The organism is Peribacillus sp. FSL E2-0218, assembly GCF_037992945.1.
Classification (GTDB): domain Bacteria; phylum Bacillota; class Bacilli; order Bacillales; family DSM-1321; genus Peribacillus; species Peribacillus simplex_B.
This window is the reverse complement of sequence record NZ_CP150304.1, coordinates 3,778,825-3,836,495: the sequence shown is the minus strand read 5'-3', so window position 1 is coordinate 3,836,495 and position 57,671 is coordinate 3,778,825. Positions and strand designations below refer to the sequence as shown.

Genomic DNA, 57,671 nt, shown 5'->3' with positions numbered 1-57,671 from the left:
GATTCTGTTCATGGTGCTTCTTGTCATCTTATTGTTCAGTTTCATTTATCGAAAAAAAGAGAAGGATAACAAATCCAAAGGCCAGCAATGAACGCTAACCTAGCCAGTATGGCATGATAGATGAACTCCTTTTCAAATCTTGGTTTGAATGAGGGGTTTGTCTTTTTGCTTTTTTACCACCCTGTTCATCCATTTCATAGTATGATGATGAAATGGGCTTATCTTTCATATAGGATGGTTACATAGAAATCCTCAGCAAGGAGGTCTGCCATTTTGGATATCAAATTAAATCAAAAAATCATAAAAGACATGTGTGGGACAGTTTCCTTCAAAAGAGGGGAAGCCTTTCAGCGGACGAATAAAGTGACTTTTGAAAGCTACCGCCCCGATGGCTGTGAAGCAATTGTCGCTGGAAAGGAAATCTTTCATGTTTCCGTTGCAGCGGATGCCGCCGGCGGAATAAAATCGACATGCACCTGCCCTACACTCGCTTCCTTCGCAAAGGATTGCCAGCATATTGCAGCCGTACTGCTGTCGGTTTACGATCATCAGCGCCAAGGAACGGTCCCTGAAGGGGCAGACACAGCCCAGGTAGATGCGTCAAGGCTGTCCGAGGGGTTACTGACGCTGTTCAATAGCCAGACTGTACGAAAAAGCGGGCATCAGCTCCACTTCGAAAACCGGCAGATGCTTGAAGCCGAGTTTACGCTGAAGCCAATATTGATGGGCAAGAGGCAATATATGCTCGGAATGGAACTAGAAATCGGTAAGGTTCATGTAGCGGATGTCCGGGATTTCCTGAAGCGAGTAAAAGAAGGGGAACCTGCCTTGCTCTCCCCGTCATTTCTGTATGACCCTGAGCTTCATTGTTTTCAGCGTGAAACGGACGCAGTCCTGCAGCAGCTCATTACCGTGCTATCGGATGAAAAAGTCTATGCAGACGCCCTAGCGGATGAATCGGAATACAAGATGGACGATCACTTATTGCTTCTGCCTCCATCTTCCTTTACCAGGCTCCTCCCTTTCCTTGCCAGTGTACCGTGGGTGAAGCTCGCTCATGGCGGCAAAACGTTTCAAGGTCTGCTGATTTCAGGCGAGTCGCTTCCTTTGCGTTTTCATTTTAAACAAAGCGAGGGTGAAGGATATCGACTGGATATTAACGGCCTGAATGAGATGATCGTCATGGATGCATATAATACGGTTCTATTTGATGGAAGTCTCGTCCAGCTCGAATCCGAAGATTGCCAACGCCTATCGGACTTGAAGCAAATGCTTGAAGATTCAGGGATGGATCGAATTCCCATCCATCATGATCAACTGGAATTATTCCTCGACAAAGTCGTGCCGGGCTTGAAAAAGCTCGGGGAAGTCCAGATTGCAAGGTCCATCAGTGAACGGTTTATGGCAGCACCGCTTGTGGCAAAGCTATATCTGGATCGAGTGAAAAACAGGCTGCTTGCCGGTTTGGAATTCCATTATGAAAATATCGTGATCAACCCCTTGGATGAATCCAAAGTACCTGCGATGCTCATAAGAGATGCAAAAAAGGAGGCGGAGATACTTACGCTTATGGAGGATGGCCGATTCGCCAAGACGGACGGTGGTTACTTCCTGCATAATGAAGAGTTGGAGTACGAGTTTTTATACCATATCGTCCCGAAACTCCAAAAGTTGGTCCAAATCTATGCCACGACAGCGATAAGAAACCGAATATCGCGGGGGAATTCGGCACCGCGCATCAGGGTGAAAATCAAGAAGGAACGAACGGATTGGCTGGAATTCAAATTTGAAATGGATGCGATCCCCGAAAAGCAAATACGGGAGGTGTTGGCAGCGCTTGAAGAAAAGCGGAAGTATTACCGCTTAAGGAATGGGTCGCTGCTTTCCCTAGAGACGAGGGAGTTCGAGGAAATCCAACGTTTTCTAAAGGCACTTCCCGTACAGGATCAAGATCTGGAAGGCAGTCTGAACATGCCAATCGTAACAGGGCTTCGGCTTCTGGATTCCGTGGACGACAGCGGCACATTCACGATCGAGGAATCATTCCGTAAGTTCCTGGAAAACATCAAGAATCCGGATGAATTGGAGTTCCCAGTGCCAATGAGCCTGGAGCCGATATTGCGTGATTATCAAAAACACGGCTACAAATGGATGAAAATACTTGCCGGATACGGATTCGGAGGGATTCTTGCAGATGATATGGGACTCGGGAAAACCCTGCAAAGCATAGCGTTCATCGTATCGGAGCTGCCCGACATTCGTAAGGAAAAGCGCCCGGCCCTCATTGTCTGCCCCTCATCCTTAACCTATAATTGGCTGGCTGAATTCGCAAAATTCGCTCCGGATATCCAAGCTGTCATCGTCGATGGGCACAAGCTGGAGCGGACAAAGCTATTGAGGGAAGCGATGGACATGGATGTCGTGATCACCTCGTATCCGCTGCTGCGGAGGGATATTTTATGGTTTGAAAAACAGGACTTCCATACGGTGTTCTTTGATGAAGCACAGGCGTTCAAGAACCCAGGGACACAAACGGCCCGGGCGGCCAAGAAGATAAAGGCCGGACATCGTTTTGCGCTGACGGGCACGCCGATCGAGAATTCGCTTGAAGAGCTCTGGTCACTATTTCATGTTGTCTTTCCCGAGCTGTTCATGGGGTTAAAGGAATATAGCAACCTCTCCAGGAAGAAGATCTCCCGGAGGATCCAGCCTTTTCTGCTGCGGAGGATGAAAGAGGATGTACTGGGGGAGCTTCCGGAAAAAATCGAGTCGCAGAAATCGATGGAGCTGCTTCCAGATCAAAAGAAATTATACGGTGCCTATCTGGCGAAGCTTAAAGCTGACACGCTCAAGCATCTCGACAAGGATACCTTCCGCAAAAACCGGATCAGGATTCTCGCTGGCTTGACCAGGCTTCGGCAGATTTGCTGTCACCCCGCCTTGTTCGTGGACGGGTATACAGGCAGCTCGGCAAAGTATGAACAGCTTATGCAAATCATCGAGGAATCGAAGCTTTCAGGAAGACGGGTGCTGATTTTCTCGCAATTTACGAAGATGCTTCAAATGATCGGCAGGGATTTAGCGAGGCAGGGACAAGACTACTTCTATTTGGATGGGCAAACACCATCGAAGGAACGTGTGGATGTCTGCAATCGATTTAACTCAGGAGAACGGGATATATTCCTCATTTCTTTGAAAGCTGGAGGGACTGGGCTCAATTTGACCGGTGCCGACACGGTCATTCTTTATGACCTTTGGTGGAATCCGGCCGTTGAGGAGCAGGCTGCCGACAGGGCCCACCGAATGGGGCAGAAAAACGTGGTCCAAGTCATCAAACTTGTTGCCCGGGGCACCATCGAAGAGAAAATGAATGAGCTTCAAGAGAAGAAGAGACATCTGATCGAGGAAATCATCGACCCTGGAGAGAAGTCATCATCCGCACTTACGGAAGAGGACATTCGGGAAATTTTGATGATATAGGAAGGGGGGGAAGCTGTTTCAGCCACCGTCATAGCCCTTCCTGTTAGGCCGCCTGCAAATGGGCGGCCTTTTTTTCTAAACTAGGAAACGAGTTTCAAGCCGACAGCTGCACATAGCACCATCGCTATGAACACGATTCTCCGCCAATCTTTCGATTCACCATATAGGAGCATCCCGATTATCGCTCCGCCTGATGCGCCGATTCCTGTCCAAATCGCATAGGCCGTCCCCATCGGCAATGTTTGCATGGCATAAGCAAGAAATAGGAAACTTGCGCCGAATCCGGCGAATAACAGCGTCAAGGATTGCCAATTCCGGTCTTTATGCAATTTATTGATCATCGCAACACCAAACATTTCACATAGACCCGCCAAGATTAAAGAAATCCAAGCCATCATGATTCCTCCCCTTTTGCAGCTTTATCATCGGTCACTACCTTTAAACCGATTACCCCTCCTAATAATAGGAGGATCAATAGCGTTTTGCTTAACTTGAATGATTCTCCAAAGAAGATGATTTCAGATAAAACGGTACCGGCGGTCCCCATCCCTACAAAAACGGCATATACCGTTCCGACGGGAAGCTTCCGTCCAGCCATGATCATCAAATAAAAACTGATGATGATGGAAATGACGGTTCCGGTCCAAGTCCAAAAACCATCCGCATGTTTTAAGCCAACCACCCAAAAAACCTCAAAAAAAGCTGCAATGAATACTTTAATCCAGTTGATATTCATGACACCAACACCTCCAATATCATTATTCTTTACCAAAAAACAAAAAAGCCTAAGAGATGACTGTTAAACAGTATCTCCCAGGCTTTTATCCTTCCGTGACACAGCAAGCTGTGAGTTTTCTCTCGGACCAGGCCAGCCATTAGACGTGCTGCGGAACCCTAGAAAACATTTGACGTATGCAATTACCTTACATTATACATACTTTTGAAACATACTCAAGAGAAAAATCATGACAAAATCAAGTAGCGCTTCATGATGCAAAGCACCAATCAGGCATTGACTGTCCGTTTTCGGGCTGGCCCTTCATTTTTATGTGATACATAGCTATGCAGGATCATTCCGATGATCACGATGAAGATGCCGAACCACGATAAAAGGGAAGGAATCGCTAAAGCAAGGAATAGTAATTCGCCAGCCAGGGCAAATAGCACTTCCATCGATTGAGTGGCTTCCACGGAAGCTAATTTCTGCATATTTCCGCGTGCCATATCGGTCGCCTTGAAAAAAAGGACGGTCGCAATAACGCCGGAAAACAAGGCTACCAAAAGGGATTGAAAGCTCTGCATCTTCGTCGGGGCGCCTACTGTCATGAATCCGTAAATGGAAAGCAGGAACCAAAACGGCAGACTTGCCAACGTCATGCCTAATACCCTTTGATAGGCATCCAGCCTCCCTTCTGACACTTCCATCATTTTACGATTCCCCAAAGGATAGGCGAATCCAGCGATGATGATTGGAATCACGCCTAACCAGAGGTTAGCCATGGAAATATGCTTCGTATGCTCCAGTTGCATCAGGATGATACCGAGCAGGATGATCATCGACATGAAGAGCCCCTTTACGGAAATCTTCCCTCTTTTCCTTTCAAGCCCATCTTTTGTTTCGATATTTTCAAAAAAGAGCGGGGCCAGTAAAGCTCCCGAAATGATCGTGATTTGCCAAGTTCCGGCAATCAGCCAACCCGGTGAGTAGGCGGAGGCAAAGCATAAGGGGGCATAAAATAACCCGAAGCCCACAAAACTCCAAAGCAGCCAAGTTCCCGGCCGTTCTCTCATCACACGCAATAGGGGAAGCAGGTTTTTCCTGCTTAAAACGATACACAATAGAAAGGGCACCATGAAAATATATCGCAGCGAAGCACTCCAAATCCAACTCCCGCCAGACAATTCCATCGCCTGATTCAAAACGAACGTAAAGGCAAAGAAGAAAGCTGAACAAATCCCTAATATAATCGGACGCAATGGACTCACCTCAATCTGTTTTATGAGCCAATAATTAGCCAAGCCCCTGAAAGAATGGCAATCGTTTCGGCTTTCGTTATGATGGTACGAACATATTCGCAGTGGGAAGGACTTAAAGAAATTTTCTGAATAGATAATCAACCAATATAAATTGTCCTTCAAAAGTGAGGGAAAATCAACAGGATTCTGCTAGATTTGTAAAATCATCCTTCATCGTTCGACATGAACGTTTTGTCGGCACGGAAAGGAAGCGCTATCATGTTTGCGTTTGATTTGCCAGTATATTCTATAAGGAAGGAGGATAAACGCTGACACGACGGGGTTCAGATCCGTTTAAGCTGAAAAAATCATATAAAGGTAGATAATATCCGAAGATGCGAGAATTGACGGATATGGTAGGGAGTGGTATCTTTATAGAAGTGCAAATAATGTCGAATGCTGACGAAATACATAGATGCAACATTCGCAAGAAAATGAGTGGGGTAAATAATCATGAAATCTACAGGTATTGTACGTAAAGTTGACGAATTAGGACGGGTAGTCATTCCGATTGAACTGCGCCGTACATTAGGAATTAAAGAGAAAGACGCTTTGGAGATCTATGTCGAACAAGATCGTATAATCCTTCAAAAATATAAGCCAAACATGACTTGTCAGGTAACAGGTGAAACATCCGATGACAATATGAAACTAGCTGACGGAAAATTGATCCTAAGCGCTGAAGGTGCTGAACTTCTAATCAAGGAAATTCAAGCTAGCCTCGAAACTGCTAAATAAAGCTAAAAGGCATCCAAGAGCAGGGAAATAACATTTCCCTGCTCTTTTTTTATTGGACGATGGAGAAATGATAAAAATAATTCGTTTCGCGAGCAAATCCTATTTTTTCGTAAAGGCTTTGTGCCTCCACATTATCCTTGCCTGTCTCGAGTGTAATCCCTTTTGCGCCTGATTCCCGTGCGAAAGCGATCGCCGCCTTCAATAACTCCTCGCCATATCCCTTTTTGCGCGCTGAATCCTTCACGAATAAGTCGTTCAAGATCCATGAATGCCTCATGCTTACTGATGAAAAGGAAGGATACAGTTGTACAAACCCTACAGCATCCTCCTCTTCACTGGCCATGAACACAACAGAATCTCCATTCGCCAGCCTTTCACCCAAAAAATTCCTTGCCGAAACAAAATCAGACACCTGCTCATAAAACACTCTGTAAGAATCAAAAAGACCCGTCAGAGATTCGAGCTGGTCCAATGTAGCTCTCTGGATATTCATATAGGATACCTCCAAATGATTAGAATACTCATAATTTACCATTTCTTCGTGCGTAATGAAACGTATTCATGACTTCTTTACGCGTGTTGCTCGTTTTTTTGAAGGTTTTCCATTGTGTTTTGCCATTAACTCGAAATGTGGTGCACGGGGCTTGTATTCAGTAGTTACATATTGTGCGAATGAAGCATTGCGCCATCATCTTAAAGGTTTAGCTTCTAAGCCGCCTGTGTTCTTGATATGGACTTTGACGTTGATCGCATGGATTGAATGGGGATCCAGGTAATCCTTCGGTTCTTTAATATCATTTTCCTGCCAGTATTTGGTTTCTTTGATATAGAGGATTTTGCCTAGGCTTAGTGGATCTGCATTCTTTTTGAGTCCTGCTTCAAAGGTCGATTGAATTTCTTTTTTAATTTGGCTTTCAAATTTCCGTTTTATTTTATTCATATCCATTTGGGTATCGAGTCCGAGTATTTTGCCTGGCACGACAACCTCGATATCGTATTTAAACTTTCCGTTCTTGAAAACTGGTTTTACTTTATGATAGGGATGGGAGAAGGACGCATAGATATCTTCCTTGTTGAAGCTAATATTTACGGGTGCCTTGTTGGTTCTTTTAGTTAGCCAGCGGACGCCGCTCAATTCTTGTTCAGAAAACCAGGGCTGTGACACTTTGAAGAAAATGACAAAGGCTCCATCCATATAAAGGCTTTTGCGTTTAGTCCCTTTTTCTTTCCACACCTTATTGTTCCAGCTAATGGAAGGCAAAATGGTCGTCGATGCTTTTTCACGTTGATTGGAATAATATTTTTGAACGGTAATGGGTTTAATGAATGAGCGATTACGATAGATATCTTCCGGAAGATATAAAGTCGTGTACAAAGGTGACAAATTAAAATAGCCATTGATGGAAAAAAGCTCATCCATGGAACTTTTCGTGGCGAAAATATTGGCTGAGTATCTAAGCAGTTGGTTCCTATAAATATAATCGACTATTTCGGTGCTTTGCTGTTTCAGTACATTTTCACTGAGTACAAAGGTGGAAACATGCCCCATATAAAGGGCTTGCTGTGTATTGTGCATCAGTTGGTTCATGGCCGTCGAAATGGAACGGCCTTTTTCCTTTCCTACATATACAGGAGGGTTTTGCGTCGGTTTCGCTTCCGTTTTAGCTACGGCAGCGAAGTCCACAAGCTGCGCATAAACGATATATTCCCCATCTTTGAAATCGATGCCGATCGCTGTTGTATAGTGGAAATCCTGGATCGTTTTTTCGTCCCAGCAACCGGAAAGTAACAGGAATAACGGAATGGTCAACAAAATTTTAGTGATGCGGAACATGTCCTTATTGCTCCTTCCTTGTCTTATCTTTGGCACCTAGGGATCGCTTGGCCATTGAATTCCATGGCCTCTTTATGAAGGAATCCAGGACCTTCGTCAATCTTGGGGGATTTAGTCCGCCAAGATAGGAAACACCGAATGAATCGAGCCTCGATAATAAAGTGACGATGGACAGGAAGCCGATGATGCAGCCGTAGATTCCATAAATGCAGCTGAGTGCCAGGACGAACATGCGTAAGATGGTGACGGCTCCAGTTAATGATTGATTGACAAGGGTATAAGACGCGACAGATGTAACAGCTGTTACCACTAGCATCGTTTGGGAGGTCAGCCCTGCCCGGATTGCGGCATCACCGACGATGAGCCCGCCGACCACTGCGACGGTTTGGCCGACGGCTTTAGGCAATCTCACTCCGGATTCACGGAATAACTCGAATAAAATGAGCATGAGAATGAACTCCATCGTCGCAGACAACGGAAGCCCGAGTCTTGAAAGGGTTATGGTCGCAAGTAAAGGAAACGGCACCTGTTCGATATTGAAAGCGGATATCGATATCCAGAATCCAGGCAATAAAATGGTAATGCCCAGTCCCAGAAAACGAAGAAGTCGTTCAAGACTTACATATAAATAAGGAAGATTCGAATCTTCAGCTGTCTTAATTTGCAATAATAAAGTAGAAGGAGCGACAATGACCGTGGGCATCCCGTCAACGATCAGGATGAACCTTCCTTGATTGATGGCCTCGACTACAAAATCGGGACGGCTCGTATAATGAGTGAGTGGGAATATGCTGAATTTACTGTTTGAGATCATTTCCTCCAATTGCTGGCTGCTGACCAATATATCAATATCGATCGAGTTCATCCTGGCTCTAATATTGGCGATAAGATCTTTATTGACGATGTCATCCATGTACATCAGCGCTACTTTCGTTTGACTTCGCCTGCCTACGATAAAATCCTCGTAGGCGAGTGATTTTGTTTTTAAACGCTTTCTGACCAAGGCTGTATTTATGCTTAAATCTTCGACAAACCCATCTCTTGGCCCCCGTACTGAAACCTCGAAGGAGGATTCCTCAGGCTGCCTGTTCGGGACATTGGACAAATTCATCGAATACACCTTCTGGGTGGAAGGGATGAACAACAAAGCATAACCGGAGAAAATCGACTGTTGTACACTAGTGAATTCATCATCGATGGTTACCTTCGTCAAATCCACCAACGGGTTCAGCTTGTTAATGGTTGCCTCGGCATCGATTTTCTCATCCAACGCCATCATTTTGTTCAGTTTTTCCAATATCCCCTCATTCAATAAACTGATATCGACCATGCTCGTGCAATAAAAGATAAGGGCAGGAATGGGATTTTCGGTTTCCCCGATATAAATCGTGTCAAAGAGGATGTCTGAACTCTTGCAGAACAACTTGCGAAATGTTTCCTCCTTCAATTCAGGCAGTTCCGGTTCATTTTTGGATCGTTTCATTCTCATGCTTTTTCCCCTCCTTCGAATGGATGAATGTGCCGATAAACAAAAAGGCGGTCAAAAGTAAAAGGAAATAAAAGGTGCCAGGGTAATAATAGTTTTGACTGATATGCAGGAACTTGAAATTACTGAAGGGCACGATGGAGATGATCACCATGAGAAAGCCGATGGCGAAAAGGATTCCGAGCTTCATATTGTTCGATTTTCCTTTAAAGGTCTCCGTTATAAGGAACAACGCCAAAGAAACACGGATATAAGCACCGGCAAGCCATTGATAAATGGAAAAGAAATCGGTATGTTCGATATATTTCCCAATTGTCAGCAAGCGCCACTGTTCATAGGCGGGGTATCTCATCGCTTCGGCTAAGATCGGTCCGAATTCCGCAATAGCTGCAGTCAGCGGGCCAAGAAGCAGGAACAACATGCCAAGGCATAAAAGGGCCAATCCCTTGCGGCTAAGTGTATCGGTAAGTTTTTCCTGGAAAAAAGCAAGTAAAATCAGTTCAGCAAAGCCGTACGATGAGTAAAGAAAGGCTCTAGTGCCGTGAAAATACCCATTTTCAAAAAGGGGAAGAAGGTGGCTATAATCTTTTTTCGGAATATTTCCCGTCGCAACGAACAGGCCAAGAATTACGACAATCGGCAATAATACTGAAGAACTGATGGCAATGGAACGCAAGCCAGAGTGGGCCATGAATATGCATAGCAGGGCAAACGGAAGGATGATGGCCAAACTAGGGGTTTCAAAAAGGAAGCTTGTCGTGATCCAATCCATCGTTTCCTTCGTGGTGGCCAATACCAGGCTTATCAGATAAATCATGATGAAAAATAAAACGATATTTTTAATCGGTTTGCCGAATTTATTTTCAAGCCAAGCCGCCAGAGTTTCATTATTCATATTTTTAATTATCCTTGATAAGAGATAGACCCAAATCGGGATCAACCCGATAGTAAGAGCGGCAAAAAACCAAGCATCCCTTCCGCCGGCAGAAAGAAGGAAGGGGATCAAGATGACATGATTAAGCAGGCCAATAGATAAAAAGAAAATACTAAGAACTTGTATCGAACTAATTTTCTTCAAAATGCTCTGATCCCCATTTCCATTGTTGAGTAAAGTGTTTAAATAACCGCGATCATATATTTGTTTATGGTTGCTAAAAGTGGAAATAGTATACCTTTAATGATTTGGATTAATATTCCTGCTGAGAAATCTTTGAAGGAGCAAGCCTAAATGCATCGATTACAGAGGATTTATCATGAGCGATAAAGAATGTAATAAGATAGGTTGATGAACATAAAGGGAGCGATGTAGATGGAGTTGAAGTACCCGGTTGGGACATTTCGATTTGAGGGGGAAATCGCAAGTATGGCCGATGGCTGGATCAGAGAGATTGGGGCTTTGCCTGGACTGCTTAAGGAGGCTGTAGGCAACATGGATGATGAACAGCTTGATACGGCTTATCGTCCGGGCGGGTGGACGGTGCGTCAAGTCGTGCACCATGTTGCAGATAGTCATATGAATGCGTATGTCCGTTTTAAGCTTGCTCTTACAGAAGAAAATCCAGTCATCAAACCTTATGAACAGGGACGCTGGGCAGAGTTGCCTGACTATGAAATGCCGGTTGATATATCGCTGACTCTATTAGAGGCGGTTCATGGCCGCTTGCACAAGCTGTTATCGGGCCTTTCCGCCGAAGATCTGAACCGGACATTCCTTCATCCTGAATCAGGAGAGGTGAAGGTCGGGGAGAACATCGGCATGTATGCGTGGCATGGCCGCCATCATCTTGCTCATATCACTTCTTTATCAAAACGCCAGGGGTGGTGAATGGGTAATATCCCTGCTGGAGGTTGTGAAACTAAAATTACAGGGTGAGGTAGGCGGGCGCGTACAGTTGCATGGATGTTTAAAGCAAAACGGCAACATGAACGATCGGGACTGGTTATAAACGAAGTGGCATAGGACGTTCACTCATGGAAAAGACTGTATTTATCCTGTATACATGGGAGGGGATTCTTCCAATAATGTGTATATTCCCTTGATAATGTATCGGAATATGATAAAAATTGATTGGGGTGATCTAGATGCAAGCTGTCATCGAAAAAGAAGGGAACGGGATTATCGCTAGATTCGATCGCCGGTTCAAACATTCAGTGGAAAAGGTATGGGATGCTTTAACGGAAAATGATAAGCTGGAGAAATGGATGAGCAATCTGGAAATAAAGGACCTTCGAAAAGACGGAAACATTCAATTCCATTTCAATGATGGGTCAGGGAAATCCTTTGATATGAAGATAAGGGATTTTCGGGAACGTGCCGTTTTAGAGTTTGAATGGGGCGATGGCTGGGTTCGTTTCGAGTCATCTCCTGAAAAGGATGGATGCGCACTGATTTTGACGGAATCCATCAGTACGCTCAGTGATCATACATCAAAGGATTTGGCAGGCTGGCATGTGTGTCTCGACATGCTAGGGGAAGTATTGGATGGGCGTGCGATTGACTTTCCGATGGATGCATGGGAAAAGTGGCATGAGGAATATATCATCGCCGTCAAACGGATCGACGGATAGAAGTCATGGAAATACATAAAGATGGGTACGAAACACAGGCAGCTGGCCTGTGTTTTTTTTGTATATGGAACGAGGCGGAAAAGTCGCGGGTTTAATCCGTTTCTTCGTACATGGAGCAAGGCTGACTCACAGATTGGAATGATGATGGTCATGAAAATCATGTAATTTATGGAAAATTGATTGACTCGAAAAAACCTTGGAAAAAAGGGTGATTGGGCGAGAAATGCATGTTTTCTGTTAATTTACACGGTCTAAATGGTATTTTTAATGCGACTCGCACCTTTGGACCCATCGGATTCAACAAAATTGGTAATTGACAATCTTAAAATAGGTATATAGTATGTTTATGTGGAAAAATAAAGTAAGTCATGGAGAATAAGGTATGAACCATTTTGTGCATAGATGGCATCTGTGTTTTCACGTGAAAGAATTAGGAGGAAAATGTTAATGGGAAGTTCACGGGGTGGCAAGAAGGAAAAAGTAAAGAGAAGGATATCAATCCGGGTAAAGTGGTTACTATTCATTTGTTTATCCGTTTTTCTTGCGATAGTCGTAGCCGTTTCGATTATGGGGGTAAAGGTAACGTCCATTTTTAAAGAAGATAGTATATCCCTCAACAAAAGTTCGGCACAAAATGCTGCGACACAAATCAATCTGAGCATGGCTACCTATGAAAATTCGCTAGAGCAATTATCTCAATTAATCTCCAATCAAGTTAGAAGCGGTGATTCGATCAAGGATATCCGCAAGACTGTAGAAGCATTCCAGACAAATAATGAGGATTTGATTTCGGTTTATTATATGGATGGGAAGGATGGTTCCCTGAACGCTTCACCCGTAATGGAGTTCAATCAGGATGCGCGGGAGACCAAAACTTATACGCAGCTGACGGAAAGGCCGGAAACGAAATGGATGGATGTGTATAAGGATACGACTTCAGGAACGATCATGACTTCCGTTGTCACACCGGTTTTAGTGGACGGAAAAATGGTCGGGGCCCTTGGTTATGATATTGACCTCTCGACCATCGGGAAAATGAGGTCCAATATCGAAAAAGATTCCACTAGCAGTCTGATCATCTTGGACTCGCAAGGGTTTATCGTAAGCTCCTTCATGAAGGACATGGACGGTAAGAATATGAATCCTGAAAAAAGCGGGATGGAAGAGGGCGTTGAGGATTTCGTTTCGGACACCGACCGCTTCGATTCGGAATTCAAGTGGGTGGCGGACATGTATAATGGAGAAACGACAGCCAATCAACCTTTGACCCTGGGAGATGAGGAGTTTACTGGTGAAGTGAGTGAAGTACCAGGAGTAAACTGGAAAGTATTGGGGTTTACTCCGGATAAGATCCTCCAATCCAAGTTGGATGATATGAAAAACATCGTCTTGATATCGATAGTATTAGGATTGTTATTCGGGACTTTATGTGCCCTTTATTTAGCAGGAAAGTTAACGAAGATCATGGCCGACTTCAAGAAGGTAATCGAAAAGACGGCGAATGGTGATTTAGTAACCGAATTTGCCTTTACCTCGAATGATGAGATCGGGGATTTGAGCAAAAGCTATAACTCGATGCTCGCGAAATTAAGGGGATTGGTTGCCAAGGTGAACGGCAATGCCGAATCGGTGACGAATGCCAATGCAGGACTAAGCCAAATAGCTGCAGAGAATAGCTCGGCGATTACGGATGTTTCACGCGCGATAGACGAGATTGCATCGGGTGCATCCAATCAATCTGAGCAAGTCGAGCATGGAGCGGGCACCATCCAGGTATTAAGTGATGAAATCGATGGATTGTCCAAACAATCCAGGGAGACCCAATCCGTATTGGAGCTCGCATCAGAAAAAATCGAATCAGGGAAACAACAGGTTGGCAGCCTGGAAACTTCTTATCAAAAATTGGAGCTGGCGTTTACGGCAGTCACCGACATGAGCTTAAGGCTTGTGGAGAAATCGAAAACCATTTCCGATGTTACGAATGCCATTTCGAAAATATCGGAGCAAACCAATTTGTTATCCTTGAATGCATCGATAGAGGCGGCACGCGCCGGTGAATCTGGCAAAGGATTTGCGGTCGTGGCCAATGAAGTGCGAAGCTTGGCGGATGATTCGAAAGAGGCTACCAAAAACATTCAGGATATCATCCAGAGCATTCTTTCTGACACGGAGGAACTTTTGAAAACGACCAATGAAACGAACCAAATCAGCAAGGATCAAAAGAATGCCGTGATTACAGTAAGTGAGGCCATGAAAGAGCTGGAGGACTCGGTCGGGAGGATTTCCAATTCCATTCAAGAAGAAACAAGATCGATCGAAAGCATCAATCAGCAAAAAGAAACGGTCGTTCAAGTGATTGAAGAAATCACCGCTGTTTCCCAGCAAACAACGGCTTCATCAGAAGAAATTGCCTCATCTATGGAGGAACAAGCTGCTTCATCCATTGAACTTGCCCAATATACGGAGCAGCTCACACAATTAATAAATGATTTGGAAACCACGCTTGGGGAGTTCCAGATAAACAAGTAGAGTCACGGATAAGGCAAAAGGGGAGACCGCTCAATCGGGTTTCCCCCTTTTGGCATGCGCATACGGTGGACTCTCTTGTGATGATCGCAGGGGTCATCTCTCTTTGGCGGACATTTCCACTGGAAGTACAAAGGTACAATTTTACGAGTCTGGTCAAGCAACCGGTGCCTTTTCAGGTAAGGGGAATATACATATAGGAATCGGACAAGTAGGGTCCAAAGGCTCAAGGCCCAAAGGGGAGAACAGCATGCATTTCGAAATTGGAATGGCTATTTTTGTGTTTGTCATGACAATGATCGTTATATTATGGAGGCCGGGAGGAATAAATGAAGCTTGGCCAGCTTCGATTGGTGCAGCGATCATTTTGCTATCCGGCACAGTGTCCCATGGAGATATTTTGGATATCATCAGCAAAATTGGGGGGGCATCGATCACGATCATGGCAACGATCGTGATGGCGGTCATCCTTGAGAGTTTCGGTTTTTTTCACTGGGCGGCGGCAAGGCTCGCCATCCTTGCCAGAGGATCTGGATATCGTCTATATTGGTACATTCAATTATTGTGCTTTTTAATGACTTTGTTATTCAATAATGATGGCAGCATCCTGATCACGACGCCCATCTTGATCTTGCTTCTGAAAAATCTCAGGCTGAAGCCGCACGAAGCGGTTCCCTATCTATTGAGTGGAGCATTGGTTGCAACCGCTTCCAGTGCCCCGATAGGTGTAAGTAACATTGTGAATTTAATCGCTTTGCAAATTGTGCATATGACGCTTTATATGCATACAGCCATGATGTTTGTACCTGCAACCCTGGGGCTGCTTTTCATGTCATGCTTGATGTTCTTGGTGGTCAAGAAAAAATTGCCCAAGAAATTACCTGAGCTTTCATATGACATTGAAGAAAGTTTCTTTACGAAAAATTTCCATCCCTTAAAGGGGGGCATGACGGTGGAAACAAAACGGCAGCGTACGATATTCATGCTAAAAGTATTGCTCTATGTGTTTGTTGTGCGCTGTTTACTCTTCGTCGCCTCTTATTTTTCCATTCCCATTGAATGGGTTGCCGTGCTCGGCTCGTTATCTTTGCTGATCTGGAGATGGTATCATCTACGCACACATCCAGCCGATATCTTGAAGAAAACCCCATGGCACATCCTGATATTCGCGTTCTCCATGTATGTCATCATATACGGACTCCATAATGTAGGGCTTACGGCCATACTCATAAAAATTTGTGAACCGATCGTGAACCAAGGCTTATTGAGTGCCAGTTTTGTCATGGGCGGGTTAGTATCGCTGCTATCAAACATATTCAACAATCACCCGGCATTAATGATAGGCACCATTACCTTAACGGAGATGGGACTTGATCCAATTACCTTAAAAACCATCTATCTGGCCAATATAATCGGCAGTGACATAGGCTCGTTGTTGTTGCCCATCGGTACTCTTGCCTCTCTTATCTGGATGTATATCCTGAAGCAAAATAAAGTGAAAATAACGTGGAAAGATTATTTAAGCGTATCCCTGGTAGTCATACCGCTGACTACAGCGGTGACACTGCTATTGTTATATTTTTGGGTCCAAATGATATTCAGCTAAATAACCTTCTAGGAGGAGATAGTAATGAGTGATGCGGGTGCATTACTGGGTAAGCAAATCGATGTCCAACTCTCGGGAAAAAAAACGTACAAAGGAATATTAACGGATCTGGGCATGGATATTCTCGTGCTGTACAACGGAAAGCAGTTTCTGTATTTTCCGATGCTGCAAATCCATCAATTGAATCTCAGTAAAGAAATAGATAACGAGATTGAATATCCGCTGGAATCTCCGATGATGGAGGACATGGGATCGATTTCCTATCGAAAAACGTTAATGAATGCCAAAGGTGTGTTTTCAGAAATCCACGTTGCAGGCCACATTCCGCTGCACGGTTATATCACCAATGTTTTCAATGATTACTTTGCGTTCTACTCGCCAGTATACAAAACGATGTATATTTCACTGCATCACCTGAAATACCTTTCCCCCAATAATCAAAGTGCCATCCCCTACTCGCTCAGTAAAGAATGCTTTCCCGTCAATCCATCAGCCGTGCCAATGGTGCGCTCCTTGGAAGAGCAATTAAAGAAAAATGCAGGAAAACTTTTGGTCCTTGATGGAGGGGAAGACCCCATGAAGATCGGGGTGCTGAAAACGGCTGCGAATAACTTTGTCGAGTTAACGACAGCAAGCGGCGATCAAGTGTTTTTGAAGCTTGCGCATATTAAAAGTGTGTACATGCCATAGATTCATGGAGTGAGGGGAAAGCTATCTAGCTTTCCCTTTTTAATTCTAGCGCGTCACTGAACATCCCATCCGTTTTCCTTATGTGATAGCCGAAAGGAGCGTTGGTTTATTAATTTAAATGATTGATAGGCTAAAAGATTCATTCGTTTTACCGATATTAGGTATATTAGTGAGTATTATAGGATGTCAATTCGATTTTAATAGGTAATTAGTTTTACTCCAGTGACATTTTTATTGGATATTCTGATCAAGAAGGAAGGGCTGAAATGTTTAAGGCAAAATTAAGCAGCAGAGCATGGATTGTGGTGTTCATCATCAGTTCAATTTTTTTCCCGGGATTTATGGCGGAGGCGGCAGATCGTGTTCATACGGTGGCTGCTAATGAAACGGTAGAATCGATTGCAAGGACCTATCATATATCCCCGGCGCAGTTAATGAATGCGAATGGATTGCCCGATAACAAGCTATACGCTGGCCAGAAGGTAAAGATCATTCAAACGGCATCCATTCCTGCCGCCTATCAGTGGTCGGAGAGGGGAAAAAGGATTGCCGACTATGCGAAAACATTTGTTGGGTTTAAAAAAATGGCCGGAGAAGAGACGCCTGCAAACGGCTTTGACTCCAGCGGGCTGATTCATTGGGTTCTTTCCAGGCAGAACATTTCCATCGACCGTTTGACAGTTGACGGTTTTTATAAGCAGGGAATGGATACAGCGGCTCCGAAAGCAGGAGATCTTATCTTCTTTCTTGAAAAAGCAAGTTCGAAGGTCGTGACTGCCGGAATCTACCTCGGCAAGAACCAATTTGTCCATTCCGGATATGGGGCAGAAACGGTCCAGGTGAGATCGAGTACGGAGAACTACTTTGGAAAATATAAGATGGCCTATAAAACGTATACCCCAAAAGGTGAGCACATCGTCCAAAGCGGGGAAACACTAAAAGGGATAGCGGAAAAATACGGCATTTCCATGAATGCGATCAAAAACCGAAATGCCCTTCCAGCTGCTGGGCTGATACAAGGGCAGTATCTTCAAATATACAGCAGTCCTTTGTTTCCTTTTTACGTTAATCAAGAGGCTGCTTATGATAAGGCTGAGGCTGTCATTAAGTACGCTTACACATTTCGCGGCTTTACCTATGCTTTTGGGGAAGATGATCCCACGCTCGGAATGGACTGCAGCGGATTCATCTACTGGGTGATGAAGGAGCAGGGCCTTTCGGTAAAGCGTGGTTCGGCGGAGGAATACTTCTCCTTGCTGCCGAAGATCGAAAACCCAAAAGCAGGCGATTTAGTGTTTTTTAGGGATACTGGCGCCAGGCGGGGTGTAACTCACGTTGGCATCTACCTGGGGGGAGGAAGATTCCTTCATACAACCGAGAAACCTGGCGTTCATATTTCCAGCCTATCGTCAGGTTATTTTGCCGAAAAGTTCGAAAGCTTCGGTCAAGCTGAATACCTAATGAACTAAACCGTTCCTTGTCACATGATAAACCGTTTATAAGTGAGGGCCCCTGTTTCAAGTGCGTGAACGAAGCGGTGAAAGGATTCCGAGTGATTGGTCCTGTTCTTGCTGCTAAAGTCATGGCCTTCGAACAAGCTTTTCCGAAGCTTTGTGGAAAGCTCCAACTGTACGCCGGCACCCATTTTGCAGCTGTTCGTGATGTTGCTTGCATTCGTGCCCGAAAGGCGCCTAGGGGCGTCATATGTTTGAAATCCAGCTCGATTCAGCGAATGCTTGATCACGTTCTTGAAGGTTTCATTCCGCCCTCCGATGTAAACGAACGAAGCCTGTTCGTTGCGGTGTCCATGAATGGTAAGGGTGGTTTCTGCATCCGCCGCCATGGACACCCCGACCGGTTCATTGAACAAACTGGACTTTATATGAAGGATCTGGTTTCCCCGGGATTTCAGTCCTTCGAAAGAATAGGTGCTCGCACCCATTCTTTCGCCAAGGGCGACAGCCAGTTCACTGGTTCCAGGTTCAATATTCCCGCCATGGATGGCAAGGACGGCAATAACCGGATTCCTGTGATAAGCGATGATGCGATAATCGAGGAATTCTTGTTCATTATTTGTAAGCTCGGCGAAATTTCTGTAGCTAGTAGAAGTCATGGCGATCCTCCGGTTTTCGTAGTTTAATGGCGAAAATAAAAAAGCGGGGTATCAGCCCCGGCTTTTTCATTTTTCAACTGTCGTATATCGTTCGATTTTCTTTTGTTCGTCAGGTGTTAAAGTTTCGGTCCGTTTGAATGTATTCATCGTCACAAGCAGGGCTGCAATGAGAATAACAGGTATGACCCAGCTCGTTATTTTTTTTGCGATATTCATTATCTCGCCCCCTTATATTGTATTCAAACTGCATTTTTATTGATGTGCTTTCCAACTTCCGTTTCTTCGCTTATCCCCAGCTCCGGATAACCGTCCGTTGTGCTCGTTTCTTGCGAGAACTTGAACTCCGCCATAAAACATGGGGTTTGTATCGTGAATGACTTCATATCCTGAATCTTCCAGATCAGATATCGTTTCTTTCGACAGTCTTGTCTCTGTGTGAATGTTCTTTCCATCAAAGACGAAACGTTTACGGTCGATGATATCCTGGAAAGAGCCTTCTTTCTCGGAATATGAGTAAAGAACCTGCATCAATACTTGGGGAATCCTATCGCCGCCGGGTAAACCGATCCCAATCGATTCCTGCCCGGTTTTTTTGAGAATGGTAGGTGATGTGAACGTTCTGGATCGTTTATAAGCCTCTTGATCATTCAAGTCTGAACCGAAGTTTTTCAGTTGATCATTAAGGAAGAATCCATTCGTATAGTCACCCGATCCAAAAAAGTTACTAAGCGTATTTGTTGCAGAAACGATCGTGCCATACTTATCCATGATCACAAAATGTGTGGTGCTTTCATGTTCTTCCGATTCATGCGATTGTTTATATTCCCAGCCACCATTTTTGATTTTTTGGTTAAGATTGGTTATGTGGATGGGGGAGAGCAGCTGTTCCGCTTTAGCTGGGCTGGTTCCGTCCCCGATATGGTCGATCCGATCTTCGTAAGCGGTATGGGTGATGGCCCCCAGTACTTTCATATAAGCTGATTTGCTTTTTGCATCACCAAGGTTCGCTTCCTCGGCAAGTTTTAACATCTCAAGAACTGTTACGCCTGAAAAGGGGGGAGGGGCCGTCCAAACGTCGTACCCTGCAAATGTTCCCTGAACCGGTTCCCGTTCTTTCACTTCATAGCGCTTTAAATCCATCAAGTCGACGTCTGTTTCTTTTTTTATATCCCGGGCGATTTCCCCTTTATAGAAACCATCAGGGCCTTCTTGTTGAATTTCCTTCAATGTATCGGCAAGCTTTTCCTGTCTTAGCGTCTCGCCTGGTTCAAGAGCCTCGCCATCCGGGTAGAACAGTGAAGTTTCATCGGATGAAAGCCTTGGTTCGGCTTCAGCCAAGCGTGCGGATAACATGTCGTTCACTTTAAACCCGTCTTGTGCCAAATCGACTGCCGGCTGGATGAGATCTTCCATCGGTACGCTTCCATATTTATCGTGGATAACCTGCATGCCGGCCACTAAGCCGGGTATCCCCGTTTGGTGTCTTGAACTTGGGTCTTCCGGAGAGGATTCCCGATAATCGATGAAATTCGGTTTGCCGGATTTAGGGGCAATCAGCATGCCGCCGCCACCGCCTATACCAGATCCATAAGGCTCGGTTACCCCCAATGCATAGGAAACCGCAATGGCGGCATCGGCCGCCGTGCCTCCGTTATTCAATATCTTCATTCCCACCTCTATTGCGATCGGGTTGGAAGAACTGACTCCATAGGATTTATCATCAATTGGGTCATTCGTGTCAGAATTAGGGGGTGACTTCGAGCATCCTGCAATATATATGAGCATGCAAAGGGAAAGGAGCACTTTTCTCGTCATATGGTTAATCATCGTTGGATCCCCCTTTTTCGGTGAGTATCTAAGTTGTGTGTCTCTCTTGTTCACGTAGTAGTCAATCGTTCCCTATTGAATGGGCTGTATGTCCTTTTGTTTCGCTTGGGCAGCTTTTTTTGCATCCGCTGCTTTTTCCGCTTGTTCACGCTCTGTTTTATGGTCGATTACCTTTTTGTGGTTGATGTTGATTTCGATATGATCCGCTTTTTTCGACCATTGCACGTTCTTACCCGTTTCCTTCGTCAGCTGTCGGTAAACCCGGGATCGGTCCGCTTTCGAGGTTGCTGGCCTTGGTGTGGCCTCTTCTATTTGCAGGGGAACGACATCGATTGATGCTTTTCCGTCCTCCGCCAAATGGTATTGGACCATGGCGGAATCCTTTGTCCGTGTCCAGCCTTGATCGAATATGAAGTTACCTAAACTATAGAAAATGATACCGTCCTTATAAACGTCAAACGACTGAAGGACATGGGGATGATGCCCGATAATGATGTCAGCCCCCGCGTCGATGACCGCTTTGGCCAAGTCTTTTTGGCGCAAGGTTGCGGATGTGGAATATTCCTGACCCCAATGCATATTCACGACAACCAAGTCTGCATTGCCTTGCTTGGCATCCTTTGCTTTTCCGATCATTTCAAACAATAAATCAGGATTTGAATTCAAAATCCCGGCTTGAGTATCCGTCGGTACGGCATCCTTGCCATACACATCGGTGAAGCCAAGAGTTGCCACCCGCACGCCGTTAACATCAGCATAGTCGATGCTAGCTTTAGCCTCGGCGGTGTTTTTTCCAACACCAACAAAGTCCATATCGGTCCGTTTGAATTGATCAATCGTATCCAGCAGCCCTTGCTCCTCAAAGTCCATCATATGGTTATTGGCGAGGGTCATGACAGAAAAGCCTGCATCCTTGACCGCTTTGACGCCGCTTTTATTGGAGTTTAACCTGATGGCTGTATCGGCTTCCTTGTAGCTGGATGCCTCTTCTTTTAAAGCTGGGTGTTCATAATTTCCACTGACATAGTCCGAATCGGCAAAATAGGGTTTCATGTAACGGAACAGGTAATCATACCCGTGTTTTTCCGTCACTTCCTCCACATAACGACCCATCATCACATCACCGACCATTGTCATCGTCGATGGATGATCGGATTCGGGAGCGACCGTTTTCACTTCCTCTGCCCGTCCCATCCACGTGGTGATGACTAAGGCGATCAATAAGATCGGCAGGATGATACCAGCGTATTTAAGGTTATTTTTCTTCGTCCGTTTAATAAAAATAAGTGTTTTTTCTTTAGCGTTTAAAGTCCGTTTCATCTTATGCACCTCAGAATAGGTAATACACGTTCATTAAACCGAAAGTTAAGCCGGATAATAAAAGCGTGCTGCCAAGTGTTAATGGCATTCCTTGTCTTTGAATGGTATTCGCGATCAAGCCAGGTACGATTATCCCGATTCCCCGAAACTCGAATATTTCAAATGGCATGACGGGATAGACGAAGTCCAATAGTAGCTTCAGGCAAATTCCTGTCACCATCATCGCTGCGAATTTTCTTCTTCCATATAAAATCACCCATCTTGAAAGGCCGTGGGTGACGATTAAATACGTGACGACACTGATGATCATGATGACCAGCATGATTTCCCATTGATCAAATACGAGTGCCAAATAACCTGGCACGATAAGTCCTGCGGGCACGACACCCGTTTTTTCTGAAAAAATAAGGCTAAGCGTTACTCCCAATACTAGGGCTACATATAAATCCGATCCAAACATTAAGGTTCCTCCTACTTAACTCGCTTTTTGCTTTGTTTTAGATTTCATGAATGCTTCAATTAATGGTTCCGCTGCACCATGTATGTTACCGACACCGTATACGACGCGGTTTTTCATGGCTGGGCTGAGACGGGCGACGATTTCTTCCGTCGTCCAGTTTTCCAGATCCCAATACTCATTGGTATCCAATTTCCCTTGTTCGAATGCCCGGGTGATCGGTGATGTCGTTTCACCAATGGCAATGACGATGGTGGATTTTATGTAAGGCAATACATCTCTTGCAAACTGCTCGGTACGGTCCACACGGTCAGGCCGGCAGTTCATGATGACGATAGGAGGTTCTGTGCTGTATCCAAACGTATTGACACGTTCCCAGATATTCAAAGTCGATGATGCGTCATTTGCAGCAAAACCATTTACAAAGTATGTAGGCTGTCCTGGATTCCCGAATTTGGTGATCCGCATGGCGCCTGGATCGGGATGTGCATTCAACATGCCGCGAAAGGCTGTTTTTTCATCGATGCCCAAAGCTTCCGCAACGGCCAAAGCGAGTGAAGCGTTATCCGGAAAGACCATATAGTCGAATTCTCGCAGGAACTCTTCCGAGATTCTGGAATTATCAGCGACAATCACCTTTGTGTTGCGTTCCTTGGCAATATTTTTGAAAAAGTCCAGATACTCACTTTCGATGGTGATTAAGTGACCATTATAGGGGATGGTAGCAGTGAATGCTTCGGCAACCTCGTCCAAAGTCGGACCCATGACATCCATATGGTCTTCCAGTACATTCACGATGACCCCGATATTGGCTTGAATCATTTTATTTTGGAAGATTAGTTGATAATCAGGCTGAACGGCCATACATTCACAAACTAGTGCTTCCGTGCCTAAATCAGCCACCTCCTTGACGACACGCCGTTGTTCGCCAATGTTCGGTCCCTCCGGGCGCCGTATGATCGGTTTTTCTTTGTCCGTAAACCAATAAATCATCCTTGCTGAGGTTCCGGTCGTTTTTCCTACTGTTTTATACTTGGCTTCTTGAATTACACCTGTTATCAGACGCGTTACAGTCGATTTTCCGCGAATCCCATTCACATTCACTCTTACCGGAATGGAGTCGAGACGTTTCTGATGGCGCTTTTGTTCAACTAGGCCATAGCCAAGCAAAAAGATCGCACATATAAGTATTGGTGCCATTTTTTACCCTCTCTTTTTTCACATATTTGATTTACTGAATACACACTACATGATTTTAAACTTAATAGGCAAGGGTCAATTATTCTATCGTAATATAGTTATTCTCATTTTTTGCAAATAAATGTATATAGAAGTGTAATAATATCTAATGGAAGGAATTGTTTTATGAGTCTAAAGATAGGGGAGGGAACTGGGGAATGCCTCGATTTTTTTACACTAAAATATGGTAGTTGTAATAGGAACACTATATTAAGAGAACAAATGTCAATAAATGAGTATTTGAACCCGATTCTTAATGACTATATTTATATAATAAATAGTCTTTAGGAGTGACCTTTATTACACGTAGATAATTGTTTTTACCCATGTATTTGCTGCTTGTGTAACATTAATTATTCATTTGTCATTCAATGTAAGATATTGCGTCTATCGACTCAATTATTTAGACTGTTTTGAATATGTTTAAAGATGAGTAAAAGAACACAGCTCTTTTTTTACGGTTTTTTGGGTTTTTACACAATAAAAACCGATTTGCCTATTTTGTGAACCATTACCTGAAACATGAAAAATGCTAAAGTTAATCCATTTTATAAAAAAATACCTAGTTTCTTCTATTAATATAGTGTTAATAGAAGAATCGAAAAATCAAAAAAGCCCAGAACTGAATCCTGAGCTTTTCGTTAATATATTTTCTCTAAATGGATTGTGTTTTGCGGATGTGATTAGGATCTTACGGATGAGTGTAAAAGAAATAGGGTTAACTGGATTTCTTTCTATCAGAAAACGAATGAGGAGCGCCTTTTTTACCACCATCAATAACATATAGTTTAGGAGCTAATCTCTTTTTTGCTCCGTTTTCAGGATGGAGCTTCATATAATTTTCGTATTCTTTGCGAAAGAATTCGTCGGTTTCCCGTTCGAGTGCTTTCCTTTCGTTAAACTCTGCTACGAATCTAAATAGATGCTTCATATGAATTCCTCCTTGTGGGGTTAAAAGGTCTTAGTTTAATAGTAACATAAAGCGGGTGAATATTAACCTTTTTTTACAATTTTGGAGAAAATAATGGATATTTATGATAGTAAAGACTTAAAAAGATAATGTATAAGAGAACCTTACATTAATCCTGGTGGTTAGATATGCCTGGGTTTCGAAAAAAGGAAACGAAGGCATGGTTTCATTTCTTTAATAGTAAAAAAATTCCTTTGGATAAATCTATTATACACTAAATATTCTGATAATGGAGCAAAATATTGATTCTTGCTTTCTATTGATAGAGAGTGTCACTAATGTTTTTTTTATGTCCATAGTGATTCATTCCCCGAATCGACGAAAATAAAACAACCCCGCCATAGGGAAAACGCCGATTCCCGCCTGCAAGTGACGGGAATCGGCAATATCATATCCTGAAATTCTGGACTTGTTCAATCAGTTGCGCCGCTGAAGATTCGAGCTTACTGGCATGGCTGGTGATTTCATCCATAGCCGAGCTGGATTGTTGAGCGGAGGCGGAAACTTGCTCGATCCCTGCTGCGGACTGTTCTGAAACGGCTGCGATGTCTTCGATGGCCAGATTGATGTTTTTACTATTAGTAGAGATATAGTTCAATTCATCTGTAATATGTTGGATTTTCGTACTCATGTCATCGACAGAATGATTGATCGTCTCAAAGGTTTGACCGGTACGGGTAATTTGTTTAGTCCCCTCATCGACCTGTGAATAACCATCTTCGAGGGAGCGGACGACGTTTTTTGAACCAGACTGTATAGTGCCTACGATTTCGGTAATATCCCCTACGGAATGGGTTACCTCTTCTGCAAGTTTTCGCACTTCATCCGCGACGACGGCAAAGCCTTTGCCATGTTCGCCAGCTCGTGCAGCTTCTATGGCAGCATTCAGGGCCAAGAGGTTGGTTTGATTGGATATATCCTTGATGACCTGAACGAGCTGCGAGATTTCCTGTGAACGAGAATCGAGCCCTTTCACCTGCTCGACGGCATCCTTGACGATGCTATCGACCGTTTTCATTTGCTGGACTGAACTGCGCATCAAAATGGTTCCTTCCTTTGTCAAGGTAAGGATTTCGCTTGAACTCATGAATACCGCTGCCCCGTCAAGATGGGCCTGTTCGATCTTACCGGTGAAATCCTCCATCATGCGGACCATTTCCGTTGCCCGGTTGGCTTGTGACTCCGAACCTTCCGAAAGTTCATACATCGTGGTGGCGATCTGCTTGCTGCCCTGCTGCCCTTCAAATGCTGATTGTGTCAGGCTTTGGCTTTGGTTGGAAACGGATTCGGATACAGCCAGTGTTTTTTCGATCGTATCACGGAGGTTTTTCTGCATTTGATTGGCAGATGCCGTTAATTCGCCGATTTCATCATTTGACTTATGTTCCAGCGGATCATGATCCAGCTCTCCGGCTGCCACCGATTTCATCCGATCCCTGATTTTAAGGAGGGGAGCGGTAATGAGCTGGGCAGTGACGATTGCGAGCAGAGTGCCAATGATGACGGCGGCAATGGAGATGATGATGCTAGTCACCTTGACCGATTTCCCGCTTGCCATGACGGTTTCGCCTGAAGCTTGAATCAATTCCTCCTGTTCCGAAGCGAGTCCCTTGAAGCCCTCCATTATATCGTTACTGATGGGTGACACTTCGTTTTTGAGGATTTCTTTAGCTCGTTCCGGATTTCCCTTTTCATATTGGGTGAATACCCGCTCGACAATCATCGTCCTCCAATCCACACTTTTTTCGATCAAATCCTTCGCTTCCTCCGAATCGCTCAAAGACAAAAGCTTCTCCTGGATGTTTTGGCTATCATCGGTATATTGTAAGAACTTTTCTTTATAACTTTCGTCGCCGTATAAAATGTAGGCTCTAGCGAATGCCGTTCTTTGGGAAAGATTATATAACAGTTTTTCGCTCTCGATCAGAATCGGCAGTTCCTCTTCAATAATATTTTGCGAATGTTTCAGTGACTTGTTGCTACTATAAATACTGAATGCTCCTAAGATGATACATAAAGATATGATGAGTGAAAATGCCGCCAGTATCTTTCCTTTAATGCTTTTCAAATGAATGGACCCCTTTATCAATAAGTTTGTTCACTTATTTATCGGAAAAATGATGAATATGTTAATGGGTTTGTCCAGGATACCAAGTTTCCCATTAGGTCTGGTCACCCTATACAAACAACTTGATTTCTTCTCGTTTTCAGGGTACGATTGGGTTGGAAAATAGTATATTCCGCGTTAAGGCGGAAGAGGTTCTAGCTACCCTCTCAAAAAAACTAAGGAGAAACAGTACTCTATTCTTAGGGTGCTGTTTTTTTCCGTAAAAAGGAGTTTTATAGAAATGAAGAAGAAAGAAAAGGCAGTGGTAGTGTTTAGCGGAGGTCAGGACAGTACGACCTGTTTGTTTTGGGCGATGGAGAGATTCGAGGAAGTCGAGGCAGTGACCTTCGATTATAATCAGCGGCACAGCTTGGAAATCGAATGCGCCCAACAAATAGCGAAGGAGCTGGGCATCAACCATCATATCCTGGACATGTCGCTGCTGAACCAGCTGGCGCCCAATGCGTTGACGAGAAGTGACATTGCAGTGGAAGACGGGGAAGACGGCGAATTGCCATCAACCTTCGTGCCGGGAAGGAATTTGCTGTTCCTTTCGTTTGCCGGGGTTCTGGCCAGCCAGATCGGGGCTAAACATATTGTCACAGGCGTCTGTGAAACGGATTTCAGCGGATATCCTGACTGTCGCGATGTTTTCATTAAATCGTTGAACGTAACCTTGAACTTGTCGATGGACCAGTCATTCGTAATCGATACGCCGCTTATGTGGCTGAATAAAGAAGAAACATGGGAGCTTGCCGATCAGCTTGGCGCGTTCGAATTTGTCCGCGAAAAGACACTGACTTGCTATAATGGCGTCATATCTGACGGCTGTGGGGAATGTCCGGCATGTAAGCTGCGCAAAAAAGGGCTGGATGACTATATAAGCAGACGGGAGGTCACTCATGATGTATGGTTTTAAAATCGTCGATAAGCTTCAAAAAATAGATGAAGATATACAGCGCAGCCAGCTGAACTATACAAAGAAGAGGGTCCTGGTCAGCAAGGAATTCACTTTTGACGCAGCACACCATCTGCACGACTATGAGGGGAAATGCAAGAATCTTCACGGTCACACCTACAAGGTCATCTTTGGATTGAGCGGATATACCGATTCTCGCGGTTTGATGATTGATTTCGGGGACATGAAGGAAATATGGAAAAATGAAATTGAAATCCACCTCGATCATCGTTATTTGAATGAAACGCTGCCGCCCATGAATACAACAGCCGAAAACATGGTTGTTTGGATCTACGAAAAAATGGCCGAAGCCCTTTCAATGAAAGATTACCAGGGTGCCAGGGTTGAATTTGTCCGTCTCTATGAAACACCGACAAGTTATGCCGAGGCGAGACGGGAGTGGATGGAAAGTGAGTAAACTTCCGGTTATGGAAATCTTCGGCCCGACCATCCAAGGTGAGGGAATGGTCATTGGCCAAAAGACGATGTTCGTTCGTACTGCTGGCTGCGATTATTCCTGTTCGTGGTGTGATTCGGCTTTTACCTGGGATGGATCAGGGAAGGAAGATACCGTCCAGATGACTGCAGAAGAAATTTGGGGCGAGCTGAAGCGAATTGGAGGCTCGGGTTTTTCCTTCGTGACCATATCCGGGGGGAATCCGGCCCTTCTGAAAAATCTGAATGGCTTGATCGCCTTGCTGCGCGAACACAAAATCAACATCGGTGTCGAAACGCAAGGAAGCCGTTGGCAGGACTGGTTTCTCGATATCGATGAACTGACGCTATCACCTAAGCCGCCGAGCTCGGGAATGAGCACGGACTTTACGGTGCTCGATCAAATATTGGAGAAGCTTGCCGGCCGAAATCCCAACAACCATGTCTCATTGAAGATTGTCGTCTTTAATGAAGAAGATTATCAATATGCCAAACATGTACATGAGCGGTATCCTGGCATTCCTTTTTATCTGCAGGTCGGCAATGACGACAGCAGGACGGCGGATGATCAGCATCTGATCAGCGGATTATTGAAGAAATATGAAGAGCTAATCGATAAAGTGATAGCCGATGATGAATTGAATGACGTGAAAGTTCTCCCGCAGCTGCATACCTATATATGGGGCAACAAGCGGGGCGTATAAAGAAGAGGAGGCATTGTGAAGCATATTCACACTGCCTTTTTTCTTAAACTGTTTGAATATATGAAGCTTTCAATGAAGTGGTCTATTTAAGTCCAAAACGATCCATTTGCGTTACGGTATAGGCAGGAAAGACGTCATAAACCTTTGACCCTGTATGTCCACCGAAACGCCAGGGGACAAGATCAGCTGAAATCGTATTGAGAAAGAAAAGATTATGAGCCAACATGACCTGCCATATTCTTTACCAATGGTCAGTAATTTCATGGCAAATTTTCACGGTGGTTAATAAAAAGGGTAGATCACTTAAAAAAACCGTAAAATAGCCATTTTTATGAAACGAAACCTCGTCTACTTCGTCTAACATAGTAAACCATGAACGGTGGAAGGAGACCTATGAAATCAAAAAAGGCTGTTTTATTCATGTTGCTGCTGACCGGTTTGACAATGCCCAACGAGGCTGATGCTGATGAAATAGGATTCGCTTCCGATTACCAAGCTTTACACGCGGCACCAACATTCACGATAACTGAACAAGTAAAAGATGTGATGATGCTGCATGTGGTCAGGGGGGAGGAGCGAAAATTCGGATTTATTGATAAACCTTTAGTGGTGGATAAGGAAACTGTATTGGAATGGCTCTTTTGGAGAAAGGGTGAAGAGATTCCTTTAGGCGAACTTAAGGTAACGGCCGCTCAAGCTGGCAGTGGAATGAGCCATACAGTTAAAGGGGAAGTGATCAATGGTAAAACGCCGATCGAAGAATTACCTAAAACGTATACGCCGCAGCCAGTCAGCTTTAAAAGCGGGGGCAATGATGTTCCTGCCTCCATGGCGACCACGATTTTGACCTTTACGGAAACCGGCATCTGGGATTTACAGATTTTTATTAATGATGAATTCATCGGCAATATGAAGGTATCAGTAACCGAAAAAGGGGGATCCGTTATCGATTTGTAATATACAACCATACCCATTTGTATTAAAATAAGGATGGTTAAATATGGATGGAAGGGATGAATGAATGAAAAAGAAAGTAGGCATATTATCTTCAATAATCATCGCATTGACCGGTTGTTTTGTATTCGCTCTCCTTTTTTTTAAAAAAACTGATCCTCTAGGAGACATGTTTATCGTTCATCCAGCAAATCGAGTAATCACAAATGAAGTCATACTCAATGGTGATGAAGCGGATAAGGGCAACCTCGAAGATATTGATTGGAACGATGAGGAACAGATAAGGGAATTGGCAAGAAAACAATATAAGCAAGGGGAGAGTGGGGAAATCATTTTTGTGAAGGAACCCGATTACAATCTAGAATAATGAAGAGGGGTGCAGTGAATCTTGATCGTTTCGGATAGTGTCTATGGACAGTACGTTGTAGAGGGGGTTCTTGAAGAGCTGATGTTAAGTAAACCGGTCCAAAGGTTGAAGGGGGTGCATCAAGGAGGAGCCAGTTATTTAGTGAATGAGAAGTGGAATGTGACACGATTTGACCATTCCGTTGGCGTGATGTTATTGATCATGAAGCTTGGTGGATCATTGGAGGAACAGATTGCTGGCCTGCTGCATGACGTATCCCACACGGCCTTCTCGCACGTCATCGATTTCGTTCTCGATTGTGAAGAGGAAGATTATCATGAAAAAATATATGAACAGATCATCATGAATTCCGAAATCCCCTTTATCCTGAAGCGGTATGGATTTCAGTTGGAAGCTATTTTTGATTCGGAATGGAAACTATTGGAACGATCCGCACCTGAGCTATGCGCCGATCGAGTCGATTATACCCTCCGTGACATGTATCACTATGGAAACATCACGCTGGAATCCGTAACGGACTTTCTGGAGCATATAATCATCGTGGACGGACGCATGTACCTCGATGATCTTGAAGCTGCTGAATGGTTCGTGGAGACGTATTATGGCGAAGTGATCGATTTTTTCATGGATCCGCTTAATATTTATGGCTATGATGCCTTGGCCAGGACCTTGAAATGGGCTTTGGATAAAAAGCTGATCGGCCTTGATGACCTGCTTGGTGAAGATGAAGAAGTTATGCTCTTGTTACACGCCATTGAAGACGATGACTTGAAAAAACTGCTGAAACGGATACATGGGAATGTTAAGCTGTATGAGGTTCAAACGGACTACGATCTCCATCGGAAAACGAAAGTGCGACTGATCGACCCCTCCGTCATGCATGGAAGCCAATTGGTGAGGGCCTCGAATCTATCGAAAAAAGTGAAAACCATGGGAAACGAGGCCTGTGAAAAAGCTACAAGGGGAATGTATGTAAAAGTGATGGACCCCAGGATGAACAGCCATCCTTGAGTCCATGTTAAAAAAGGATGGACGCCCTCAATGTATGCACGCCATTTTCCAGATAGCCCTTTAAACAGGTTAATGTATAGACCCAGCCTTCTTTTTGGCCGATCATTTTGTTGATGATCTCGGGGTCATCCGCTTTCAAACCTTTTTCGTTCACTTCAATGATCGTATTTGTCTCATCCACTTCTTCCAACAGGATGGTAACCATCGTTTCTTCATCATTGCTACCCCAGGAAAATGCGATTTTCTTATTTTCGACCATTTCTAGTACAGTTATCATAACCTCGGCCGCGTATTCCTCATATTTCAATGTAATGGTTTTGCCTTGACCCCATCTTTCAGAACTTGTCGAGAACCAAAAATTCCCGATTTTATCAGGGCTTACGATCGCTTCGAACACATCATTGCTAGGTTTGACAATTTTGAATTTCGTTGTTACCTGGGTATCCATACAAAAACGACTTCCTTTCCCATCATGATTTTCCTTTTCTTCCCGATTGTATCATGATATTTTCATCGTAGCTGGAAACTGCTTGATTTCCAACCATTTTCAAGCTACGATAAAAAAAGGAAAATAATAATCCGCTCGGGCGGAAGAGGTTCTAGCTACCCTCTCAAAAAAACTAAGGAGAACAGTGCTCTTTCTTGGGGTGCTGTTTTTTCTGTAAGAGGAGATTGTAAGACATGTTAAGAATTTTATTGTATTTAGTATCCATCATCACCGCAAATGTGGTGACAGCAGCTTTTATGCCATTACATTTTGGTATGTTCATCATACCGATGGGGACGTTGCTGATTGGAGGAACATTCATCTTTCGAGATCTGGTCCAAAATAAATTCGGCCGGGCGAAAACCTATTTTTGCATCATCATCGCACTCATATTATCTGCCTGTGTATCCTTTTTATTAGGGGATACTTTATTGATCGTATTCGCTTCCGCATTATCGTTCGTAGTGGCTGAAACGGCCGATACGGAAATTTATACCCGGCTAAAGTTGCCCATGAGCTGGAGGGTGCTGTACAGCGGAATCGTGGGAGGCTTTTTCGATTCGGTGCTTTTTGTCGTGATCGGCCTAAGCCCACTCGGTGCCAACATCCTGCCATGGGAAGCCGTACCAGCCGCGATCATCGGGCAAATCATCGTAAAAACGATCATTCAGTCGATCGGTGCCGTACTGCTCGGACAAATCCATATCAGGCTGGAGAAGCGCGTAGTCTCCGGTTAAATGGGAGGAGTGAAACGCTTGATGGATGGATCCAAAAAGAAAGAAGACAGATGCTATTGCCTCGAAGCCTTTCGTGAAAAATACGGTCCGCATGTCCAAGGCGAATGCATGAAGCTCTCCTGCGCCAATTATCGCAAGCATAAAGAAATAGATGAAAAAGGGCCAAATTAGGCCCTTTTTTATATGGCGGAATTACCTATTCCTACGGATGTGAGCAGCCTGAACACTCGACAAAAAGCCATCATCCATAAGGACACGCCCGATTTTCGAGTACAAGCGAGTAAACGCCTGGAATTCGCGAGTAGAAGCCTTAAAATCATGAGAAAACGCTCAAATTGACGAGTAAACGCCCAATTTCCGAGTGAAACCCCCAAATTCGCGAGTCAAGCATATCGTTCAAAATTTTTCTGAACTTTTTCGAATGAGGGTTTCCAGGAGGGAAAAGCATTGTCGTTTCCGTTCGAGTTCAAGTTGGCCCATTTCGGTGACGGAATAATATTTCCTGCGGACGGATTCGGATTCTTTCCAGTGGCCTTTTATGAATTGTTTTGCTTCCATCCGTTTGAGGGCGGGGTAGAGGGTGCCTTCGCCGATCTCATATTTTCCCATGCTCATTTCCTTCAAGATCTTTGTCATTTCATAGCCATAGAGCTTTTTTTGTTGTAGGAGTGATAGTAAAAGGAGGTCGATGCTTCCTTTCATTAATTCCTTATCCAAAGCAACCCGCCTCCTGATTTTGTTAGTAAAGTGTAATGCGTTGTACATCGTATCACAAGGTTCATTTTACTTTTCTTTTAAAAAATGGTTAAATGACGATTGCTAAATAAATTCAATCATAGTAAAATGTGCTTCGGAACGGATGAGTTGCATGTAGTGTGTAAGGTTACTATATCCAATTATGAATTGTTCTATGAGATTACGGATTGGGATAGGAGAAAACCTTACTCAAGGGGTATTGATTGATTTTTTGTTAAAAATCATTTAGATTCTATTTATCAACAAGAGCAGAAAGAAGGTCCTAGTTAGATGAAAGTGAAAGCACCTGAGTCATTCACATACAGAGGTGGAAATAGAGCTGTCCTTTTACTTCACGGGTTTACCGGAAGTACGGGGGATATGAAAAAATTGGGGAAATATTTACATGATCGCGATTATACTTGCCACGGACCTCTTTATAGAGGGCATGGATTGCCTGCGGAGGAACTTGTTCAGACGAGTCCAAAGCAGTGGTGGGAAGATGTAGAGAATGCGTATCAATACTTGAAGGATGAAGGCTACGAAGAAATTGCCGTTATAGGCATTTCCCTTGGCGGTGTCTTTTCATTAAAAGTCGGAATTGAATTGCCTGTAACAGGTGTCGTTTCCATGTGTGCCCCTACAATAGGGAATGATGTAGACCGATTAAATAATCGGATGCTCAGTTATGCACAAGCTTATAAGAAGTTTGAGGGCAAAGATGCAGAACAAGTTGCCGCTGAAATGGATAAGCTTAAAGAGGAGCCAATGTCATCCTTACAGGAAGCACTTGATATGATTAATGATACAGCCGATAAACTGGATTTGATCACTTCACCTACACTTGTGTTACAGGGAAGTCTTGATGACCCGGATTACAGAAATAGTGCATCTATTATATATAATGAAGTGGATACACAGCATAAATCATTGATATGGTATGAGAAATCTGGCCATATCATTACATTGGGCAGAGAGCGTGAACAGGTGTATGAGGATGTATACCGGTTCTTGAATACACTGCCTTGGTAATTGCAATTCGGTTTATCTTTATGTATAACAGGGCACCCCTGTCAAAATGAAGCCACCAATTTGGTGGCTTCAGACTGTAGACAAACTCGATGAAAATCGAGTTTGTCTATTTTTATGGCCTGTACAATTTAGACGTTGATTTCCACTCCAGGCACTCGCTTTCCGCGGGCGGTCGGGGAGCCTCCTCGGCTTTGCCTGCGGGGTCTCCCCTAGACGCGCTTTTCCCGCAGGAGTCTCGTACCTTCCGTTCCAATCAACTTTGTCTTACCTTTTAGATAGAACACTTTTGACTGGAGTCATTTTTGTTTTAAAATTGAAGTATTAAAACTTGAGGTGATGAGGATGCTTTCTAAACATGATTCTATTCAGCGAGATCAACTTGAAATGATTACTTTAGATCAACTGGTGCCACCGAACCATTTGGTTCGTAAAATGGAGGCTGCCATTGACTTCACTTTCATTTATGACTTGGTGAAAGATATGTACTCAGAGGTAGGACGCCCAAGTATTGATCCAGTTATTTTAGTTAAACTGACTTTCATTCAATATACCTTCGGTATTCGTTCCATGCGTAAAACGATTGAAGAAGTTGAAACCAATATGGCTTACCGTTGGTTCTTAGGCTATGGTTTCCATGATAAAGTACCTCATTTCTCTACGTTCGGAAAAAATTATGAGCGACGCTTTAAAGATACAGACCTGTTTGAACAGATTTTCTGTCGCATTTTAATGACAGCTGCTAATAAAAAGGTAATAAGTGTAGAACACGTTTTCGTGGATTCCACACATGTGAAAGCCAGTGCGAATAAACGGAAATTTGAAAAGAAAATCGTTCGTAAAGAAACACGAGCGTATCAAGGACGTCTTCAAGAAGAAATCAATCAAGATCGTGAAAACCATGGAAAGAAGCCTTTTCCACCAGATAAATTTGATAAGGAAGAAACCAAAGCAATTAAAGAAAGTACTACGGATCCTGAGAGTGGCTACTATGTGAAAGATGAACGAACAAAACAGTTTGCCTATTCATTCCATGCGGCCGCAGACGGCAACGGTTTTGTATTGGGAACGATTGTAACACCTGGTAATACACATGACAGTCATATTTTGGAGCCACTTGTTGAGCAAGTGATTGAGAAAGTTGGAAAACCAGAAGCAGTTGCCGCAGATGCAGCTTATAAAACACCAGCGATTACAAGCTACCTATTTAACAAAGAAATCACACCTGCTTTACCCTATACACGTCCTCGTACAAAAGAAGGATTCTTTCGCAAACATGACTATGTTTACGATGAACACTTTGATTGTTACCTTTGCCCTTCGGGAGAAACTTTAAAGTACTCAACAACAAATAAAGAGGGCTATCGCGAGTACAAATCGCCCAAACAAATTTGTGCAACATGCTCATTTTTATCACGGTGTACGGAAAGCAAAGACCATCAAAAAGTAGTGACACGGCATATCTGGCAAGCATATGTGGAAGAAGCAGATCATCTGCGTCATCATCAAGAGGTAAAACCTATATATGCGAAACGCAAAGAAACGATTGAGCGTGTATTCGCAGATGCAAAAGAAAAGCATGGTATGCGTTGGACTACTTTAAGGGGACTTAAAAAATTGTCGATGCAGGCGATGCTTACTTTCGCTGCCATGAATGTAAAGAAGATGGCCACTTGGACATGGCAAGGTCCTAAAACGGCTTAACATAGTGGCTCGAAGAGCCCAAATCTCGTAACCTTTGGTCAAAATTTCAAAGGAATTTCAAAAGGGGTTCGGAATTTTTTAATTCCGAACCCCTTTTGTCTACAAACTGAAGCCACCAATTTGGTGGCTTTTTTGCTGAAGCAGTTGTGAAAGCTTCTCGATTTGTATCTCGCCCAGGTCGAGGTCAGTAAGTGTTTCATCTTTGTCGAAATATTTATATTAATATAATAATTACAAAACGTATTGTAATTGAAAACAAAGTAATTTAAGATTATATTTTCCCTAAGAATATAAAAAAAATATCCTTGTATAATATCAGTGACGATGGTCTGATAGTTTCTACCTGGCAGCCGTAATGCCGGACTACAAGGAAGTATGAAAAATGGTGAGATGAACGGGTATAGGTTTGTTGGCTTTTTGACCAGCACACCGCCCTGTTTTGATGCAGGCCCTTACCTTTTCACACTTTCTTCCTGCGGCTGAAAGTGTGAAAGGGTAAGGGCTTTTTTATAATGAATGGGAAATGATAAAACAAAGGGGATGAAAGCATGTATTTCTTATTGAATATACTAGGTGTTTTAGTTGTAATGGGCATCGTTTACCTTTGTTCACCCAATAAAAGGAGAGTTAATTGGAAGGCCATCCTTACTTTGCTGGTGTTTGAATTGCTTATCACGTGGTTCATGTTATCGACCAAAATTGGGGCATGGGTCATTAATCTGATTGCTTCCTTCTTCACTTGGTTAATTGAATGTGCAAATGAAGGGATTTCTTTCGTGTTTCCTTCACTTATGGCAAATGAACAAGTGGATTTCTTTTTTAGTGCCTTGATGCCAATCATTTTCATTATTACGTTTTTTGATGTTTTATCGTATTTTGGCATACTTACTTGGATCATTGATAAAGTGGGTTGGCTCATTTCGAAAGTTTCCGGTTTACCTAAGCTAGAGAGTTTCTTTTCCATCCAGATGATGTTCCTTGGGAATACGGAGGCACTGGCCGTCATCCGGTCTCAGCTCGGTGCGATTAAGGACCAGCGATTATTGACATTTGGCATCATGGGCATGAGCAGCATAAGCGGCTCGATCATTGGTGCCTACTTATCCATGGTTCCGGCAACCTATGTTTTTGTAGCGATTCCTTTGAACTGCCTGAATGCCTTGCTGATTGCCAACATGCTTAATCCTGTCGAAGTCAGTAAGGAGGAAGATGTCGTATATGTTCCTTCCAAAGAGGAAAAGAAGGATTTCTTTTCCACCATATCGAACAGCATGCTGGTTGGAGCCAAGATGGTTTTCGTCATCATGGCAATGGTTATCGGTTATGTTGCGTTAACGGCAGCTTTAAATGGCATTTTCGGCTTCTTTATTGATGGCTTGACGATCCAAAAGATTTTTTCCGTAATATTTAGTCCTTTTGCATTCCTGCTTGGACTATCTGGACATGATGCCATGTATGTGGCGCAATTGATGGGAATCAAGCTGGCCACGAATGAGTTCGTCGCCTTGCTCGATTTAAAAGATAAAATCAGCAGCCTGCCACCGCATACAGTCGCTGTTGCTGTCACCTATTTGACGTCATTTGCCAACTTCAGTACAGTCGGGATGATTTATGGAACCTTCAATTCGATCCTCAGTGATGAGAAATCGAACATCATCGGAAGGAACGTTTGGAAACTGTTGATCAGCGGAATGGCCGTTTCCTTGCTGAGTGCCATGATGGTAGGGTTATTTGTTTGGTAATGTACCGGTAAAAAAGGAGTGCGCCCATTCCATAAAGGGCGCACTCCTTTTTCCGTTTCCGTTCATTTCCTCAAATAGTTTTCTGTGTAATAGGGTTTCTGCTCTTGATCGAAAGCGACTCCGACACCAAGTGATTGGAAATCCTTCTGTAATTTGTTTTCCCTGTGCCCGATGGAATTCATCAACCCTTCATGGGCGAAGATGCTGCTGTTCTGCCCGGCAGCCAGGTTCTCGCCGGCCATTCGAAACTTGATATGGTCATCCTCCATCCGGTCGAAGGGAGATTCCCCTTCAAGATTGGTATGGTTGAAATATTGATTCACGGCCATATCCTTACTATGGTCCTGGGCAGTGACTTTGACTCGTTTATCCCATGTAAGCACGGAAAGATCATGATTGACCCGAGCTGCATTGGTCAAATCGAATAACTGGTATTCAAAGCCCTGCTTTAGCTCGGGGCTGGCCGCTGCAAAATAACCGCTCTTTTGCTTTTCGAGATCAGCGTTGATGATTTGGATGGATGTGACGGTGTTTTTTTCGTGTTTGTCATAAAAGATGGTCACATAACTCTGATCCATTTCAAACATCTCGTATTCGCCATCGCTTTTGATCTGGTAATAGACGTTCCCTTTAAGCAGCTTGGTGATGGGCTTCCCCAGTTTTTCAGCGACGTCTGCTTTAGGTGTGCCCCGTTTGATGCCTTGCTTCGAAGAAATCAAGTCCTGGTTCGTATATAAACCGACGACTTGATTGTTCGTATCGTAGGCAACCATGAAGAAGTTTTGGTAATTTTCGTGATAGGCATACCATTCCACACCATATTCGTTCCGTGTATGGCGCTTCGCCTCACCAGCGAGTTTTTCTACATCGTCCTTCGTGTCGCCCATTTCGATATTACGGACGGAAAAGCTGGCTTCAGCTGGCGCTTCCAGTGCTGGTTTTTTCACTTTTTCCGTTTCCTGCCGCTCCTTATCGGTAGCGGTATCCAATGTTTCGGCCAGCGATCCCATCAGGTTGTTGACGCCTGTGTTAAGCTTTTCCAGGGCGGACGAAACCTCGGGCCCGGTTATGAGGGAATGAAAATCGGATGCAAAGGATTGAACCCCCGCCTTGACCCCAGACTCCTGAATGTCTTTGCCATATCCATGCCAAAAGGCACCGAGCAGGAGGATGAGGACAACTATATTAAATAATCTCTGCAAATAGTTCACTCCGCTCTATTTAAAATAGACTTAAAGAATGGGTGGGGCACATAATAGCAATAGTGAGCAGATGATCAGTACGTTCGAGGCCGTTTTAGGCAGCCTTTCCTTCCCCTTGCCAGCGTACCAACCACTGAATTGGAGTTTATTTCGATACCAAACAAACAATAAAATCAGGATGGCGACCGTACCCAACCAGCCATACTGCCCCGTGTTCACGCCTATGCTATTATAAATGCCATATACAATCGCCGAAAAAACCGAACCGGCAATGCCGAATATCAAGATGATGCGAATCAATTCCAATAAAACTCTCATAGGTCACTCCTTAGTTTCCCCAATTATACTCATTCGTTTACAAAATAAAAAATTTAAAGAATCAGCATGATCCTGTTTCATGCAAAAAAGCGTATGAATGGTATTACATATTATACCAAAAAATGGCGAGTATTAAAACAGGGCAGGATGTTTCGGATCGAACTTAATTTAGCGGTTGATGGATATGTGGTAGTAAAAAAAGATTAGCCGACTAGGCTAATCTCAGTTTGTAGACAAAAGGGGTTCGGAATTAAAAAATTCCGAACCCCTTTTGAAATTCCTTTGAAATTTTAACCAAAGGTTACGAGATTTGGGCTCTTCGAGCCGCTATGTTAAGCCGTTTTAGGACCTTGCCATGTCCAAGTGGCCATCTTCTTTACATTCATGGCAGCGAAAGTAAGCATCGCCTGCATCGACAATTTTTTAAGTCCCCTTAAAGTAGTCCAACGCATACCATGCTTTTCTTTTGCATCTGCGAATACACGCTCAATCGTTTCTTTGCGTTTCGCATATATAGGTTTTACCTCTTGATGATGACGCAGATGATCTGCTTCTTCCACATATGCTTGCCAGATATGCCGTGTCACTACTTTTTGATGGTCTTTGCTTTCCGTACACCGTGATAAAAATGAGCATGTTGCACAAATTTGTTTGGGCGATTTGTACTCGCGATAGCCCTCTTTATTTGTTGTTGAGTACTTTAAAGTTTCTCCCGAAGGGCAAAGGTAACAATCAAAGTGTTCATCGTAAACATAGTCATGTTTGCGAAAGAATCCTTCTTTTGTACGAGGACGTGTATAGGGTAAAGCAGGTGTGATTTCTTTGTTAAATAGGTAGCTTGTAATCGCTGGTGTTTTATAAGCTGCATCTGCGGCAACTGCTTCTGGTTTTCCAACTTTCTCAATCACTTGCTCAACAAGTGGCTCCAAAATATGACTGTCATGTGTATTACCAGGTGTTACAATCGTTCCCAATACAAAACCGTTGCCGTCTGCGGCCGCATGGAATGAATAGGCAAACTGTTTTGTTCGTTCATCTTTCACATAGTAGCCACTCTCAGGATCCGTAGTACTTTCTTTAATTGCTTTGGTTTCTTCCTTATCAAATTTATCTGGTGGAAAAGGCTTCTTTCCGTGGTTTTCACGATCTTGATTGATTTCTTCTTGAAGACGTCCTTGATACGCTCGTGTTTCTTTACGAACGATTTTCTTTTCAAATTTCCGTTTATTCGCACTGGCTTTCACATGTGTGGAATCCACGAAAACGTGTTCTACACTTATTAACTTTTTATTAGCAGCTGTCATTAAAATGCGACAGAAAATCTGTTCAAACAGGTCTGTATCTTTAAAGCGTCGCTCATAATTTTTTCCGAACGTAGAGAAATGAGGCACTTTATCATGGAAACCATAGCCTCTAAATGGTAAGACAAAGTTGATTGGAACGGAAGGTACGAGACTCCTGCGGGAAAAGCGCGTCTAGGGGAGACCCCGCAGGCAAAGCCGAGGAGGCTCCCCGACCGCCCGCGGAAAGCGAGTGCCTGGAGTGGAAATCAACGTCTAAATTGTACAGGCCATAAAAATAGACAAACTCGATTTTCATCGAGTTTGTCTACAGTCTGAGATTAGCCGACTAGGCTAATCTTTTTATTGTTTACAATAGCTGCTCTCTCCCTACTCATTCAAAATACTTTCCTCCAGAACGGAAGATTTATCTCCATACACTCTGGTTATATGATTGTCTCCCCATGTACACAGGGCGGTAAGGATGCTTTCCAGACTATGTCCATACTCACTAAGTTCATATTCCACTTTTGGAGGAACCTGGTTGTAAACGATCCGGTCGATGACCCCGTCCTTTTCCAACTCACGCAATTGTTGTGTCAGCATTTTCTGGGTGATGTTCGGCATCAAACGCTTCAATTCGCTAGTCCGTTTTTTTCCGTGGGTCAGGTGACAAAGGATGACGCATTTCCATTTGCCGCCCAGTACCTCGAGGGTCGCTTCAACCGAGATATTGTACTTCTTTCTTTGCATGATGGCCTACTCTCCTTGTCTTATAGGAACTAAAAGGTACCTATATCACTTTAAAGTACGTACTGTTTTTTATTTATATTATATCTCATAATAACATTTGCACACCGAATCCACTGTACCATTTATCTAAAAATTGCTTGAGGCAATTTCATGATAGTACAAAAAGACGAAAAGGAGAAGAGAATATGATTTCAAGTAAAAATAGAAGTACATGGGCATTGCTGGCTTTGGCGATCAGTGCCTTTGCGATTGGAACGACAGAATTCATCAGCGTGGGGTTATTGCCGCTCATTTCAAGGGACCTGCACATTACAGTCACGACGGCAGGTTTGACAGTATCCTTGTATGCCTTGGGAGTCATGTTCGGGGCACCGATCCTGACATCCCTGACATCGAATATGTCGCGTAAAACCTTGCTGCTTTGGATCATGGTCGTGTTCGTAGCTGGAAATGCATTGGCGGCTTCTGCTACCACGATCAGTGTATTATTGATTGCACGTGTCATTTCGGCACTTGCCCACGGTATTTTCATGTCAATTGGTGCGACGATTGCTGCTGATTTGGTTCCTGAAGATCGGAGGGCGAGCGCCATCGCCATCATGTTTACAGGTCTTACGGTGGCTACGGTGACAGGCGTTCCCTTCGGAACCTTCATCGGCCAGCAGTTCGGCTGGAGATTTGCCTTCATCATCATCGTGGCGATCGGCCTCATTGCTTTCGTCGCGAATAGCGTCCTTGTCCCATCCGATTTAAGGAAGGCTGCACGCACGACATTTCGGGACCAAATCAAATTAATTACTAATGGCCGCTTACTGCTGGTATTCATCATTACAGCACTTGGGTATGGCGGAACATTCGTTGTCTTCACATACTTGTCGCCCCTGCTTCAGGAAGTGACGGGGTTTAAAGAAGGAACTGTCGCCTTGATTTTGTTAATATATGGAGTAGCTATAGCGATAGGGAATACTCTTGGCGGGAAATTAGCTAATCGCAACCCTATTAATGCCTTATTCTATATGTTCCTCATCCAGGCTATCGTATTGGTGGTCTTGACTTTCACGGCACCGTTCAAACTGGCTGGGTTGATCACGATCATATTAATGGGTTTATTTGCCTTCATGAATGTTCCCGGACTTCAAGTCTATGTTGTCATATTAGCGGAGCGCTTCGTGCCAAGTGCAGTTGATGTGGCATCTGCGATCAATATCGCAGCCTTTAATGCAGGCATCGCTCTAGGCGCCTATCTAGGCGGCGTGATCACGGATTCAATCGGACTCATCCATACAGCATGGATAGGCGGGGTGATGGTGTTCGCTGCAGTGATTTTAACTGGATGGAGCCGTGCCTTGGAACGTAGAGACCTACAAGGGAAAGGGAAGAACTAAAAATAGGATAGGCGAAGTGATGCAAGGTAGTTAAAGCAAGTCATTCCCTGTATGCATATAGAGTATCCCTTATCATCAAGTATCATTACATCCCTTCAGCGAATGGGGAAGATTCCTTGAAGGGATGTAATGATACAGATACGCTAACGCATTACAGTCTATGAAATATTGAATGAAAAAAATGGAGGTAGATCGATAATGGTGAAAAATTTACAAGATACAACAACATTGCATAACGGGGTTAAAATGCCTTGGTTCGGTTTGGGCGTATTTAAGGTAGAGGAGGGTCCTGAGCTGGTAAATGCGGTTAAGGCAGCAATCCAACACGGTTATCGCAGCATTGATACGGCAGCCATTTATCAAAATGAAGAAGGGGTCGGACAAGGAATCCGCGAAGGCCTCGAAGAAGCTGGAATCACCCGGGAAGAGATATTCGTTACATCCAAGGTATGGAATGCGGATTTAGGCTATGAATCGACATTGGCGGCTTACGAAAAAAGCTTAACGAAGCTTGGCTTGGAGTACCTGGACTTATACCTTATCCATTGGCCAGTGGAAGGGAAGTACAAAGAAGCTTGGAGAGCACTGGAAACCCTTTATAAAGAAGGAAAGGTAAAAGCGATCGGTGTGAGCAACTTCCAGGTTCACCATTTGGAAGATGTAATCGAAGCTGGGGATGTGAAGCCGATGGTCAATCAAGTCGAATGTCATCCGCGTCTGACGCAAAAAGAATTGCAAGCATTTTGTAAGGAGCAGGGCATTCAGCTGGAAGCTTGGTCACCTTTGATGCAGGGGGAATTACTGGATAATGAAACATTACAGGCCATTGCGACTAAGCATGGCAAATCCGTTGCCCAGGTCATTTTACGTTGGGATCTGCAAAACGGGATCGTAACGATTCCAAAGTCGACGAAAGAGCATCGCATCGTGGAAAATTCATCTGTATTCGATTTTGAGTTGACTGATGAAGAAATGACCCAAATAGATGGGTTGAATCAGAATCATCGTGTTGGTCCGGATCCTGATAATTTTGATTTTTAATCATCGATGAGGACAGGAAAACGTCCTTAGGCTGCAGACAAACATGAGGTTTGTCTGCATTTTTTTTGATTTGATGAAGATGGCATCCAATGCGCCCATACTGGGGAGTTTATACAATGAACGTTCCATTGCACTGCAGGCGCTCTCTTATCCAGAGGCGGTGCGGTCTCTTCGGGGAACTGTCCTGGGGTTTCTGTCCCTAGATTGTATTTCCGGCAGAGGTCTCTCACTTTCCGTTCCGATAAGTCAGGAACGGAAAAAATGCCCCAAAATGGAATGGGGCACGGAAATGCATGGCTATTTTCTTGGTTCATTGTTCAGAGAGCCCGTCTTTAGCATGTACGAATAACTTGAGTGCTGTGTCGATCTCGCTTTTTTTAAAAGTCTTTTCGAGTGTTTCATTAACGGTCGCAAGGATTTCCTGAAGCCTTATCTCGCCACGGTCGGTTATGATCGCACATACACCGCGGCGATCGTCTTCATATCCAATTCTTTGGATGACACCGCAGCTTTTATTTTCCATCCTGACGGAAAGCCTGGACATGGCACTTTGGCTTAGGCCGACCAACTGTTGCAATTCCAGCAGCCGCAGCTTTTTTTCTGGGGTCTCCGATAGAAATAATAGAACATAAAATTCATTCAGGGTCATTTGATGTCTTGCCTGAAGCATGCGATCTAGCTCATTGGAGAGCTCGGCATGAATACGGGTAAACGCTAGCCATGTTGTTATAATGTTTTGTTCACTGGACATATTTATTCGCCTTCCTCTGCTTACTTCCTTTAAATATAACACATCTTAAACGGAGTATACCAAGAAGCTAGCGGGTCAGGATCCGTTTCTTGCCGTTCGGGGGAATCGGATTGGTTGACACACCATGACCGAAATGATATAAATGCATGTGCATGCATTAAAATTAAAGGGGACATAAAATATGAAAGATTTATTCTCATCCTATCGTATAAAAGAGCTTGAACTTAAGAACAGGATCGTCATGCCGCCAATGTGCCAATACTCCGTTGAAGCAAAAGACGGCATACCAAACAGTTGGCATCAGCACCATTATGTAAGCAGGGCAATTGGCGGTACGGGCCTGGTCATCGTGGAAATGACCGATGTGGAACCGGATGGACGAATTACGGATCACGATCTTGGATTATGGTCGGACGATCAAATTGATGCATTCTCCAAAATCGTTAAGGAAGTGCACCGATACGGAGCGAAAATCGGGATCCAAATTGCCCATGCAGGCCGTAAGGCGCAGGATGCGGAAACTCCGGTAGCGCCTTCGGCAATAGCATTTGATGAAACGTTTAAAACACCAAGGGCCTTAGAGACGGAAGAAGTGAAGGGAATCGTCGATAAATTCCGTGCTTCAGTGAGGAGGGCCGTCCAGGCAGGATTCGATGCCATTGAATTACATGGCGCACACGGGTACCTCATTCACCAATTTTTATCACCGATCACGAATCGACGTGATGATGAATACGGCAAGGACCTGACCAAGTTTGGCGTGGAGGTCATTCAAGCCGCAAAAAGCGAAATGCCTGCTAGCATGCCTTTGATCATGCGCATCTCGGCAAGGGAATATGTAGAAGGCGGATATGGCTTGGAGGAAAGCATCGCTTTTTCAAAAGTGTTTAAAGAAGCGGGCGTCGATATGTTCCATGTGAGCTCAGGCGGCGAGGGCCCGATTGGAGCAGCGGGAAGACCTGGCACGCATGCAAGCTATCAAACGCCATTGGCCAGGGAAATCAAGAAAGCATTGGATATCCCGGTGATTGCCGTTGGACGTTTGGATGATCCGATCCTGGCAAATTCAATCATTGGCAATGAAGAAGCGGATTTGGTCGCTGTGGGAAGAGGAATGCTGCGCAACCCATATTGGGCTTTGGAAGCATCCCAGGCATTGAATAAAAAGGTGGCAGTTCCTGTACAATACGAACGGGGATTCAGGCACTGACATAGGCACTTCAATCGAAGGAAAAGTCAGCGAATACTAGATTCGCTGACTTTTTTTATTGCGACTATAGTAGGGATTATTCGACAGTGAAAAGAATCAGTGTGATCCCGTAATAATGGGGAATGAAGAGGAAATTGATTAGTTCGTTCCATTTTTTTAGGTTGATCTTCCGGTAATTGGCAATAAAGCCCTATGAAATGTGAGGCGATGATGTTTTGTCGACTGAAATGGTGTAAGCCTTTTCATATGAAATGAAGCATATTATCCATTATGGTTAAGAGTGGGCATTATACCAATCATGGATATAATGCCGGGCTGGCTCTGGTTTTTTGGGTGAGAACGATTGCAGGATCAGGTGGGGTCTTAGCCAACTCTAACGGATGGAAGGGGAGCAATTAACATGTATACAGAGAGATTTACCCAAGCTACGGAGTCCAGGGAAGCTATAGGGGCAAAAGCGGAAAATTTAATCAAAATGAAAAAGTTGGGCCTGCCCGTGCCGGATGGCTTTGTGATAAGCCGTCATTCATTCTTGCACTTTGTGAAAGTGAACGAACTCGATTTACAGAGTGGAACCATTCAAACCGAAATAACGCAAGCGAGCATACCCGAGGATTTATTAACTAATCTGACCAGCGCTTTTTTGGAGCTGCGTGAAAAATATACGGCCTTGGCGGTACGCTCTTCATCTGGTGCCGAAGACTTGGAGCAGGCATCCTTTGCCGGTCAGTATGAAACCTACTTGAATGTCAGGACGGAAGAAGAATTCCTGTCTAGGGTAAAGGAGTGCTGGGCTTCGTGCTTCGAGGCCCGCGTCTTGCAATATAGCAAGACGATCGAGGAACAGGTCGATGCATTGAATATGGGCGTTGTGGTCCAAGGCTTGATTCATTCTGACGTTTCAGGAGTGATTTTCAGCCAGGATCCCGTTACATGCAATTCGGATCATATTTTGATCAATGCCAGTTATGGGCTTGGGGAGGCTGTCGTATCAGGAATCGTTACACCAGATGCCTTCGTGGTCAAACGGGATGGCAGGAAAATCGAGAAAATCATCGGCAGCAAAGAGCTGAAAATCATCGCGGGCGCAGCAGGGACCGAGGAATTGGAAACGACTAAAGCGGAACGGGATGCGTACTGCCTGGATGAGGCGATGATTTCACGATTGCTCGAATTGACCCTTGAGGTGGAAAGGCATTATCAGCATCCGGTCGATTTGGAATTTGGCATTCAAGATCAAGAAATATACCTCTTGCAAGCCCGGCCGATCACGACTGTAATCCAAGCGGAAGAATCCATTCCCGATGCAAGGAAAGAATTCATGTTGGAACGGGCAGATGAAGAAGAATTCTGGTTCTTGATGGATTCCAGATTTCCCGATCCCATTTCGCCATTATTCGCTTCGATTGTCACACAGCCATTTTATCAAGGGATGGCCAAAGCGTCAGAGGAGCTGAAGGAACCGATGGGATCTACCCAAATGAAAGTCCATAATGGATACTATTATGGAAAGCAAATCCGCTTCAAAACGGAACCGGAGCAGTTATTCAAGGAAAACGAAAAGCTTATGGCGGAATTGTATCCCGAGCTGACTAATAGGATGTATGATATCGTCCATGATCGTTTAATGCCCATTTATCGCCATCTCGACGAGGAAACATCGAAGCCATTTACGGCAGCGAAAGCCAAAAGAGGCTTGGAGGAGCTGGCGGGGTTTTTCAAAGAGGTTTATTATTGGCATTTCATCATCGTCCTGCCTCATGCCAGTATGAATATGAAGCTTGAGAAGATGTTCCAAAGACTGCTTGGAAGTGAGCCATCCCGTGATCTCTATCAATCCATGGCGGGAATCATGAATAAGTCACTGGAATCCGATCGTCTCTTATGGCAATTATCGATGAAGGCGAGAAAAGAACCGCAATTGCTGCATGCTATCATGAATTCGGATGAAGGGAACGTATCCCAGGCCCTGAGCACTTTTGGGAAAGGGAAGGATTTTCTTGACCGCGTTGAAAAATTCGTCCATGAGTACGGATACAGATGCCTTAAGTCCCATGATTTCATGGGGGAGACTTGGGTGGAAAATAATGGGCATGTCCTTGAAATCATCAAGAATTTCATCAAGAATGGGTATGATTTTGATAAAGAATTCGAAGCGGCAGTGATGGCCAGGAATCGGATTCATCAAAATTTCCTAACGTCAATTGAGGATCCCAGTGAGCGAGAGGTGTTTGAAAAATGTTACCAAATGACCTTGGATGCGGCTGTCATCACCGATGATCATCACTTTTACATCGATGCCATGTTCGATGCCAAGGCCCGCCTATACCTGTTGAAGGTAGGGGAGCTCCTGGTCCAACAGGGCGTTCTCGATGATGCAGAGGATATTTGGTTCTTATATAAAGATGAAATCATTTCAATTTTGGATGCACCGCGCTCGTTGATGGACACGGTATTGGAGCGGAAACGGCAATATGATCTCCAGGGGAAAATCAAAACACCAGCCTACTTTGGCAAACCTACGGAAGAAGAACAGGCTTTTGTGGAAATGGTGTTTGGTTCATTGGCAGAAGACAAGGAAAATACGGCGAATACAATGAAAGGCATATCCGCTTCAGCGGGTGTATGTGAAGGGAAGGTCAAGGTGATTTCCGGCATGCATGAGGCATCGAAGTTTAAAAAAGGAGATATATTGGTTTGCAAAAGCACAACACCTGTTTGGACGTCCTTTTTCCAGGATGCCATAGCGATCATTGCCGATACAGGCGGGATGCTGTCCCATTCGGCCATCATCGCCAGGGAGTATCGAATTCCCGCAGTATTGGGGACAAAAATAGGCACGGAACGATTGAAGGATGGAGATCAAGTCATTGTCGATGGAAATACGGGAACAGTCACGATTATCGATGCATGATTCCATTCGATTCGAACGGCTCTTTTCAATGGATTATTCTTTCGTTTAAGGATTGAGGTGTAAGGATGAGCAGACAGAAAGAATTCCTGATGATTGTTTTTATATTGATGGCAGCGTTCCTTGTACCGGTCAACTCAACGATGATTTCGATAGCACTCGGTTCAATTTCGGACTTTTACGGTTTGGATATACACAGTGTGACGTGGGTGGTCACAATCTATCTCATAGTCATGGCTGTAACCCAGCCGATCGCAGGGAAGCTTGGCGATCTTTATGGCAATCGGAAAATCTATCTCATTGGCATACTATTATTTCTCACTGCCTCGATTGGCTGTGGCCTTGCTCCAAATATAGGTGTGCTCGTCGTTTTTCGGTCACTCCAAGCCATAGGGGGAGGATTACTGATCCCGAATGTCGTTGCCCTTATCCGTCATGCCGTTTCACGGGAGCGGCTGCCGGGGGTATTGGGTTTTTTCGGCTTAGGCATGGGGCTGGGAGCGGCAGTCGGTCCATTGATCGGCTCATTATTGATTGCCATGGCCAGTTGGAAAGCGATATTCTGGGTCAATGTCCCTTTATTATTAGGTGCGCTTGCTGGAGGGATGTTGCTTATTCCCAAGCTTGGGAATAAGCGTCCCAGACAGCCCCTGGATGTGTTTGGTGCCATTTATTTGGCCATTGCCATCACATTATTGATTGCCTTGACACATGCAACATCGCCGGCGGCATACATCACACTTGGATTGGGGACGCTTTTATTTACGGGATTGTTCATAAGGAGAGAGCAATCCGTTGCCTCTCCGGTTATAGATTTCGCCTTATTCAAGAGTCCTATATTCGTGAATGCCAATCTATCGGTGTTGATCAATAATTTCACGATGTATGCCATCTTGTTGGTCATGCCGTTGATCATGACCACAAAAATGGATATATCCACCTCGATGAGCGGCGTGATGTTATCCTTGTTCTCCATTTCCATGGCTTTTGGCAATATGATTGGCGGACAGCTTAATGGAAAATGGACATCGCAAAAGGTCATTTTCCTGTCATTCGCCTTCACCGTGTTAACGAATCTATTATTATTGTTCGTCATCCAAAACCAGTCGCTTCTTTATTTAGCCATAACGCTTATCGTGAACGGTTTGGCAATCGGTTTAGGGCTTACCAGCATGCAGGTCGCTTCCCTGGAGGCGGTCGATGAATCTGCATCGGGCTCTGCATCGGGGATCTTTTCGACATTCCGCTATTTTGGCAGCATCATCTCATCGACTTTGATCGGGATCGTCACGAATTATTCGGTCCTTTTTGCGATTTTGATGGCGGCAGCCTTGACTGGAGCGCTTTTATCGAGAATGGTGCATAGAAGGAATAAGCTATCGGCGCCATGACCTGTCAGTAGAGAGAGGGCTTGTTTCTTGGACCGGTTGAATGGCTTCCTTAAAAGTAAGGAATTTTGTTATAATGAGAGAGATAAAACAAACGATAATTCGAGGTGCTAATTATGGAAGAAATCAAAATCGTTACAACCGAAGAAGTGGAAGCTAAGGTAGAGGCCGGCGAAGCGCTGGAACTTGTCGATGTTCGTGAGGACGAAGAAGTGCAGGAAGGGATGATCGAAGGCGCCAAGCATATCCGCATGAATGATATCCCGGCGAACCTTGATTACTTCGATAAAGAAAAGGAATATATTTTCATTTGCCGGTCAGGGCGCCGCAGTGAAAATGTCTGCCATTATCTGCAGGAACAAGGCTATAAAGTGGCAAACATGGTTGGCGGAATGCTGGAATGGGACGGCGAAGTCATCGTTAAGTGAATATGCCCTTGAAATACAAGGCCTGCGAATATTCGCAGGTCCTTTTTATGATTGAACAGGGGATGCAGAAGGAATATGTTAAAATGAGTGGTGATAAATCAGAAAATTTCGATAAAAAAGGAGCGGAGGAAATGAGTGTTCATAAAATAGCAGTCATTGCAGGAGACGGTATAGGGCCCGAAGTGATTGAGGAGGGCGTGAAGGTCCTTGAAGCGGTGGCTCGGATTGCAGGGGGTTTTTCCTTCGAGTTTACTCATTTCCCTTGGGGGTGTGAGTATTATCTGGAGCACGGTACAATGATGCCGGAGGATGGCCTGGAACAATTGCAGAAATTTGATGCCGTGTACCTTGGGGCGGTCGGGTATCCTGGGGTGCCGGATCATATTTCATTACGTGAGCTGCTGCTGAAAATCAGGAAGCAATTCGATCAGTACGTGAACGTTCGCCCCGTCAGACTGCTTCAAGGTGCGCCATGTCCGTTAAAGGACGTGACTCGTGACCAAATCGATATGGTCGTCATCCGTGAAAATAGCGAAGGGGAATATTCCGGGGCCGGGGATTGGCTTTTTAGAGGCAAGCCGGAGGAAGTCGTCCTGCAAACGGGAGTTTTTTCACGAAAAGGAACGGAGCGGATCATTCGCTATGCCTATGAGCTGGCACGCAAAATGGGGAAAAGCCTAACAAGTATAAGCAAAGCCAATGCCTTGAACTATTCCATGGTTTTTTGGGATCAGGTATTCGAAGAGGTTGGAAGAGAGTATCCTGATGTGGAAACGAATTCTTATCTGGTCGATGCAGCGAGCATGTATTTTGTCAAACAGCCTGAGCGATTCCAAATCGTCGTCACCTCCAATTTATTTGGTGACATCATCACGGATCTGGGGGCTGCCATTGCAGGCGGGATGGGCCTTGCGGCAGGCGCCAATTTAAATCCGGAGCGGATCTATCCCTCGATGTTCGAACCGATTCACGGCTCCGCTCCGGACATCGCCCATAAAGGCATCGCCAACCCCCTTGCCGCCATATGGTCCGCCAGTCAAATACTTGATTTCTTTGGGCATGAAGGTTGGGGTGCGAACGTATTGGACGTGATCGAACAGGTGATGGTCGATAAGAAGGCACTGACTCCGGATATGGGCGGGACAGCTACAACGGTAGACGTTGGGACTGAAGTGGTTGCGCTGTTATCGACTTTACACATAAAGCATGTATAAATTGCTTGGGAAATGGGCATCCTGCACAATATCTATCATTATAGTAAAAAGGGCGGGGAGAGCCGATGATCCAAGTTAAATTATTCGATTATGAGCACGAGAAGGACCTAGAGGATGAAATGAATGTTTTCCTGGAAGACATCCGGGAAAATCAAATCGTCGACATTAAATACAATGTTGCCACTACTGGGGAAGATGAAGAAGAGCAAATCTACTGCTTCAGTGCGATGATCATTTATAAGAAAAAATAACGCGGTCGGACATATACCGATAGGGCAGACTACCTTTTGCTGGATAGTGGCAAACCAAGGTAGTCTTTTTTTCGTCCCCATTAAGCGGATGTCAGGATGATGTCGCTTCCCCGCCGTTGACATGAAGTGTTTGTCCTGTCACAAAACGGGAATCATCGGAAGCGAGGTAGACAAAGGTTGGGGCCAGTTCAAATGGCTGGCCTTGACGCTCCATCGGGTTCTGGACTTGGGTGACTTCGTCGGCAGAGAAACTTGCCGGGATGAGCGGTGTCCAAAATCTTCCAGGCGCAATGGCATTCACCCGGATCCCTTGGGCGACGAGGCTGTTTGCCAATGCCCGGGTAAAGCCGATATTGGCGCCCTTGGTCGCTGTGTAATCAATCAATTGCTTGTTTCCATTGAACGTCACGACGGAAGAGGTATTAATGATGGAGGCTCCTGCCTGTAAATGCGGCAGGGCTGCCCGGGTCGTGTAGAAGTGGGAATAAATATTCACTTTAAAGGTGTCATCGAATTGCTCATCGGTAATATCAAGCAAGCTTAATTGCTGGAATTGAATGCCCACGTGGTTGCAAAGAATATCCAGCTTTCCAAATGCATCAATGGTGTCTTTAACGATATCGATGCATTGCTGCTTATCCCTTAAGTCTCCAGGAAGCAGCAGGCAACGCTGTCCTAGCTCTTCAATCCTCGACTTGGTTCGTTCTGCATCTTCATGCTCATCCAAATAAGCGATGGAAACATCTGCACCTTCTTTAGCGAAAGCAATCGCAGCTGCAGCACCGATCCCGCTGTCACCGCCCGTTATCAAGGCAACCTTGCCCGTCAATTTCCCGCTCCCTTTATAATCGGGATTTTCGATGATGGGCCGTGGCACCATGAACTTTTCTACACCAGGCTGGCGAAATTGGCGTTGCTCCGGAACGGTAATCGGCACATCTTGATAACGAGTGATTTTTCCATAATTCGGCTGAAGGGGATAGCCTTTTTGGGATGGTTGCTTTTTCTTGCCTTCTGTCATGAAGAGTCCTCCTAAAAAAGAAATTAGTCGGTTTACTGTATGTTGACTAGGCAAATGCCGTGCATGCTGATATGGAACTAAACGAGTGGGTACGGGCTCGTTGCCGTTTCGTTCGAATATGCTGAAGGGAAGAAAAAAAGTTTTTGGAGGCCTCGATATGCCGTATTATTACAGTGAACAAGTGAAGTTGCTATTGGTCGAACACTCGGATGAAAAAGTGGAGGTATTATATGATTCCAATCCCTATGCCTTTGTATTGCCGCTCATCGGCTCAAGGCCCCCCTATTATTATAACCCGCGCTATGAGCCATATTACCCGGTGATATGAAATGGGAGGCTGCCTATGACCATGAAAGGATCAGACTTAAGGCAGCCTCACCCTTCCGTTTTTATCTAGGGGGAAAAACTAATCACACCCTTCTATGAATTTTACAAAACGGCCATTAATGATAAAGTTATCGGTAATACATAATGCGGACGGCGTAAAAAGAAGATTCCATTGGGACACCTGCGGAAAAACGCCGAACCTTGGACTGCTCTATTGAATATGAGGAAGTACTCATTACACCAGGAATAGAACAGGGGGACCCTATTCTAAATGACCGCATCATTTAAATGAGAAGCAAACGCATTTTAGTAATAAATTTTGATTATTATTGTTTTGCCGTTTGTAGACTTTGGTTAAGCATTTGGAAAAGTTTAAACGGATTGCGGCATCCCTGCCTGGGGAATGTTGAGTGGGCCATGACGATCAGGTCAGTGCGAAAAAAGAACGATGATTGCAGGGTGACTTACGCGTTATCCAGCCTGATCATAACCGATGGGAAAATGACGGTGTTAGCGAACGGATAAAAAAGGGGTGAGTCATTTGGAAAGTTTTACAGAACGGGTAATTAAGATCATACAAAAAATCCCTCCAGGTAAGGTGATGACATATGGTCAGATTGGACAGCTTGCTGGAAGCGCCCGCGGTGCAAGACAGGTCGTAAGGATCCTGCATTCGAGCAGTAAAAAACATCATCTTCCTTGGCATCGGGTAATCAATTCAAAAGGAGAAATCGGCATAAAAGCAGAAGGCGCAGCCGAACACCAGAAAATCATGCTGGAAAGCGAAGGCATCACATTCACAAACCGTAATACGATCGACCTCGAAGCTTATCGCCATCATCCAGAACTAAACGAATGAAAGTGAATGAAGGCAGTCGGTCGGAAAAAGTGCGGAGTCGGCCGGAAAAAGGGCAGAGTCGGCCGAAAAAGTGTGGAGCCGGCCGGAAAAAGTGCGAAGTCAGCCGGAAAACAGGCGGAGTCGGTCGGAAAAGTGTGAAGTCGGCCGAAAAAATGTGAAGCTGGCCCAAAAAGTGTGGAGTCGGCCGGAAAAAGGGAGGAGACGGTCGGAAAAAGGGCGGAGTCGGCCGAAAAAAGTGTGAAGTGGGTCGAAAAAGTATAGAGTCGGCCGAAAAAGCGTAGAGTCGGCCCAAAAAGTGTGGAGTTGGTCGGAAAAAGTGTGAAGCCGGCCCCAAAAGTGTGGAGTCGGCCGGAAAAGTGTGTAGACGGCCCAAAAACCGGATTGTTTGCCGAATTATTCTCCGGACAAACACTGAATGAGTGGCCAATAAAGAAATCATACATAAAGAAAGGCTGATCCGATTGGATCAGCCTGGTTATTAGGTCATGTACGGGCATGTATCGCGGCATTCATTCCGGCTAGTCTTCCGGTAACTAAGGCCGAGGTGATGTTGTAGCCTCCAGTGTAACCGTGTATGTCCAGGATTTCACCGCAGAAGTACAGTCCAGCCATTAGCTTGGAGGACATTTCTTTCGGATGGATTTCCTTGACGGATACGCCTCCGCCGGTGACGAAGGCCTTTTCCAGCGGCTGGGTGCCGTGCACGCCAAATTGGAAGTCCTTGCAAAGCTCGGCAAAGCGGCGGATTTTCTCATTTGAAATCGTCGCTCCTTGCTCTTGAAGGTCGATGCCGCTGCGTTCAAGCAGGAAGTGGAGGTATCGTTCCGGGACGATACCTTTTAACGTATTTTTGATCGCTTTTTTTGGTTCTGCCTTGATTTCCTTCATGATGTCTTGAAAGACTTCTTCTTTGTTTCGATTGGGAAGGGCATCGAGTTTCATGGTCACTTCCGAGAGGTTCCACTTTTTCATCGCTTTCACGACGAATTGGCTGCATCTTAGGACAGCAGGGCCGGATACGCCAAAATGGGTGAAGAGCATATCCATTTGGTGTGTAATCAGGGTCTTGCCTTTTGGGTTGAGCACGCTTAGCGAAACATCCCGAAGTGCCAGGCCTTGCAGCGTTCGCGCCTTAATGAAGGGTTCGTCGCTTAAGATGGGAACTTCAGTTGGGAACAGCTCGGTAATCGTATGCCCCGCTTTTTTGGCCCAAGCATAGCCATCACCGGTTGATCCGGTGTGGGGAACCGATTTACCGCCAACGGCAATCACGACCGCATCTGTGTCAACGGTTTGGCCATCTTTCAGCCGGACTCCGTTTGTTTTTCCATTTTCATAGAGAACCTCGGCAACTGGGGAGTTCTTGTAAATCGTTACCTTCAGATTCGATAGGCGCGTCAGCAGGGCATCCACGACGCTTTGCGCTTTATCGTTGACCGGGAACATCCGGCCATGGTCCTCTTCTTTAAGGGCAACGCCCAATTTTTCAAAGAATTGAATGATGTCCTCATTGTTAAATTCCGAGAAAGCACTATATAAGAATCGCCCGTTACCAGGGATGTGCTGAATGATTTCATCGATTGAGAGCCTGTTCGTCACGTTGCAGCGTCCGCCGCCCGAGATGGCAAGTTTCCTGCCAAGCTTCTCGCCTTTATCCACTAACAAGACTTGGGCACCTTTTTCCCCGGCTGCAATTGCTGCCATTAAACCGGAGGGGCCCCCGCCAATTACCACTACATCATATTTCAAATTGATCACCACTTTATCATTTTCAGTCCCTTCATTATATAGCAAGAGCCCTAAGAATTGCGAATGTAGAAAAAAAGGAATTATTTGTTTGTGTATTATCTTCGAAAACGATAAACTTGAGTGTAGTTTTCTATAGAAAAAATACGTTAATATGATAAGATAAAGAGCGTGTAAAACGTAACTGACAGAGGCAGGAAGGGATTAGATGTCATCTAAGTTTTTAAAAGGGGCTTTTATATTAACGCTGGGAGCGATCATTTCCAAGGTTCTTGGTTTATTTTACGTGATCCCATTTGAACATATGGTCGGGAATAAAGGGGCTACCCTCTATCAATATGGATACGTACCATATACCATTTTCATCAGCTTTGCAACGGCAGGAATGCCGCTTGCCGTTTCTAAATTCATTTCGAAGTATAATGCACTCGAGGAATACGCCGTCGGTGAGAAGCTATTCAAATCGAGCTTGAAATTGATGGCTGTCACCGGTTTTCTCGCTTTTTTGGTTCTCTATACGATGGCCCCGCTGTTTACTGAAGTATTTGGTGTAAAGAAGGAAGATGTCAGGGATGTCACGGAGATCATACGGGCAGTCAGCTTCGCCTTGATCTTTGTACCGTTCATGAGCATCATCCGCGGCTTCTTCCAAGGTCATGAAGCGATGGAGCCAACGGCCATATCTCAGGTAATTGAACAAATTGTCCGCATCGTGTTCCTTTTGGCCGGTGTGTACGTTGTTTTGAATGTCCTCGATGGGGAGTTAGTGAGGGCCATCCAAGTAGCCACATTCGCGGCGACGGTCGGGGCAATCGGCGGGTTAGTGGTGTTATTTTGGTACTGGAAAAAACAAAAACCTTATTTGGACAGCCTGATGGAGAAAGACCGGGGGACGATGGAGATTTCTCTGAAGGAAATCTATAAAGAAATATTTCTATCGTCGATTCCTTTCATATTTGTCGGTATCGCAATGCCAATGTTTCAGTTTGCGGATTTGTTGTCTTTCAATAAGGCGATGTCGTCGATCGGGTTGCAGCATGTCGCAGAAGATGCCCTTGGGGTCTTGAATGTGTATGCCCAGAAGCTTGTCTTGATTCCGATGACGCTTGCAACCGGGTTTTCCATGGCGCTGCTTCCTTCGGTGACGAAGGCATATGTCAGCGAGGATTCGGAAGAGTTGAACCGCCAGCTGAACCAAGCCTTCCAAATTTTATTGTTCATTACGATCCCGGCGGTCGTGGGCATGTCGGTGCTGGCCGATCCAATTTATAGTGCCTTCTACAGCCATGATCCACTTGGAATCAGTGTCCTGAAGGCTTATGCGCCTGTTTCCATCTTGTTTGCGCTTTTTTCCGTTTCGGCGGCGATTCTGCAAGGCATCAATCAGCAAAAATATACGGTGCTTAGCCTGCTTGTAGGCTTTTTGATCAAATTGAGCTTGAATATCCCGATGATCAAGTTGCTTGAAACGGAAGGATCCGTTTATGCCACAGCATTCGGCTACTTGGCAGCTGTCGTTCTGAACTTGTATGTCATCACCTACTTTACTGGATATCGTTACAGCCTTACTATTAGAAGATCGGTATTGATTACTGTATTTTCCATGATAATGGGACTGGCAGTATGGGGCATGAACAGCTTATTATCGCTGTGGCTTACAACCGAAGGGCGATTCCAGGCGATATTGATCGTAGCCGTTTGTGCCATTTTCGGAGCGCTCATTTATGCGGCGCTTTCCTTGAAAAG

The 57,671-nt window shown here is 44.6% G+C and carries 55 protein-coding genes, 1 pseudogene and 4 riboswitches (2 of these 60 only partly in view); of the genes and pseudogenes, 32 read left to right on the top strand and 24 right to left on the bottom strand.

The window, feature by feature from the left end; translation table 11 throughout:
- Both MHI53_RS18450 and MHI53_RS18445 read left to right on the top strand, forming a co-directional pair.
- Window positions 1-91 carry the end of a hypothetical protein gene (locus tag MHI53_RS18450; RefSeq protein WP_100531994.1) on the top strand. It extends 143 nt beyond the left edge of the window, so the window shows 91 of its 234 coding nt (coding positions 144-234); its start codon lies beyond the left edge, outside the window; the stop codon is at window positions 89-91.
- A 182-nt stretch (window positions 92-273) separates the two neighbouring features.
- Window positions 274-3,480 (top strand): DEAD/DEAH box helicase, encoded by a 3,207-nt coding sequence (locus tag MHI53_RS18445; RefSeq protein WP_340371908.1) that lies wholly within the window; start codon window positions 274-276, stop codon window positions 3,478-3,480.
- An 80-nt stretch (window positions 3,481-3,560) separates the two neighbouring features.
- Here MHI53_RS18445 and MHI53_RS18440 read toward each other — a convergent pair whose 3' ends face one another.
- From MHI53_RS18440 to MHI53_RS18430, 3 genes are all read right to left on the bottom strand, one after another.
- The gene (locus MHI53_RS18440; protein ID WP_061142954.1) at window positions 3,561-3,875 is read right to left on the bottom strand and encodes a multidrug efflux SMR transporter; all 315 of its coding nucleotides are present in this window, start codon (window positions 3,873-3,875) and stop codon (window positions 3,561-3,563) included.
- Complete coding sequence (locus MHI53_RS18435; RefSeq protein WP_100531992.1) at window positions 3,875-4,216, bottom strand: multidrug efflux SMR transporter; 342 nt, start codon at window positions 4,214-4,216, stop codon at window positions 3,875-3,877. Before MHI53_RS18435 ends, MHI53_RS18440 begins: the two co-directional genes overlap by 1 nt.
- A 72-nt stretch (window positions 4,217-4,288) precedes the next feature.
- A riboswitch (guanidine-I (ykkC/yxkD leader) is annotated at window positions 4,289-4,389 on the bottom strand.
- 96 nt (window positions 4,390-4,485) lie between these two features.
- Entirely contained in the window at window positions 4,486-5,457 is a 972-nt protein-coding gene (locus MHI53_RS18430; RefSeq protein ID WP_061142956.1) for a multidrug resistance efflux transporter family protein, read from the bottom strand.
- 486 nt (window positions 5,458-5,943) lie between these two features.
- Here MHI53_RS18430 and MHI53_RS18425 point away from each other — a divergent pair, with 486 nt between their 5' ends.
- Window positions 5,944-6,234 (top strand): AbrB/MazE/SpoVT family DNA-binding domain-containing protein, encoded by a 291-nt coding sequence (locus MHI53_RS18425; protein WP_198512575.1) that lies wholly within the window; start codon window positions 5,944-5,946, stop codon window positions 6,232-6,234.
- Between the two features lie 49 nt (window positions 6,235-6,283).
- Here the strand turns inward: MHI53_RS18425 and MHI53_RS18420 are convergent, their stop codons facing one another.
- From MHI53_RS18420 to MHI53_RS18405, 4 genes are all read right to left on the bottom strand, one after another.
- A complete protein-coding gene (locus MHI53_RS18420) occupies window positions 6,284-6,727 on the bottom strand; it encodes a GNAT family N-acetyltransferase (RefSeq protein ID WP_340371907.1) in 444 nt (147 codons plus the stop codon).
- A gap of 195 nt (window positions 6,728-6,922) precedes the next feature.
- Complete coding sequence (locus MHI53_RS18415; protein ID WP_061142959.1) at window positions 6,923-8,068, bottom strand: Ger(x)C family spore germination protein; 1,146 nt, start codon at window positions 8,066-8,068, stop codon at window positions 6,923-6,925.
- Between the two features lie 4 nt (window positions 8,069-8,072).
- Complete coding sequence (locus MHI53_RS18410; RefSeq protein ID WP_340371906.1) at window positions 8,073-9,557, bottom strand: spore germination protein; 1,485 nt, start codon at window positions 9,555-9,557, stop codon at window positions 8,073-8,075.
- Window positions 9,532-10,632, bottom strand: a complete 1,101-nt coding sequence (locus MHI53_RS18405) for an endospore germination permease (RefSeq protein WP_340371905.1) — start codon at window positions 10,630-10,632, stop codon at window positions 9,532-9,534. The genes MHI53_RS18410 and MHI53_RS18405 overlap by 26 nt, the downstream gene beginning before the upstream one ends.
- Before the next feature lie 231 nt (window positions 10,633-10,863).
- Between MHI53_RS18405 and MHI53_RS18400 the strand changes: the two genes are divergently transcribed.
- The 6 genes from MHI53_RS18400 to MHI53_RS18375 all read left to right on the top strand — a co-directional run bounded on the left by MHI53_RS18400 (window position 10,864) and on the right by MHI53_RS18375 (window position 18,413).
- A complete protein-coding gene (locus MHI53_RS18400; protein ID WP_061142962.1) occupies window positions 10,864-11,379 on the top strand; it encodes a YfiT family bacillithiol transferase in 516 nt (171 codons plus the stop codon).
- A gap of 257 nt (window positions 11,380-11,636) precedes the next feature.
- Window positions 11,637-12,122: an SRPBCC family protein gene (locus MHI53_RS18395; protein WP_340371904.1), complete on the top strand. Its 486-nt coding sequence runs from the start codon at window positions 11,637-11,639 to the stop codon at window positions 12,120-12,122.
- Between the two features lie 447 nt (window positions 12,123-12,569).
- On the top strand, window positions 12,570-14,651 hold the full coding sequence (locus MHI53_RS18390) for a methyl-accepting chemotaxis protein (protein ID WP_061142964.1): 2,082 nt from the start codon (window positions 12,570-12,572) through the stop codon (window positions 14,649-14,651).
- A 247-nt stretch (window positions 14,652-14,898) separates the two neighbouring features.
- Window positions 14,899-16,254, top strand: a complete 1,356-nt coding sequence (locus MHI53_RS18385) for an arsenic transporter (RefSeq protein ID WP_061143018.1) — start codon at window positions 14,899-14,901, stop codon at window positions 16,252-16,254.
- A gap of 24 nt (window positions 16,255-16,278) precedes the next feature.
- Window positions 16,279-16,944: a hypothetical protein gene (locus MHI53_RS18380; RefSeq protein WP_061142965.1), complete on the top strand. Its 666-nt coding sequence runs from the start codon at window positions 16,279-16,281 to the stop codon at window positions 16,942-16,944.
- Between the two features lie 266 nt (window positions 16,945-17,210).
- On the top strand, window positions 17,211-18,413 hold the full coding sequence (locus MHI53_RS18375) for an NlpC/P60 family protein (RefSeq protein ID WP_340371903.1): 1,203 nt from the start codon (window positions 17,211-17,213) through the stop codon (window positions 18,411-18,413).
- Between the two features lie 11 nt (window positions 18,414-18,424).
- On the opposite strand, the gene MHI53_RS18370 is transcribed toward MHI53_RS18375, so the two are convergent.
- The 8 genes from MHI53_RS18370 to MHI53_RS18335 all read right to left on the bottom strand — a co-directional run bounded on the left by MHI53_RS18370 (window position 18,425) and on the right by MHI53_RS18335 (window position 26,938).
- Window positions 18,425-19,057, bottom strand: a complete 633-nt coding sequence (locus MHI53_RS18370; RefSeq protein ID WP_340371902.1) for a poly-gamma-glutamate hydrolase family protein — start codon at window positions 19,055-19,057, stop codon at window positions 18,425-18,427.
- A gap of 66 nt (window positions 19,058-19,123) precedes the next feature.
- Entirely contained in the window at window positions 19,124-19,273 is a 150-nt protein-coding gene (locus tag MHI53_RS18365) for a CapE family protein (RefSeq protein WP_155645508.1), read from the bottom strand.
- Between the two features lie 36 nt (window positions 19,274-19,309).
- Window positions 19,310-20,884: a gamma-glutamyltransferase gene (locus MHI53_RS18360; RefSeq protein ID WP_340371901.1), complete on the bottom strand. Its 1,575-nt coding sequence runs from the start codon at window positions 20,882-20,884 to the stop codon at window positions 19,310-19,312.
- Between the two features lie 72 nt (window positions 20,885-20,956).
- A complete protein-coding gene (locus tag MHI53_RS18355; RefSeq protein ID WP_061142968.1) occupies window positions 20,957-22,204 on the bottom strand; it encodes a CapA family protein in 1,248 nt (415 codons plus the stop codon).
- Window positions 22,205-22,214: 10 nt separating this feature from the next.
- Window positions 22,215-22,664 carry a poly-gamma-glutamate biosynthesis protein PgsC gene (gene pgsC / locus MHI53_RS18350; protein WP_061142969.1) on the bottom strand — a complete coding sequence of 150 codons (450 nt, stop codon included), beginning with the start codon at window positions 22,662-22,664 and terminating at the stop codon, window positions 22,215-22,217.
- A gap of 15 nt (window positions 22,665-22,679) precedes the next feature.
- A complete protein-coding gene (gene pgsB, locus MHI53_RS18345; RefSeq protein ID WP_340371900.1) occupies window positions 22,680-23,861 on the bottom strand; it encodes a poly-gamma-glutamate synthase PgsB in 1,182 nt (393 codons plus the stop codon).
- Window positions 23,862-24,618: 757 nt separating this feature from the next.
- The gene (locus MHI53_RS18340; protein WP_340371899.1) at window positions 24,619-24,831 is read right to left on the bottom strand and encodes a hypothetical protein; all 213 of its coding nucleotides are present in this window, start codon (window positions 24,829-24,831) and stop codon (window positions 24,619-24,621) included.
- A 427-nt stretch (window positions 24,832-25,258) separates the two neighbouring features.
- The gene (locus MHI53_RS18335; RefSeq protein ID WP_340371898.1) at window positions 25,259-26,938 is read right to left on the bottom strand and encodes a methyl-accepting chemotaxis protein; all 1,680 of its coding nucleotides are present in this window, start codon (window positions 26,936-26,938) and stop codon (window positions 25,259-25,261) included.
- A gap of 182 nt (window positions 26,939-27,120) precedes the next feature.
- Window positions 27,121-27,163, top strand: a riboswitch (PreQ1 riboswitch).
- 55 nt (window positions 27,164-27,218) lie between these two features.
- Here MHI53_RS18335 and queC point away from each other — a divergent pair.
- The 6 genes from queC to MHI53_RS18305 all read left to right on the top strand — a co-directional run bounded on the left by queC (window position 27,219) and on the right by MHI53_RS18305 (window position 31,406).
- Entirely contained in the window at window positions 27,219-27,896 is a 678-nt protein-coding gene (gene queC / locus MHI53_RS18330; protein WP_340371897.1) for a 7-cyano-7-deazaguanine synthase QueC, read from the top strand.
- Window positions 27,883-28,353, top strand: a complete 471-nt coding sequence (queD, locus tag MHI53_RS18325) for a 6-carboxytetrahydropterin synthase QueD (protein ID WP_340371896.1) — start codon at window positions 27,883-27,885, stop codon at window positions 28,351-28,353. Before queC ends, queD begins: the two co-directional genes overlap by 14 nt.
- Window positions 28,346-29,074, top strand: a complete 729-nt coding sequence (gene queE, locus MHI53_RS18320) for a 7-carboxy-7-deazaguanine synthase QueE (protein WP_340371895.1) — start codon at window positions 28,346-28,348, stop codon at window positions 29,072-29,074. Before queD ends, queE begins: the two co-directional genes overlap by 8 nt.
- 393 nt (window positions 29,075-29,467) lie before the next feature.
- Window positions 29,468-30,031, top strand: a complete 564-nt coding sequence (locus MHI53_RS18315) for a hypothetical protein (protein WP_340371894.1) — start codon at window positions 29,468-29,470, stop codon at window positions 30,029-30,031.
- 64 nt (window positions 30,032-30,095) lie between these two features.
- Complete coding sequence (locus MHI53_RS18310; RefSeq protein ID WP_340371893.1) at window positions 30,096-30,395, top strand: hypothetical protein; 300 nt, start codon at window positions 30,096-30,098, stop codon at window positions 30,393-30,395.
- 21 nt (window positions 30,396-30,416) lie between these two features.
- Entirely contained in the window at window positions 30,417-31,406 is a 990-nt protein-coding gene (locus MHI53_RS18305) for an HD domain-containing protein (RefSeq protein ID WP_061142978.1), read from the top strand.
- Window positions 31,407-31,413: 7 nt separating this feature from the next.
- Here the strand turns inward: MHI53_RS18305 and MHI53_RS18300 are convergent, their stop codons facing one another.
- The gene (locus MHI53_RS18300) at window positions 31,414-31,854 is read right to left on the bottom strand and encodes an SRPBCC family protein (protein WP_340371892.1); all 441 of its coding nucleotides are present in this window, start codon (window positions 31,852-31,854) and stop codon (window positions 31,414-31,416) included.
- Window positions 31,855-31,993: 139 nt separating this feature from the next.
- A riboswitch (PreQ1 riboswitch) is annotated at window positions 31,994-32,036 on the top strand.
- Window positions 32,037-32,087: 51 nt separating this feature from the next.
- Here MHI53_RS18300 and MHI53_RS18295 point away from each other — a divergent pair.
- Window positions 32,088-32,630, top strand: a complete 543-nt coding sequence (locus MHI53_RS18295; RefSeq protein WP_061142980.1) for a VUT family protein — start codon at window positions 32,088-32,090, stop codon at window positions 32,628-32,630.
- 21 nt (window positions 32,631-32,651) lie between these two features.
- Complete coding sequence (locus MHI53_RS18290) at window positions 32,652-32,801, top strand: hypothetical protein (RefSeq protein WP_155645509.1); 150 nt, start codon at window positions 32,652-32,654, stop codon at window positions 32,799-32,801.
- Between the two features lie 225 nt (window positions 32,802-33,026).
- Here the strand turns inward: MHI53_RS18290 and MHI53_RS18285 are convergent, their stop codons facing one another.
- Window positions 33,027-33,347: a PadR family transcriptional regulator gene (locus tag MHI53_RS18285; RefSeq protein ID WP_340371891.1), complete on the bottom strand. Its 321-nt coding sequence runs from the start codon at window positions 33,345-33,347 to the stop codon at window positions 33,027-33,029.
- 309 nt (window positions 33,348-33,656) lie between these two features.
- On the opposite strand from MHI53_RS18285, the gene MHI53_RS18280 reads away from it, so the two are divergent.
- The 3 genes from MHI53_RS18280 (at window position 33,657) to MHI53_RS18270 (ending at window position 37,840) form a co-directional block, all read left to right on the top strand.
- Window positions 33,657-34,397: an alpha/beta fold hydrolase gene (locus MHI53_RS18280; protein WP_340371890.1), complete on the top strand. Its 741-nt coding sequence runs from the start codon at window positions 33,657-33,659 to the stop codon at window positions 34,395-34,397.
- A 342-nt stretch (window positions 34,398-34,739) separates the two neighbouring features.
- Window positions 34,740-36,098, top strand: a complete 1,359-nt coding sequence (locus tag MHI53_RS18275) for an IS1182 family transposase (RefSeq protein ID WP_340371732.1) — start codon at window positions 34,740-34,742, stop codon at window positions 36,096-36,098.
- A gap of 285 nt (window positions 36,099-36,383) precedes the next feature.
- Window positions 36,384-36,484: riboswitch (purine riboswitch) on the top strand.
- 162 nt (window positions 36,485-36,646) lie between these two features.
- Window positions 36,647-37,840 (top strand): nucleoside transporter C-terminal domain-containing protein, encoded by a 1,194-nt coding sequence (locus tag MHI53_RS18270; protein WP_340371889.1) that lies wholly within the window; start codon window positions 36,647-36,649, stop codon window positions 37,838-37,840.
- Between the two features lie 62 nt (window positions 37,841-37,902).
- On the opposite strand, the gene MHI53_RS18265 is transcribed toward MHI53_RS18270, so the two are convergent.
- From MHI53_RS18265 to MHI53_RS18250, 4 genes and pseudogenes are all read right to left on the bottom strand, one after another.
- The gene (locus tag MHI53_RS18265; RefSeq protein ID WP_340371888.1) at window positions 37,903-39,051 is read right to left on the bottom strand and encodes a CAP domain-containing protein; all 1,149 of its coding nucleotides are present in this window, start codon (window positions 39,049-39,051) and stop codon (window positions 37,903-37,905) included.
- Between the two features lie 21 nt (window positions 39,052-39,072).
- Complete coding sequence (locus MHI53_RS18260) at window positions 39,073-39,360, bottom strand: hypothetical protein (RefSeq protein WP_061142985.1); 288 nt, start codon at window positions 39,358-39,360, stop codon at window positions 39,073-39,075.
- A 332-nt stretch (window positions 39,361-39,692) separates the two neighbouring features.
- Window positions 39,693-40,778: pseudogene (locus MHI53_RS18255) on the bottom strand (IS1182 family transposase); the annotation flags it as partial.
- Between the two features lie 252 nt (window positions 40,779-41,030).
- Window positions 41,031-41,393 carry a winged helix-turn-helix transcriptional regulator gene (locus tag MHI53_RS18250; RefSeq protein ID WP_061143375.1) on the bottom strand — a complete coding sequence of 121 codons (363 nt, stop codon included), beginning with the start codon at window positions 41,391-41,393 and terminating at the stop codon, window positions 41,031-41,033.
- A 185-nt stretch (window positions 41,394-41,578) separates the two neighbouring features.
- On the opposite strand from MHI53_RS18250, the gene MHI53_RS18245 reads away from it, so the two are divergent.
- Both MHI53_RS18245 and MHI53_RS18240 read left to right on the top strand, forming a co-directional pair.
- Window positions 41,579-42,778 carry an MFS transporter gene (locus tag MHI53_RS18245; RefSeq protein ID WP_061143374.1) on the top strand — a complete coding sequence of 400 codons (1,200 nt, stop codon included), beginning with the start codon at window positions 41,579-41,581 and terminating at the stop codon, window positions 42,776-42,778.
- A gap of 198 nt (window positions 42,779-42,976) precedes the next feature.
- Window positions 42,977-43,819: an aldo/keto reductase gene (locus MHI53_RS18240; RefSeq protein ID WP_061143373.1), complete on the top strand. Its 843-nt coding sequence runs from the start codon at window positions 42,977-42,979 to the stop codon at window positions 43,817-43,819.
- A 310-nt stretch (window positions 43,820-44,129) separates the two neighbouring features.
- Here MHI53_RS18240 and MHI53_RS18235 read toward each other — a convergent pair whose 3' ends face one another.
- The gene (locus MHI53_RS18235; protein ID WP_061143372.1) at window positions 44,130-44,570 is read right to left on the bottom strand and encodes a winged helix DNA-binding protein; all 441 of its coding nucleotides are present in this window, start codon (window positions 44,568-44,570) and stop codon (window positions 44,130-44,132) included.
- A gap of 181 nt (window positions 44,571-44,751) precedes the next feature.
- Between MHI53_RS18235 and MHI53_RS18230 the strand changes: the two genes are divergently transcribed.
- From MHI53_RS18230 to MHI53_RS18205, 6 genes are all read left to right on the top strand, one after another.
- Window positions 44,752-45,780, top strand: coding sequence for an NADH:flavin oxidoreductase/NADH oxidase (locus tag MHI53_RS18230; protein WP_061143371.1), 1,029 nt, complete (start codon window positions 44,752-44,754; stop codon window positions 45,778-45,780).
- 400 nt (window positions 45,781-46,180) lie between these two features.
- A complete protein-coding gene (locus MHI53_RS18225; RefSeq protein WP_340371887.1) occupies window positions 46,181-48,694 on the top strand; it encodes a PEP/pyruvate-binding domain-containing protein in 2,514 nt (837 codons plus the stop codon).
- Between the two features lie 65 nt (window positions 48,695-48,759).
- Complete coding sequence (locus MHI53_RS18220; protein WP_340371886.1) at window positions 48,760-50,082, top strand: MFS transporter; 1,323 nt, start codon at window positions 48,760-48,762, stop codon at window positions 50,080-50,082.
- A 113-nt stretch (window positions 50,083-50,195) separates the two neighbouring features.
- On the top strand, window positions 50,196-50,507 hold the full coding sequence (locus MHI53_RS18215; protein WP_061143368.1) for a rhodanese-like domain-containing protein: 312 nt from the start codon (window positions 50,196-50,198) through the stop codon (window positions 50,505-50,507).
- Between the two features lie 131 nt (window positions 50,508-50,638).
- Window positions 50,639-51,721 carry a tartrate dehydrogenase gene (locus MHI53_RS18210; RefSeq protein WP_340371885.1) on the top strand — a complete coding sequence of 361 codons (1,083 nt, stop codon included), beginning with the start codon at window positions 50,639-50,641 and terminating at the stop codon, window positions 51,719-51,721.
- Window positions 51,722-51,786: 65 nt separating this feature from the next.
- Window positions 51,787-51,972, top strand: a complete 186-nt coding sequence (locus tag MHI53_RS18205; RefSeq protein ID WP_061143367.1) for a sporulation protein Cse60 — start codon at window positions 51,787-51,789, stop codon at window positions 51,970-51,972.
- 91 nt (window positions 51,973-52,063) lie between these two features.
- Here MHI53_RS18205 and MHI53_RS18200 read toward each other — a convergent pair whose 3' ends face one another.
- Complete coding sequence (locus MHI53_RS18200) at window positions 52,064-52,993, bottom strand: SDR family oxidoreductase (protein ID WP_061143366.1); 930 nt, start codon at window positions 52,991-52,993, stop codon at window positions 52,064-52,066.
- A gap of 157 nt (window positions 52,994-53,150) precedes the next feature.
- On the opposite strand from MHI53_RS18200, the gene MHI53_RS18195 reads away from it, so the two are divergent.
- From MHI53_RS18195 to MHI53_RS18185, 3 genes are all read left to right on the top strand, one after another.
- Window positions 53,151-53,321, top strand: coding sequence for a hypothetical protein (locus MHI53_RS18195; protein ID WP_185113121.1), 171 nt, complete (start codon window positions 53,151-53,153; stop codon window positions 53,319-53,321).
- A 540-nt stretch (window positions 53,322-53,861) separates the two neighbouring features.
- Complete coding sequence (locus tag MHI53_RS18190) at window positions 53,862-54,179, top strand: MGMT family protein (protein ID WP_081092499.1); 318 nt, start codon at window positions 53,862-53,864, stop codon at window positions 54,177-54,179.
- Window positions 54,180-54,185: 6 nt separating this feature from the next.
- A complete protein-coding gene (locus MHI53_RS18185) occupies window positions 54,186-54,317 on the top strand; it encodes a hypothetical protein (RefSeq protein ID WP_260320236.1) in 132 nt (43 codons plus the stop codon).
- 345 nt (window positions 54,318-54,662) lie between these two features.
- On the opposite strand, the gene MHI53_RS18180 is transcribed toward MHI53_RS18185, so the two are convergent.
- Window positions 54,663-55,928: an NAD(P)/FAD-dependent oxidoreductase gene (locus MHI53_RS18180; RefSeq protein ID WP_340371884.1), complete on the bottom strand. Its 1,266-nt coding sequence runs from the start codon at window positions 55,926-55,928 to the stop codon at window positions 54,663-54,665.
- Between the two features lie 205 nt (window positions 55,929-56,133).
- Here MHI53_RS18180 and MHI53_RS18175 point away from each other — a divergent pair, with 205 nt between their 5' ends.
- Window positions 56,134-57,671: the 5' portion of a polysaccharide biosynthesis protein gene (locus MHI53_RS18175; protein ID WP_061143364.1), read on the top strand. It continues 64 nt past the right edge of the window; 1,538 of the gene's 1,602 nt are visible here — the first part of the coding sequence; the start codon lies at window positions 56,134-56,136; its stop codon lies off the right edge, out of view.

Bases quoted from the DNA above. Each gene is read 5' to 3' on its own strand.
- MHI53_RS18440 (WP_061142954.1), bottom strand. From the start codon at position 3,875: ATGGCTTGGATTTCTTTAATCTTGGCGGGTCTATGTGAAATGTTTGGT.
- MHI53_RS18435 (WP_100531992.1), bottom strand. From the start codon at position 4,216: ATGAATATCAACTGGATTAAAGTATTCATTGCAGCTTTTTTTGAGGTT.
- MHI53_RS18420 (WP_340371907.1), bottom strand. From the start codon at position 6,727: ATGAATATCCAGAGAGCTACATTGGACCAGCTCGAATCTCTGACGGGT.
- MHI53_RS18415 (WP_061142959.1), bottom strand. From the start codon at position 8,068: ATGTTCCGCATCACTAAAATTTTGTTGACCATTCCGTTATTCCTGTTA.
- MHI53_RS18410 (WP_340371906.1), bottom strand. From the start codon at position 9,557: ATGAGAATGAAACGATCCAAAAATGAACCGGAACTGCCTGAATTGAAG.
- MHI53_RS18400 (WP_061142962.1), top strand. From the start codon at position 10,864: ATGGAGTTGAAGTACCCGGTTGGGACATTTCGATTTGAGGGGGAAATC.
- MHI53_RS18395 (WP_340371904.1), top strand. From the start codon at position 11,637: ATGCAAGCTGTCATCGAAAAAGAAGGGAACGGGATTATCGCTAGATTC.
- MHI53_RS18390 (WP_061142964.1), top strand. From the start codon at position 12,570: ATGGGAAGTTCACGGGGTGGCAAGAAGGAAAAAGTAAAGAGAAGGATA.
- MHI53_RS18385 (WP_061143018.1), top strand. From the start codon at position 14,899: ATGCATTTCGAAATTGGAATGGCTATTTTTGTGTTTGTCATGACAATG.
- MHI53_RS18380 (WP_061142965.1), top strand. From the start codon at position 16,279: ATGAGTGATGCGGGTGCATTACTGGGTAAGCAAATCGATGTCCAACTC.
- MHI53_RS18375 (WP_340371903.1), top strand. From the start codon at position 17,211: ATGTTTAAGGCAAAATTAAGCAGCAGAGCATGGATTGTGGTGTTCATC.
- MHI53_RS18370 (WP_340371902.1), bottom strand. From the start codon at position 19,057: ATGACTTCTACTAGCTACAGAAATTTCGCCGAGCTTACAAATAATGAA.
- MHI53_RS18365 (WP_155645508.1), bottom strand. From the start codon at position 19,273: ATGAATATCGCAAAAAAAATAACGAGCTGGGTCATACCTGTTATTCTC.
- MHI53_RS18360 (WP_340371901.1), bottom strand. From the start codon at position 20,884: ATGATTAACCATATGACGAGAAAAGTGCTCCTTTCCCTTTGCATGCTC.
- MHI53_RS18355 (WP_061142968.1), bottom strand. From the start codon at position 22,204: ATGAAACGGACTTTAAACGCTAAAGAAAAAACACTTATTTTTATTAAA.
- pgsC (WP_061142969.1), bottom strand. From the start codon at position 22,664: ATGTTTGGATCGGATTTATATGTAGCCCTAGTATTGGGAGTAACGCTT.
- pgsB (WP_340371900.1), bottom strand. From the start codon at position 23,861: ATGGCACCAATACTTATATGTGCGATCTTTTTGCTTGGCTATGGCCTA.
- MHI53_RS18340 (WP_340371899.1), bottom strand. From the start codon at position 24,831: ATGAAGCATCTATTTAGATTCGTAGCAGAGTTTAACGAAAGGAAAGCA.
- queC (WP_340371897.1), top strand. From the start codon at position 27,219: ATGAAGAAGAAAGAAAAGGCAGTGGTAGTGTTTAGCGGAGGTCAGGAC.
- queD (WP_340371896.1), top strand. From the start codon at position 27,883: ATGTATGGTTTTAAAATCGTCGATAAGCTTCAAAAAATAGATGAAGAT.
- MHI53_RS18315 (WP_340371894.1), top strand. From the start codon at position 29,468: ATGAAATCAAAAAAGGCTGTTTTATTCATGTTGCTGCTGACCGGTTTG.
- MHI53_RS18310 (WP_340371893.1), top strand. From the start codon at position 30,096: ATGAAAAAGAAAGTAGGCATATTATCTTCAATAATCATCGCATTGACC.
- MHI53_RS18300 (WP_340371892.1), bottom strand. From the start codon at position 31,854: ATGGATACCCAGGTAACAACGAAATTCAAAATTGTCAAACCTAGCAAT.
- MHI53_RS18295 (WP_061142980.1), top strand. From the start codon at position 32,088: ATGTTAAGAATTTTATTGTATTTAGTATCCATCATCACCGCAAATGTG.
- MHI53_RS18290 (WP_155645509.1), top strand. From the start codon at position 32,652: ATGGATGGATCCAAAAAGAAAGAAGACAGATGCTATTGCCTCGAAGCC.
- MHI53_RS18280 (WP_340371890.1), top strand. From the start codon at position 33,657: ATGAAAGTGAAAGCACCTGAGTCATTCACATACAGAGGTGGAAATAGA.
- MHI53_RS18275 (WP_340371732.1), top strand. From the start codon at position 34,740: ATGCTTTCTAAACATGATTCTATTCAGCGAGATCAACTTGAAATGATT.
- MHI53_RS18270 (WP_340371889.1), top strand. From the start codon at position 36,647: ATGTATTTCTTATTGAATATACTAGGTGTTTTAGTTGTAATGGGCATC.
- MHI53_RS18260 (WP_061142985.1), bottom strand. From the start codon at position 39,360: ATGAGAGTTTTATTGGAATTGATTCGCATCATCTTGATATTCGGCATT.
- MHI53_RS18250 (WP_061143375.1), bottom strand. From the start codon at position 41,393: ATGCAAAGAAAGAAGTACAATATCTCGGTTGAAGCGACCCTCGAGGTA.
- MHI53_RS18245 (WP_061143374.1), top strand. From the start codon at position 41,579: ATGATTTCAAGTAAAAATAGAAGTACATGGGCATTGCTGGCTTTGGCG.
- MHI53_RS18240 (WP_061143373.1), top strand. From the start codon at position 42,977: ATGGTGAAAAATTTACAAGATACAACAACATTGCATAACGGGGTTAAA.
- MHI53_RS18235 (WP_061143372.1), bottom strand. From the start codon at position 44,570: ATGTCCAGTGAACAAAACATTATAACAACATGGCTAGCGTTTACCCGT.
- MHI53_RS18230 (WP_061143371.1), top strand. From the start codon at position 44,752: ATGAAAGATTTATTCTCATCCTATCGTATAAAAGAGCTTGAACTTAAG.
- MHI53_RS18225 (WP_340371887.1), top strand. From the start codon at position 46,181: ATGTATACAGAGAGATTTACCCAAGCTACGGAGTCCAGGGAAGCTATA.
- MHI53_RS18220 (WP_340371886.1), top strand. From the start codon at position 48,760: ATGAGCAGACAGAAAGAATTCCTGATGATTGTTTTTATATTGATGGCA.
- MHI53_RS18215 (WP_061143368.1), top strand. From the start codon at position 50,196: ATGGAAGAAATCAAAATCGTTACAACCGAAGAAGTGGAAGCTAAGGTA.
- MHI53_RS18210 (WP_340371885.1), top strand. From the start codon at position 50,639: ATGAGTGTTCATAAAATAGCAGTCATTGCAGGAGACGGTATAGGGCCC.
- MHI53_RS18205 (WP_061143367.1), top strand. From the start codon at position 51,787: ATGATCCAAGTTAAATTATTCGATTATGAGCACGAGAAGGACCTAGAG.
- MHI53_RS18200 (WP_061143366.1), bottom strand. From the start codon at position 52,993: ATGACAGAAGGCAAGAAAAAGCAACCATCCCAAAAAGGCTATCCCCTT.
- MHI53_RS18195 (WP_185113121.1), top strand. From the start codon at position 53,151: ATGCCGTATTATTACAGTGAACAAGTGAAGTTGCTATTGGTCGAACAC.
- MHI53_RS18185 (WP_260320236.1), top strand. From the start codon at position 54,186: ATGAAGGCAGTCGGTCGGAAAAAGTGCGGAGTCGGCCGGAAAAAGGGC.